Origin of the sequence: Sporosarcina aquimarina (assembly GCF_019748715.1) — a bacterium.
Taxonomy (GTDB): Bacteria; Bacillota; Bacilli; order Bacillales_A; family Planococcaceae; genus Sporosarcina; species Sporosarcina newyorkensis.
Genome location: NZ_JACLBZ010000002.1, coordinates 173,015 through 229,994, shown reverse-complemented (window position 1 = coordinate 229,994; position 56,980 = coordinate 173,015). Strand labels below are relative to the sequence as shown.

At 44.4% G+C, this 56,980-nt stretch carries 60 protein-coding genes and 1 other RNA gene (1 of these 61 only partly in view); 49 read left to right on the top strand and 12 right to left on the bottom strand.

All coding sequences use genetic code 11. From position 1 onward, the window contains the following. Window positions 1–549: RNA-guided endonuclease TnpB family protein (locus H7J92_RS01345; RefSeq protein WP_221835072.1), on the top strand; the 549-nt coding region annotated here is incomplete at its 5' end. A gap of 273 nt (window positions 550–822) precedes the next feature. Here H7J92_RS01345 and H7J92_RS01340 read toward each other — a convergent pair. Both H7J92_RS01340 and fmdA read right to left on the bottom strand, forming a co-directional pair. Beyond that, window positions 823–1,092, bottom strand: a complete 270-nt coding sequence (locus H7J92_RS01340; protein ID WP_040758159.1) for a zinc ribbon domain-containing protein — start codon at window positions 1,090–1,092, stop codon at window positions 823–825. A 14-nt stretch (window positions 1,093–1,106) separates the two neighbouring features. After that, complete coding sequence (gene fmdA / locus H7J92_RS01335; RefSeq protein WP_221835070.1) at window positions 1,107–2,285, bottom strand: formamidase; 1,179 nt, start codon at window positions 2,283–2,285, stop codon at window positions 1,107–1,109. 385 nt (window positions 2,286–2,670) lie between these two features. Between fmdA and H7J92_RS01330 the strand changes: the two genes are divergently transcribed. The 6 genes from H7J92_RS01330 to H7J92_RS01305 all read left to right on the top strand — a co-directional run bounded on the left by H7J92_RS01330 (window position 2,671) and on the right by H7J92_RS01305 (window position 9,679). Next, window positions 2,671–3,921, top strand: a complete 1,251-nt coding sequence (locus H7J92_RS01330; protein WP_221835069.1) for a ribonuclease H-like domain-containing protein — start codon at window positions 2,671–2,673, stop codon at window positions 3,919–3,921. An 80-nt stretch (window positions 3,922–4,001) separates the two neighbouring features. Next, window positions 4,002–4,295, top strand: coding sequence for a cell division regulator GpsB (gpsB, locus tag H7J92_RS01325; protein WP_221835068.1), 294 nt, complete (start codon window positions 4,002–4,004; stop codon window positions 4,293–4,295). 85 nt (window positions 4,296–4,380) lie between these two features. Continuing rightward, window positions 4,381–4,755: RNase P RNA component class B (rnpB, locus tag H7J92_RS01320), an RNA gene on the top strand. Window positions 4,756–4,898: 143 nt separating this feature from the next. Beyond that, a complete protein-coding gene (locus H7J92_RS01315; protein ID WP_221835067.1) occupies window positions 4,899–6,560 on the top strand; it encodes a diguanylate cyclase domain-containing protein in 1,662 nt (553 codons plus the stop codon). A gap of 20 nt (window positions 6,561–6,580) precedes the next feature. Next, the gene (locus tag H7J92_RS01310; RefSeq protein WP_009497079.1) at window positions 6,581–7,708 is read left to right on the top strand and encodes a THUMP domain-containing class I SAM-dependent RNA methyltransferase; all 1,128 of its coding nucleotides are present in this window, start codon (window positions 6,581–6,583) and stop codon (window positions 7,706–7,708) included. A gap of 69 nt (window positions 7,709–7,777) precedes the next feature. After that, window positions 7,778–9,679: an ATP-dependent DNA helicase gene (locus H7J92_RS01305; RefSeq protein WP_078816493.1), complete on the top strand. Its 1,902-nt coding sequence runs from the start codon at window positions 7,778–7,780 to the stop codon at window positions 9,677–9,679. A gap of 68 nt (window positions 9,680–9,747) precedes the next feature. On the opposite strand, the gene H7J92_RS01300 is transcribed toward H7J92_RS01305, so the two are convergent. Next, window positions 9,748–10,206, bottom strand: a complete 459-nt coding sequence (locus tag H7J92_RS01300; protein WP_078816494.1) for a chemotaxis protein CheX — start codon at window positions 10,204–10,206, stop codon at window positions 9,748–9,750. Window positions 10,207–10,365: 159 nt separating this feature from the next. Between H7J92_RS01300 and H7J92_RS01295 the strand changes: the two genes are divergently transcribed. From H7J92_RS01295 to H7J92_RS01285, 3 genes are read left to right on the top strand one after another with little or no spacing between them, the layout of a single operon-like run. Beyond that, window positions 10,366–13,959, top strand: coding sequence for a dynamin family protein (locus H7J92_RS01295; protein WP_221835066.1), 3,594 nt, complete (start codon window positions 10,366–10,368; stop codon window positions 13,957–13,959). Beyond that, on the top strand, window positions 13,959–14,777 hold the full coding sequence (locus tag H7J92_RS01290) for a sulfurtransferase (RefSeq protein WP_221835065.1): 819 nt from the start codon (window positions 13,959–13,961) through the stop codon (window positions 14,775–14,777). The genes H7J92_RS01295 and H7J92_RS01290 overlap by 1 nt, the downstream gene beginning before the upstream one ends. 18 nt (window positions 14,778–14,795) lie before the next feature. Next, a complete protein-coding gene (locus H7J92_RS01285; RefSeq protein WP_176132459.1) occupies window positions 14,796–15,395 on the top strand; it encodes a metallophosphoesterase family protein in 600 nt (199 codons plus the stop codon). 533 nt (window positions 15,396–15,928) lie between these two features. Here the strand turns inward: H7J92_RS01285 and H7J92_RS01280 are convergent. Then, window positions 15,929–16,330: a reverse transcriptase-like protein gene (locus H7J92_RS01280; RefSeq protein WP_221835079.1), complete on the bottom strand. Its 402-nt coding sequence runs from the start codon at window positions 16,328–16,330 to the stop codon at window positions 15,929–15,931. A 109-nt stretch (window positions 16,331–16,439) separates the two neighbouring features. On the opposite strand from H7J92_RS01280, the gene H7J92_RS01275 reads away from it, so the two are divergent. Beyond that, window positions 16,440–16,637, top strand: a complete 198-nt coding sequence (locus H7J92_RS01275) for a zinc-finger domain-containing protein (RefSeq protein WP_221835064.1) — start codon at window positions 16,440–16,442, stop codon at window positions 16,635–16,637. Window positions 16,638–16,745: 108 nt separating this feature from the next. On the opposite strand, the gene H7J92_RS01270 is transcribed toward H7J92_RS01275, so the two are convergent. Beyond that, entirely contained in the window at window positions 16,746–16,958 is a 213-nt protein-coding gene (locus H7J92_RS01270; RefSeq protein WP_078816500.1) for a cold-shock protein, read from the bottom strand. 248 nt (window positions 16,959–17,206) lie between these two features. Here H7J92_RS01270 and H7J92_RS01265 point away from each other — a divergent pair, with 248 nt between their 5' ends. Next, window positions 17,207–17,584, top strand: coding sequence for a CidA/LrgA family holin-like protein (locus H7J92_RS01265; protein WP_221835062.1), 378 nt, complete (start codon window positions 17,207–17,209; stop codon window positions 17,582–17,584). Continuing rightward, window positions 17,581–18,273 (top strand): LrgB family protein, encoded by a 693-nt coding sequence (locus tag H7J92_RS01260; RefSeq protein WP_221835060.1) that lies wholly within the window; start codon window positions 17,581–17,583, stop codon window positions 18,271–18,273. The genes H7J92_RS01265 and H7J92_RS01260 overlap by 4 nt, the downstream gene beginning before the upstream one ends. A 12-nt stretch (window positions 18,274–18,285) precedes the next feature. Here H7J92_RS01260 and H7J92_RS01255 read toward each other — a convergent pair whose 3' ends face one another. Both H7J92_RS01255 and H7J92_RS01250 read right to left on the bottom strand, forming a co-directional pair. Next, on the bottom strand, window positions 18,286–18,825 hold the full coding sequence (locus H7J92_RS01255; protein ID WP_078816503.1) for a transcription repressor NadR: 540 nt from the start codon (window positions 18,823–18,825) through the stop codon (window positions 18,286–18,288). 15 nt (window positions 18,826–18,840) lie between these two features. After that, window positions 18,841–19,980, bottom strand: a complete 1,140-nt coding sequence (locus H7J92_RS01250) for an IscS subfamily cysteine desulfurase (RefSeq protein WP_221835059.1) — start codon at window positions 19,978–19,980, stop codon at window positions 18,841–18,843. Between the two features lie 109 nt (window positions 19,981–20,089). On the opposite strand from H7J92_RS01250, the gene nadC reads away from it, so the two are divergent. The 7 genes from nadC to H7J92_RS01215 all read left to right on the top strand — a co-directional run bounded on the left by nadC (window position 20,090) and on the right by H7J92_RS01215 (window position 27,049). Then, window positions 20,090–20,962: a carboxylating nicotinate-nucleotide diphosphorylase gene (gene nadC, locus H7J92_RS01245; RefSeq protein WP_221835058.1), complete on the top strand. Its 873-nt coding sequence runs from the start codon at window positions 20,090–20,092 to the stop codon at window positions 20,960–20,962. After that, window positions 20,944–22,074: a quinolinate synthase NadA gene (nadA, locus tag H7J92_RS01240; protein WP_078816506.1), complete on the top strand. Its 1,131-nt coding sequence runs from the start codon at window positions 20,944–20,946 to the stop codon at window positions 22,072–22,074. The genes nadC and nadA overlap by 19 nt, the downstream gene beginning before the upstream one ends. Window positions 22,075–22,109: 35 nt before the next feature. Next, a complete protein-coding gene (locus H7J92_RS01235; RefSeq protein WP_176132460.1) occupies window positions 22,110–22,286 on the top strand; it encodes a hypothetical protein in 177 nt (58 codons plus the stop codon). A 401-nt stretch (window positions 22,287–22,687) separates the two neighbouring features. Further along, window positions 22,688–23,785 carry a glutamate 5-kinase gene (gene proB / locus H7J92_RS01230; protein ID WP_040758149.1) on the top strand — a complete coding sequence of 366 codons (1,098 nt, stop codon included), beginning with the start codon at window positions 22,688–22,690 and terminating at the stop codon, window positions 23,783–23,785. Between the two features lie 15 nt (window positions 23,786–23,800). Beyond that, a complete protein-coding gene (locus H7J92_RS01225) occupies window positions 23,801–25,045 on the top strand; it encodes a glutamate-5-semialdehyde dehydrogenase (RefSeq protein ID WP_078816509.1) in 1,245 nt (414 codons plus the stop codon). A gap of 20 nt (window positions 25,046–25,065) precedes the next feature. Next, on the top strand, window positions 25,066–26,142 hold the full coding sequence (locus H7J92_RS01220) for a branched-chain amino acid aminotransferase (RefSeq protein ID WP_221835057.1): 1,077 nt from the start codon (window positions 25,066–25,068) through the stop codon (window positions 26,140–26,142). A gap of 115 nt (window positions 26,143–26,257) precedes the next feature. After that, a complete protein-coding gene (locus tag H7J92_RS01215) occupies window positions 26,258–27,049 on the top strand; it encodes a DUF6612 family protein (protein ID WP_078816511.1) in 792 nt (263 codons plus the stop codon). Window positions 27,050–27,346: 297 nt separating this feature from the next. Here the strand turns inward: H7J92_RS01215 and H7J92_RS01210 are convergent, their stop codons facing one another. Continuing rightward, complete coding sequence (locus H7J92_RS01210) at window positions 27,347–28,642, bottom strand: replication-associated recombination protein A (protein WP_221835056.1); 1,296 nt, start codon at window positions 28,640–28,642, stop codon at window positions 27,347–27,349. A gap of 127 nt (window positions 28,643–28,769) precedes the next feature. On the opposite strand from H7J92_RS01210, the gene cymR reads away from it, so the two are divergent. The 15 genes from cymR to mtnN all read left to right on the top strand — a co-directional run bounded on the left by cymR (window position 28,770) and on the right by mtnN (window position 43,766). Continuing rightward, window positions 28,770–29,189 (top strand): cysteine metabolism transcriptional regulator CymR, encoded by a 420-nt coding sequence (gene cymR, locus H7J92_RS01205; RefSeq protein ID WP_009496971.1) that lies wholly within the window; start codon window positions 28,770–28,772, stop codon window positions 29,187–29,189. A 13-nt stretch (window positions 29,190–29,202) separates the two neighbouring features. Continuing rightward, window positions 29,203–30,351, top strand: coding sequence for a cysteine desulfurase family protein (locus H7J92_RS01200; RefSeq protein WP_221835054.1), 1,149 nt, complete (start codon window positions 29,203–29,205; stop codon window positions 30,349–30,351). 22 nt (window positions 30,352–30,373) lie between these two features. Beyond that, window positions 30,374–31,492 carry a tRNA 2-thiouridine(34) synthase MnmA gene (gene mnmA, locus H7J92_RS01195; protein WP_078816512.1) on the top strand — a complete coding sequence of 373 codons (1,119 nt, stop codon included), beginning with the start codon at window positions 30,374–30,376 and terminating at the stop codon, window positions 31,490–31,492. Between the two features lie 12 nt (window positions 31,493–31,504). Continuing rightward, on the top strand, window positions 31,505–32,173 hold the full coding sequence (locus H7J92_RS01190; RefSeq protein ID WP_221835052.1) for a tetratricopeptide repeat protein: 669 nt from the start codon (window positions 31,505–31,507) through the stop codon (window positions 32,171–32,173). A gap of 24 nt (window positions 32,174–32,197) precedes the next feature. Further along, the gene (gene recD2, locus H7J92_RS01185) at window positions 32,198–34,621 is read left to right on the top strand and encodes an SF1B family DNA helicase RecD2 (protein WP_221835051.1); all 2,424 of its coding nucleotides are present in this window, start codon (window positions 32,198–32,200) and stop codon (window positions 34,619–34,621) included. A 283-nt stretch (window positions 34,622–34,904) separates the two neighbouring features. Then, the gene (gene alaS / locus H7J92_RS01180; RefSeq protein ID WP_009496966.1) at window positions 34,905–37,538 is read left to right on the top strand and encodes an alanine--tRNA ligase; all 2,634 of its coding nucleotides are present in this window, start codon (window positions 34,905–34,907) and stop codon (window positions 37,536–37,538) included. Window positions 37,539–37,798: 260 nt separating this feature from the next. After that, window positions 37,799–38,071, top strand: coding sequence for an IreB family regulatory phosphoprotein (locus H7J92_RS01175; protein WP_040758807.1), 273 nt, complete (start codon window positions 37,799–37,801; stop codon window positions 38,069–38,071). Beyond that, window positions 38,068–38,487: a Holliday junction resolvase RuvX gene (ruvX, locus tag H7J92_RS01170; RefSeq protein ID WP_009496964.1), complete on the top strand. Its 420-nt coding sequence runs from the start codon at window positions 38,068–38,070 to the stop codon at window positions 38,485–38,487. The genes H7J92_RS01175 and ruvX overlap by 4 nt, the downstream gene beginning before the upstream one ends. Window positions 38,488–38,498: 11 nt before the next feature. Then, a complete protein-coding gene (locus tag H7J92_RS01165) occupies window positions 38,499–38,789 on the top strand; it encodes a DUF1292 domain-containing protein (RefSeq protein WP_009496963.1) in 291 nt (96 codons plus the stop codon). An 88-nt stretch (window positions 38,790–38,877) separates the two neighbouring features. Beyond that, window positions 38,878–40,014, top strand: coding sequence for an endolytic transglycosylase MltG (gene mltG / locus H7J92_RS01160; RefSeq protein ID WP_221835050.1), 1,137 nt, complete (start codon window positions 38,878–38,880; stop codon window positions 40,012–40,014). Between the two features lie 32 nt (window positions 40,015–40,046). Then, window positions 40,047–40,715, top strand: coding sequence for an O-methyltransferase (locus H7J92_RS01155; protein ID WP_221835049.1), 669 nt, complete (start codon window positions 40,047–40,049; stop codon window positions 40,713–40,715). Then, window positions 40,712–41,347 carry a uridine kinase gene (gene udk, locus H7J92_RS01150; protein WP_343228061.1) on the top strand — a complete coding sequence of 212 codons (636 nt, stop codon included), beginning with the start codon at window positions 40,712–40,714 and terminating at the stop codon, window positions 41,345–41,347. The genes H7J92_RS01155 and udk overlap by 4 nt, the downstream gene beginning before the upstream one ends. A 208-nt stretch (window positions 41,348–41,555) precedes the next feature. Beyond that, window positions 41,556–42,032, top strand: a complete 477-nt coding sequence (gene greA, locus H7J92_RS01145; RefSeq protein ID WP_078816518.1) for a transcription elongation factor GreA — start codon at window positions 41,556–41,558, stop codon at window positions 42,030–42,032. Window positions 42,033–42,147: 115 nt separating this feature from the next. Next, the gene (locus H7J92_RS01140) at window positions 42,148–42,810 is read left to right on the top strand and encodes a DUF1510 family protein (protein WP_009496958.1); all 663 of its coding nucleotides are present in this window, start codon (window positions 42,148–42,150) and stop codon (window positions 42,808–42,810) included. Window positions 42,811–43,073: 263 nt separating this feature from the next. Beyond that, window positions 43,074–43,766 (top strand): 5'-methylthioadenosine/S-adenosylhomocysteine nucleosidase, encoded by a 693-nt coding sequence (mtnN, locus tag H7J92_RS01135; RefSeq protein WP_009496957.1) that lies wholly within the window; start codon window positions 43,074–43,076, stop codon window positions 43,764–43,766. A 466-nt stretch (window positions 43,767–44,232) separates the two neighbouring features. On the opposite strand, the gene sigK is transcribed toward mtnN, so the two are convergent. Continuing rightward, on the bottom strand, window positions 44,233–44,931 hold the full coding sequence (gene sigK, locus H7J92_RS01130; RefSeq protein ID WP_040758142.1) for an RNA polymerase sporulation sigma factor SigK: 699 nt from the start codon (window positions 44,929–44,931) through the stop codon (window positions 44,233–44,235). Between the two features lie 135 nt (window positions 44,932–45,066). Between sigK and H7J92_RS01125 the strand changes: the two genes are divergently transcribed. The 11 genes from H7J92_RS01125 to H7J92_RS01075 all read left to right on the top strand — a co-directional run bounded on the left by H7J92_RS01125 (window position 45,067) and on the right by H7J92_RS01075 (window position 53,678). After that, a complete protein-coding gene (locus tag H7J92_RS01125; RefSeq protein WP_078816520.1) occupies window positions 45,067–45,603 on the top strand; it encodes a YqeG family HAD IIIA-type phosphatase in 537 nt (178 codons plus the stop codon). Window positions 45,604–45,605: 2 nt separating this feature from the next. Continuing rightward, window positions 45,606–46,706, top strand: coding sequence for a ribosome biogenesis GTPase YqeH (gene yqeH, locus H7J92_RS01120; RefSeq protein ID WP_221835048.1), 1,101 nt, complete (start codon window positions 45,606–45,608; stop codon window positions 46,704–46,706). Between the two features lie 37 nt (window positions 46,707–46,743). After that, on the top strand, window positions 46,744–47,571 hold the full coding sequence (gene aroE / locus H7J92_RS01115) for a shikimate dehydrogenase (RefSeq protein WP_221835047.1): 828 nt from the start codon (window positions 46,744–46,746) through the stop codon (window positions 47,569–47,571). A gap of 2 nt (window positions 47,572–47,573) precedes the next feature. Further along, window positions 47,574–47,864 (top strand): ribosome assembly RNA-binding protein YhbY, encoded by a 291-nt coding sequence (yhbY, locus tag H7J92_RS01110; RefSeq protein WP_221835046.1) that lies wholly within the window; start codon window positions 47,574–47,576, stop codon window positions 47,862–47,864. A 10-nt stretch (window positions 47,865–47,874) separates the two neighbouring features. Continuing rightward, a complete protein-coding gene (locus H7J92_RS01105; protein WP_009496951.1) occupies window positions 47,875–48,459 on the top strand; it encodes a nicotinate-nucleotide adenylyltransferase in 585 nt (194 codons plus the stop codon). Continuing rightward, entirely contained in the window at window positions 48,434–49,006 is a 573-nt protein-coding gene (yqeK, locus tag H7J92_RS01100) for a bis(5'-nucleosyl)-tetraphosphatase (symmetrical) YqeK (RefSeq protein WP_009496950.1), read from the top strand. Before H7J92_RS01105 ends, yqeK begins: the two co-directional genes overlap by 26 nt. A 3-nt stretch (window positions 49,007–49,009) precedes the next feature. Then, window positions 49,010–49,354, top strand: a complete 345-nt coding sequence (gene rsfS / locus H7J92_RS01095; RefSeq protein ID WP_009496949.1) for a ribosome silencing factor — start codon at window positions 49,010–49,012, stop codon at window positions 49,352–49,354. Beyond that, on the top strand, window positions 49,351–50,091 hold the full coding sequence (locus H7J92_RS01090; RefSeq protein WP_221835045.1) for a class I SAM-dependent DNA methyltransferase: 741 nt from the start codon (window positions 49,351–49,353) through the stop codon (window positions 50,089–50,091). Before rsfS ends, H7J92_RS01090 begins: the two co-directional genes overlap by 4 nt. Before the next feature lie 107 nt (window positions 50,092–50,198). Further along, complete coding sequence (locus H7J92_RS01085) at window positions 50,199–50,819, top strand: helix-hairpin-helix domain-containing protein (protein ID WP_009496947.1); 621 nt, start codon at window positions 50,199–50,201, stop codon at window positions 50,817–50,819. 13 nt (window positions 50,820–50,832) lie between these two features. Further along, window positions 50,833–51,396 carry a ComE operon protein 2 gene (locus H7J92_RS01080; RefSeq protein ID WP_221835044.1) on the top strand — a complete coding sequence of 188 codons (564 nt, stop codon included), beginning with the start codon at window positions 50,833–50,835 and terminating at the stop codon, window positions 51,394–51,396. Window positions 51,397–51,413: 17 nt separating this feature from the next. Continuing rightward, complete coding sequence (locus tag H7J92_RS01075) at window positions 51,414–53,678, top strand: DNA internalization-related competence protein ComEC/Rec2 (RefSeq protein WP_221835043.1); 2,265 nt, start codon at window positions 51,414–51,416, stop codon at window positions 53,676–53,678. A 65-nt stretch (window positions 53,679–53,743) separates the two neighbouring features. On the opposite strand, the gene H7J92_RS01070 is transcribed toward H7J92_RS01075, so the two are convergent. Together H7J92_RS01070 and H7J92_RS01065 are read right to left on the bottom strand one after the other, a co-directional pair. After that, on the bottom strand, window positions 53,744–53,878 hold the full coding sequence (locus H7J92_RS01070; protein WP_040758137.1) for a YqzM family protein: 135 nt from the start codon (window positions 53,876–53,878) through the stop codon (window positions 53,744–53,746). A 120-nt stretch (window positions 53,879–53,998) separates the two neighbouring features. Then, window positions 53,999–54,166 carry a hypothetical protein gene (locus H7J92_RS01065; RefSeq protein WP_009496943.1) on the bottom strand — a complete coding sequence of 56 codons (168 nt, stop codon included), beginning with the start codon at window positions 54,164–54,166 and terminating at the stop codon, window positions 53,999–54,001. Between the two features lie 124 nt (window positions 54,167–54,290). Between H7J92_RS01065 and holA the strand changes: the two genes are divergently transcribed. Continuing rightward, window positions 54,291–55,298, top strand: coding sequence for a DNA polymerase III subunit delta (holA, locus tag H7J92_RS01060; RefSeq protein WP_009496942.1), 1,008 nt, complete (start codon window positions 54,291–54,293; stop codon window positions 55,296–55,298). 45 nt (window positions 55,299–55,343) lie between these two features. On the opposite strand, the gene rpsT is transcribed toward holA, so the two are convergent. Next, window positions 55,344–55,595, bottom strand: coding sequence for a 30S ribosomal protein S20 (gene rpsT, locus H7J92_RS01055; protein ID WP_009496941.1), 252 nt, complete (start codon window positions 55,593–55,595; stop codon window positions 55,344–55,346). A gap of 196 nt (window positions 55,596–55,791) precedes the next feature. Between rpsT and gpr the strand changes: the two genes are divergently transcribed. Together gpr and spoIIP are read left to right on the top strand one after the other, a co-directional pair. Further along, window positions 55,792–56,829, top strand: a complete 1,038-nt coding sequence (gene gpr, locus H7J92_RS01050) for a GPR endopeptidase (protein WP_009496940.1) — start codon at window positions 55,792–55,794, stop codon at window positions 56,827–56,829. Between the two features lie 53 nt (window positions 56,830–56,882). Beyond that, on the top strand, window positions 56,883–56,980 hold the start of the coding sequence (spoIIP, locus tag H7J92_RS01045; protein ID WP_246602383.1) for a stage II sporulation protein P. 703 nt of this gene lie beyond the right edge of the window; only the first 98 of its 801 coding nucleotides appear in the window; the start codon lies at window positions 56,883–56,885; its stop codon lies off the right edge, out of view.

Here is a 56,980-nt window from a genome sequence, read left to right as displayed (position 1 = left end):
AAGTACTTTCGTTCATTAGAGAAGAAGTTAGCGAAAGCGCAACGGATTCTCTCAAGACGGAGAGAACTAGCTATCAAAAGAAAATGTAAGCTAAGTGAAGCGAGAAATTATCAAAAACAACGTGTCAAAGTTGCGCGTATCCAGGAAAGCATTGCGAATAAGCGAAAGGATTACTTGCATAAACTCTCAACCGATATCATCAAAAACCACGATGTAATCGGAATAGAAGACTTGCAAATCACTACTATGCTTAAAAATCAAAAATTGGCTAAATCAATTAGCGAAGTTAGCTGGTCACAATTTCGTACAATGCTTGAATATAAAGCGAAGTGGTACGGCAAACAGATTGTAGTCGTAGGAAAAACATTCCCATCGAGTCAACTTTGTTCGAAGTGTGGAGATCGAAACAAAGACGTTAAGAATCTGGCTTTGCGTGAATGGAGCTGTCTGAAATGTGGAAGTCATCACGACCGAGATCTTAACGCAAGTATAAATCTTGAAAAGGAAGCGAACAGACTTCTAACCGCAGGGGCTGCGGGGATAGCCTAATCAATAACTGGCGGTTACGCCGGTGATCTTAGGAATCTCTCACTTCTAAACGTAGTGAAAGTGGTAGTAGTTCAATAATGGAACAAGTAACATATTCCTCTTAGGCGAATTTGATTCAGTGATGAGAGTAGTACCTTTTGTTGCATTTTTGCCTGCAATAGTTTGAGTAATCCCATTTATTCAGTGAAGTCTAATCACATAAAAAAGAGGCTGGTTATGTCCAAGCCTCTTATCTTGTACGCTATTATATTGATTCAAGATTCATGGAGGAGTCTACCCGACTTGCCAAGGACGATTTGTTTTTACCTTTGTTTGCTTCTGTTTTGCACCTAGTTCATCCCGAGTCATTCGTTGCGGTTCCATCCCTTTCTCGATCTTCGAGCTGAGCTTACGAGAAAGGGTGAAGAGGTGAGGCGCAAAATAAACTCTGGCAGCTTCTGATTTACAAGTAGGACATTCTGTATTCTCCCTGTTGCCGGACATGGAATTGAAGAACAGCGTGAATTCTCCACAACCTGGACAACGAAATGTGTAGTTTGGCAAGATTTACCCTCCTATTATTTCGGCATAATGTCTTGATCAAAGATTTGTGTTGGGATCGCAATCGTGCAACAGGCATTTGGAATATCCACGATGCCGTTAATTCGACCTTCCACAGGTGCTGAGCTTAAAAGCATAAAGGCTTGTTCACCTGTATAGCCAAGCGTTTTTAAATACTCAATGGCATTTAAGCAGGCCTTTTTATAAGCGAGATTAGCATCCAGATAATGTTGTTTTCCTGTACGATCGTCTACGGAAATGCCTTGGAAAACTAAGAAATCATTATAATTCGGTTCAACAGGTCCTGGTTGGAATACGGGATTTTCCTTGATCTTATATTTCTCCATACCCCCTTTAATCACATCCACTTTTAATTCGATCCAGCCTGACATTTCGATGCCGCCACAAAATGTGATCTCTCCATCGCCTTGAGAGAAATGCAGATCGCCGACGGACAGTTTGGCGCCGTCCACAAATACTGGGAAGAAGATTCTAGAACCTTTGGAGAGATTCTTAATGTCGCAGTTTCCTCCATTTTCACGAGGCGGGACTGTACGTGCCCCTTCTTTTGCGATCCGGTCAAACTCCGCACCTTTCAAATGCCCTAACACTACACTTTCTTCGGAGGGTGGATTTGCAAGTGCGGGAACTCGATGTGGATCCGTATCGATTAAGGCTTGTTCGCGTTCGTTCCATTTTTGTAATAGTTCCATTGAGGGAGCGACTCCAATCAAACCTGGATGAATGAGACCCGCAAATTTGACACCAGGCACATGGCGGGACGTCGTATAAATGCCTTCGAAATCCCAAATCGATTTGGCGGCCTCTGGATATTCATCTGTTAAGAAGCTGCCTCCGTTTTCTTTCGCAAAAATCCCATTGAACCCCCATTCTGATTCTTGATGGGCTCCGACATCCAAAATATCAACGACGAGCAAATCACCAGGCTCCACGCCATTGACGTAGACAGGACCGCTTAATACGTGGACACGAGTAAGATTGACGGTGCGAAGGTCTTCTGCACTGTCATTATTATGGATCTGTCCATCGGTCCATTCTTTACAATCCATTCGAAATGCGGTTCCCGGTTCTACTGAAAAAACAGCAGGAATATCAGGGTGCCAACGATTGTGTCCGGGTTGCTCTTGTTGTTCCATAGGTTTGCTTAAATCGAGTCTGTACTTATACTGTGCCATTATCAAATTCCTCCTAATTAAATAAATTGCGCAAGCATTACCATGTCAACATATGTGAAGTTGTCCCACGTTTATGACTGCAATAGTGAGAATGACTGTGGTGGAGGAAATATGCGGCATGCGGTTACTTCGTTTCAATGCTTTTCATTCTCATCTGCTATTTATTCCCCAAGAAATACTCACCTGTATGTTTACGAGTGTGTTTCTATTAATAAGTCCTTCAAGTATAGTATAATTCAATACAAATCATGTAATTGCTTCGAGGGGTGAGGTGTATCGATGTTCTTAAAGATAAATAAGCAATACTATATCCGGGCTGCGGAGCATACGATGGAAAGCCCGCATACAGAAGAGTTGATTTGCCGTGTCGTATGAGAAAAAACTTATGGCCATGAAATCGCTAGTGAAAAAAACGACAGTCGTGCAAGAGTCGGTTGAAACGTTTACGAAACCGCCGGCGCCATCATATGAAAAGAGATGGCTGACGACGGGCCTGGAAAAAATCGAAAATGACTTGGGTATTGTTTATAAGCGTGTCATTCATTATCCGCTTACCTATATGCATGGCGATATTTGCTTAGGGGACATACAAGAGAAGTTGACCAATTGGACGGAGACTGGATATGCTCATCCGCTTGCTCCTTCTTCTGATCAGCTGCTCTTTTTCGATACCGAGACAACGGGACTTAAAGGGGCGGGCGCGGTAATTTTTTTGATTGGGTTATTGGAACTGAAATCGGATGAATTCATCATGACACAGTACGTGCTGCCGAATCCAGATCACGAAGCAGCGTTTCTCTATGCATCAAAACTTTGGCAGGAAGGGCTGACGCTTGTCACTTATAATGGAAAGAGCTTTGACTTTCCGCAATTGCAGACACGTTGGTCGCTGCATAGAAAACAGCTCCCTAAGTTGCCGGTTCCAAAGCAAATTGATCTGTTGCATGGTTCACGGCGTATTTGGAAAGGTGAAATGGACTCTTTCAAACTTACGGAAATCGAGCGCAAACAGCTAGGCTTTCATCGGAAAGATGATATTCCAGGGCATATGGCGCCGATCATCTATCAGGATGCCGTGAAGAATGGGCGGGCTGAAATCTTGATGAAGGTTATGTGGCACAATGAATGGGATATTCTTTCCCTCGTCACGCTGTTCAGTCTTTCTTCTGACATGATCATGCAGGAGGAGAGTAAACCAACTGCTCAAGTCGCAACGAATATCGCCAAATGGTTCAAGGATCTTGGTTTGACTGAGCGGAGTTTTGCCGAGCTGGAAAGAATCGCAGAAGTGTACGGATCGAGTTATCCGCTGACACATTTTCATTTAGGGTTTCTATTGAAGCGATATAGAGAGTACGATCGTGCGGTCCAATCATTTGAAATCGTAGCATCGAGTGGAGAAGGCCGGGAACAAATACTTGCCTATGAAGAATTGGCGAAATTATATGAACATAAGCTGAAAGATTTCCCGCTGGCGGTTGATCGAATTAACAAGGGGAAATCATTGCTCGAACAACAAAATAAACTATCCAAACGCTTTATTGATAGCATGCAGAGCGCCTTTTCCAAGCGGGAAATACGCGTGAAGAAGAAACTATTTCCCGGGCAAGCGCAGAAACCGACAAGAGAGTCTTAAGGACCTTCTCAATTAAGACAAAGAATGACATGATATGCTATAATGACCGTATGGGATCACAGACGGAGGGACGTTTTGTCATGGAATTAAAGTTAGATTCAAAGAAGATTTTAGAGAAAGAATTTAAAACAGCAATGCGCGGATATAAACAAGAAGAAGTGGATTTATTTTTGGACGATGTTATCCAAGATTATGAGACTTTCAAAAAAGAAATCTCGCAACTTACAGAAGAAAACGAACGGTTGAAAGCGTCAGCAAGTACTTCGCAGCATAGAACGTCTGCGCCGACTCCTCAACCAACGAATTTTGATATCTTGCAACGCCTATCCAACTTGGAAAGACAAGTTTTCGGCAGCAAGCTGTCTGATAACTGATTTTCTTTAAATTGGAAATGACCAGTTTGAACGAAATCATTGATAGCCGGGATGAATTGATGTATACTAAAGAGTACCATAGAGTCTATTCAGGTAATCGCTGCAATTTTATTGTAGAGGAAAGTCCATGCTCACACGGTTCTGAGATGACCGTAGTGTTCGTGCTCAGTGAAAAAATAAGCCGGGGCAATGCTTTTGCATTGATGGCGAGAATAAATCCTAAGTCTTCGGATATGGATGAGATTCTCTGAAAGTGCCACAGTGACGTAGTTGGCATGGAAACATGTCAAGTGGAACGGGTAAACCCCACGAGTGAGAAACCCAAATTATGGTAGGGGCGCTCTTCCGAAAGAATTCAATGGAGGAAGGGACAGGCAATTGTCTGTAGATAGATGATTACCGCTTCAAGTACGAGGTGCAAACCGTTTGAGTACTGAAGAACAAAACATGGCTTACAGAATATTCTATGGTTTACATCACAATTAGCTCTCCTATAGTATTGGGAGAGTTTTTCTTTTGTACAGAAGGTTTGCTAATCGCATTTATTTGACATAATACTGAGAAGAGACCGATTGAAAAGGCGATACATAAGGAGGGAAGGTAATGGTAAATGAGTCTGATTTCTTTAAAATAAACCCTGCCTTCCCGCCAACAATTTATAATACAATTATTGAGGAAATGAAACAAGGCGTTTTCGTTACAGATGAAAGTAAAAACCTGCTTTTTGCTAACTCTGTTTTCTTTACACTGACCCAATACAATAATGAAGATCCGTCCATGCTTCAGCTTTTTCCGGCAACATGGCAACATGATATTTGGGAAGAAGCTGAAAAGACAGGGTATTGGGAAGGCGGTCTGCCGTTTGGTGAAAATGGAGAAGATGGAGACGTCAAATTGTTCTTCCATTTGGATACCACCAATGACCAGGCATATTATTATGGAATTTGCCGACCCGCTTCCATGATAAACCAGCCGACATCAAAAGGCGATGGCTGTACAGATCCTTTGACGAAAATTGGAAATCGTAACTATTTGACGAGTCAAATGGACAAGCTATTCTGTGGTGATCCCGAAAGAAAGAAAATGCACGCTGTGTTATTTTTAGATTTGGATCGTTTCAAACAAGTCAATGACACGATGGGACATTTCGTCGGAGATGAATTATTGAAAGAGTTCACACGAAGAGTGAAGAAAATTCTTAGGAAAAATGATTTGTTTGCCCGGTTAGGCGGCGATGAGTTCGTTATCGTTCAAACAGACATTAAGCATGAAGGGGAAGCAGTGCTCTTAGCGGATCGGATCTTTGAAGCGATTGAGCAGCCCTATCACAGTGCCTCCTATGAAGTCGGGATGTCGACTAGTATCGGAATTAGCTTATATCCGAAAAATGGTACCGACAGAGAGAGCTTAATGAGAAAATCAGATGTCGCCATGTATGAATCCAAGCGAAAAGGCCGTAATCGACAGACGCTGTTTGAGCAAGATTTGGAGGAGCGCATTGCCAATCTTCAAGAGCTGGAACAAGATTTGATTGGCATGGTCGAAAATAAGGACTTTCAGTTACTGTATGAGCCGAAACTTCATCTTGGGACAGGTATGTTCCGCGGTGCGGAGATTTCGTTGCGATGTGGCGGATGTAAACAATCGGTTACTACACTGAGGGATTCCTACGAGGAACTGGTAGAGATGGGTCTTGATATTCCGATTACCAACTTGGCCATTGAGAGGATTTGCGAGGACCTTTCCCGTATGCCGGAAGCTGTACGTTTGCGCACAGTGATTGCCGTTGATATTTCGAGCATGTACTTCACGCATCCTCAGTTCATCCAAAATGTTTGTGGAATTCTCGGACAATTTGATGTTAAGCCTGAAAATTTTGAATTAGAATTGGATGAAAAGGTTATTATGCTAGATGAAGAGCAATCCATCCATAAGTTAAGGACCTTGAAAAAGTTGGGGTTTCATCTGCTGATCGATCATTTCGGTTACGGTTATTCATCAATTCCTTTGCTGTCAGATAGCTCTATCGGGCATTTGAAACTAGATCGTAATCTAGTGAAACGGCTATCGACTGAAGAAGATCAATGGAAGATTGCTCAGGCGATTAAAGCGATGGCTGGTGCTTTAGAGATTGACTTGTCTTTTGAGGGTGTAGATGACGTTAGCCAATGTGAGCGGTTGCGCGCGTTAGGCTGCAGCTATGCACAAGGAACATATATAAGTAAACCTCTGGAGTTTGATGAATTTCTTCATCTGATCCAGTAACGGAGAATGGAGTTTTTATTGTGAGTGAATATAAATTGATTGCTACAGCCGCAATGGGGCTGGAGTCGATTGTAGCATCTGAGATAAAAGATCTTGGGTATGATTGCCAGACCGAAAACGGAAAAGTCTTCTTCAATGGAGATGCAGAAACGATTGCCAGAGCCAATATGTGGCTTCGTGTGGGAGATCGGGTTCGCGTGGTGGCTGGTGAATTTAAAGCTTATACATTCGATGAGTTATTTGAGCGGACGAAAGCGATTCCTTGGGAACAGTTCCTGCCGGTTGATGCCGCTTTTCCGGTTTCAGGAAAGTCGGTCAAATCGAAGCTGTTCAGTGTGCCGGACTGCCAAGCGATTGTGAAGAAAGCAATTGTGGAGCGGTTGAAGATCGCGTATAAGCGCATTGGCTTCTTGGATGAATCAGGTCCTCTCTTTAAATTGGAAGTATCAATTTTGAAGGATAAGGTAACAATTACGATCGATTCGAGCGGTTCCGGATTGCATAAGCGCGGCTATCGATTAGGACAAGGAGATGCGCCTCTTAAAGAGACGATGGCTGCAGCACTTGTGAAATTATCGAAGTGGAGTCCGAGTCGCCCGTTCGTGGATCCGTTTTGCGGTTCGGGAACGATTCCAATTGAAGCGGCGATGATTGGACAGAATCTGGCGCCTGGCTATAATCGTTCATTTTTAAGTGAAGAATGGCCTTGGATGAAAGCGCAAGTATGGGATCGCGTCAGAGAAGAAGTGGAAGACGTAGCGAAGTACGACCAAGAGCTTGACATCCGTGGTTACGACGTCGATGGAAAAATGATTTCAATAGCTCAGCAAAATGCGGTGGAAGCCGGTTTTGCAGATTTGATTTCATGGCAGCAGCAAGACGTCCGGGATTTGCACATTGAAGGACAAAATGGTGTCCTCATTGCCAATCCGCCATATGGAGAGCGACTTGGCGAAACAGAGGAAGCGGAAGATATAGCAGAAATCCTTGGGTCAATTATGGAGCATCACCCATCCTGGTCCGTCTATATTTTATCTTCACTCGAAAACTATGAGACGATGTATGGGAAAAGAGCGACGAAAAAACGTAAACTATTTAACGGCTTCATCCGCACTGATTATTATCAGTTTTGGGGACAGCGCGTATAACCATATCGAAATCGATGGGAAGAGGAAAGCACTCCTCTTCCTTTCGCTTGCATTCAGGGAGGAGTCAGTATGAGTACAAAAATTCCATTTCAATTAGTGAAAGACCAAACGTTCTTTGAATCACTGAATGATTGGTTGGGCGATACATTATATGATGATTTGACGGAAAAAGGGTTCGAATGCCGGGATGAGCAGATTTATATGGCTTTTCAAATCGAACAAGCACTTAAGGACAAAAATGTGTTACTGGCGGAAGCGGGTGTGGGTACAGGGAAGACGATTGCCTATTTGCTTCCAGCCCTTGCATATGCACGCTATACAGGAAAGCCTGCTGTGATTTCTTGTGCAGATGAGACGTTGATCGATCAGTTGATCAAAGAAGAAGGCGACATTCAGAAATTGAGTCAGGCACTCGATTTATCGATCGATGTACGATTGGCCAAAGCGCGAAATCAGTATATTTGCCTAAAGCGTCTAGAAGAGACAAGTAATCGAACAGACGAAGAGTTTGTTGATTTAGTTGAAGATGAGCTGCCTGATTTTATCTATGCCGATCGTTCGTTGCAGTCTGTTTTTCCATATGGAGTGCGTTCCGACTATCCATATTTGAAAGATGAAGAGTGGGAAATGATCAATTACCATCCGATTCAGCAATGTGCGGCGTGTGATATCCGTAATCGTTGCGGACAGACGATTCATCGTAATCACTATAGAGAAGCAGTGGATTTAATCATTTGCTCGCATGATTTTTATATGGAACATCTGTGGACGAAAGAATCGAGAGTGCGTCAAGGACAGTTGCCATTGCTGCCAGAAGTATCGATGGTGGTCTTTGATGAAGGACACCTGCTTGAGTATTCGGCGCAGCGGGCATTGACTTATGAAGTGCAGGAGCAGACGATTGTCCAATTGCTTGAGCGCATCATGGTCGATGGCATTCGGGAGAAGTCTCTGCAGTTGATGGAGCAATTATTGGATGTCCATGAACTGTTCTTTAAGCAATTACGAGAGCATGCGACGCAAAATGATAATGAGCGTTTGACGATTAACAAGAACGATGAAATGATGAGACTAGCTAAGAAAGCCGTCTCTTTATCGAACGAACTTCTTGAGGAATTCGTCTTTGAGGGTGAATTGTACGTCATTCCAGAATACGATCTGAAAATAGTGGAGGAGTATTTGGAGCAGTATATTTATTCGATGGAATTATTTGCTGATCAGAATGACGCTGTAGATTGGTTGGAAAATCGACGTGATGAAAGCACTTTGCTGATCATGCCGCGACTCGTGACGTCTATTTTGAAAGAAAAGTTATTCACTGGCGAAATGCCGATCGTTTTCTCTTCCGCTACGTTATCTGTTGAGAAATCGTTTGATTACTTGGCATACAGTCTCGGAATTGAGTCGTATCAGTCGTTTTCCATTGAATCGCCTTTTGATTATGAGAATGTGATGAAGATCCATTTGGAACAAGGTGTACACGAAGACAACATCGAGCGCTTGTCAATGCTTCTTTCAGAGGAAGAGCAAACTTTAGTATTGTTTAACTCTAAGCAATCGATGATGGAAGCCTATGAAAAACTGCCGTTAGAGCTTCAAGTGCTAGTTGCTTATGAAGGAGAGCGTTCGCTGTCTTCATTGGTGAAAGACTTCCAGCAGCGCAAGGTCCAAGTCTTTTTCTCCTATCATTTATGGGAAGGTTTAGATCTTCCGAATGAATCCCTGACGCGTGTCATCATCTTTGATCTGCCGTTCCCGCCGAAAGACCCGTTGTTTGAAGCGAGAAGACAATACGCGGAAGATGCATTTGATGAAGTGGATCTACCATTCATGCTGTTGCGGCTTCGTCAAGGAATCGGCCGGCTGATCCGGACGAGTGAGGATGCGGGTTCTATTCATTTATTCGTTGAACCGGAGAGAAGTGAGTTACTGCCTGTGATAGAAAGAGTTTTACCTGTACCATTTTCATGAAGAATAGCAAAAGGCACAGACGTTGAATAATCAATGTCTGTGCCTTTTTTATTTAATTTACGACGCAGTCAGCTCTCGTCATCTATCGTCAGTAAAAGATTCAATACCTCGCCATCTTCAAATTTCACGGGAATTTTAAAGGCTTGTTGGAAGCCATAAAACTTCGTATGCCCGGTTAAAACAGTGGGCGGTGAAATGTCGAGTGTCAATTCATCGTTTTCCAGTATTGTACAGAGATTGCCGGCAATCATATTCCCGAGTTCTCCGGTAAAAGACTCGGCCATTTCTCCTTCAATATTCATACCAAACATCGCTAGGCCAATTTTATCAATAATGCCATGGGTAGGTTCTACAATAAGACGCCCTTTCATATCTCCGATCAAACCAATGAGCACACTGATTTCGCGCTGTTCATAGGGTTGCTTGATCAACGAAGGAGAGAGGACATCGAATTTTATCGGAACGACAGTAGTCAGTGAAGAAATAGTAGCGTTTAAGACTTTTTGCACGTTATTTGCAGTGCTCACGAATAAAGACACCCTTTCAGAAAATAGTAGTAGTTCAATCATATCATTAAAGGGTCGAAAAGCCTACTTAAAAGTTGTAGACTCAAATAAAAGTAAGCTTCTATTTTTTCAATCATTAATGGTATGATAGGGTGAGTTATAAGTGAAAGGACGACGATTATGTCTACAAACCATGTATTTCTACAACAGTCTGCCACCTATGGACAGATTTTCTCTACCAATGAAGATGATGAACGAAAAGGAAAAATTACATTACTCGCAAATAAAATAATTGAGAAAGAATATACGATTGCGTTCGCAGGTCATTTTTCAGCAGGCAAATCATCAACGATCAATGCCTTGACCGGTGATGATCTATTGCCTTCAAGCCCGATCCCTACAAGTGCAAATATTGTAAAGGTACATAAGGCGGATGAAGATTTCGCGATCATCCACCGTGTAGATGGGAGTGCTGTGAAATTCAGCGGGCACGGTTTCTCAGAAGCCGTCAAAGAATTCAGTAAAGATGGAGCGGCTGTTTCATTGGTGGAAATCGGCCATACCGAATCCAAATTGCCGGAAGGAATCACAGTAATGGATACGCCTGGGGTGGATTCTACAGATGATGCACACCGACTATCCACGGAATCTTCTTTGCACTTGGCGGATCTAGTGTTCTATACGATGGACTACAACCACGTACAATCCGAAATGAATTTCCGTTTCACGAAAGAATTGATGCGCTATAACGGCAACGTCTACTTGATCATCAATCAAATCGATAAGCATCGGGAAAGTGAATTGTCTTTTGATGCATTCAAGAAATCAGTAGAGGATTCGTTCAAGCTGTGGGGCGTGGAGCCGAAAGGGATTTTCTACACGTCATTGAAAGAGCCTGATCATCCGCATAATGATTTTGAAAAAGTAAAAGCGATCGTGGATGGCTCAATTGAACACCGCGAGGAGAATTTTGAACAAAATATCGATCAATCCCTTCGTAAGCTGAAAGACGAGCATATGAGTTTCTTGCAGCAACAGCTAGATGACGTTAAAGAAAACAATCGCGATATCGTTATGGACAATGAATGGAATCAATTCGAGGAGCTTAATCGAGAGTTGAAGGAAGCAAAAAAACGGATGGAGCTTCTGTCTGGAGATGAATTCTACGTCAATTTCGAGAAAGAGCGCAATGAATTATTATTAAGCGCCGGGCTCGGGCCATTTGAAACAAGAGAATTGCTGAAGGATTACTTGGAATCAAAATCTCCGAAGTTTAAGGTAGGACTTTTATTCGGCGCGAAGAAAACTGCCGAGGAGCGCGAAAAACGCCGTCAAAAATTGAAGGAAAATATCACGGGACTGGCCCATACACAAATTGAAATCTATATGAAGACGTTGATGAAAGACTCTTTGAAGCAAGCGGGAATCTTGACGGATGAACGGTCAATGGAAATCGATTCCATGGATCTGTCATTGCCTTTTGATGAGGTAGATGAGCAGCTTCATGTGGCGGAAGTCATTACAGGAGAGACCATCCTGAATTATACGGAACAAATGAAGCGTGCAATCCATTTAGTTTATAAACGTAAGACCGACGCATGGAAGGAAGAAATGTCCGTCATTGCGAAATCAGCTGGAGGCGAACAGTCTGCACCGCTTGCTCTTGCAATCCGGTCACTTCAGGAAAAAGTCGATGCGATCAACGAAATGAACAAGTGGCAAGAGCGTATGCAGTGGGTGGATAAAGAGATCGGGAATCCGTCTGCACCTACACGCATTGGTAGAGACAAATTGCTGGAAGAATGGGAAAAGCCAAAACAGATTGAAACCATTGACTATGTGGCGGGTTCGGAAAAAGAAGAATCCGTATCGACTGAAGTAGTCGAACAAGAAGAAGAGGAACGCCAATTTGTCGATTCCGAAAAAGCGATCACCTACGCCCAACATATTGCACAATCCGTTGAGACGATTCCAGGCTTTGCGGAAACGGCGTTATACTTGCAGACGAAAGCCGCCCGATTGAAAGGGCAGGAGTTCACCGTTGCGTTATTCGGGGCATTCAGTGCAGGGAAATCTTCATTTTCCAATGCGTTGATCGGGGAAAAGGTGTTGCCGGTGTCACCGAATCCAACAACAGCGGCAATCAACCGAATCCGTCCTGTCAGTGAAACGCATCTGCATAATACAGCGGACGTTCATTTGAAAAATGCTGCAACGATGACGGAAGACGTAGCATTGTCATTTGAAGCTTTGGGTATTCATATTTCGACTCTTGAAGAAGCGTTCGCGAAGACGGATGAAGCATTGAAACAGCCGCTCGAAAATGAAAATTTGCATATCCATAAGTCATTCATCCAAGCGTTCAAGAAAGGCTATCCAGTGTACACATCCGCACTTGGCACGACGTTGACTGTAGAGCGTGAGGAGTTCACGAAGTTTGTAGCACAGGAAGAACGCAGTTGTTTCGTAGAATCGATCGATTTCTTCTACGATTGTCCGCTGACACGCCACGGCATCACACTCGTTGATACGCCTGGAGCGGATTCAATCAACGCCCGCCACACCGACGTGGCGTTCGAATATATTCGTAATGCCGACGCGATCTTATTTGTGACGTACTATAATCACGCATTCGCTCGCGCAGACCGTGAGTTCCTGATCCAGCTCGGACGTGTGAAAGACGCGTTTGAACTCGATAAGATGTTCTTCATCGTCAATGCTATCGACCTGGCGTCGAACGAAGAAGAATCCGAAGAAGTAAAAGGCTTTGTGGCCAATGAACTTCAGAAGTTCGGTATTCGTAACCCGCGTGTTCATGGGATTTCAAGCCTTGAAGCGCTTGAAGGTAAATTGAATAAACAGCCGAATCCTTTAATGCAGCATTTTGAAGAGAAGTTCTATGCATTCCTTGAGCATGATTTGCGTGCGCAAGTCGTTCAGGCACTGGAAGAGGAAACGACGAAGACGATTGACCGTCTCGCTTCATTGATCGACCGGACAATTCAGAACCGTTCACGTAAGGCAGAACGATTGGAAGAGTTGGCAATTGCTGAACAAGCGATCAAGCAACGCTTTGAGAAGAGCGCCAGCGAAGTGTTAGTGAAAGCGACACAGGATGAATTGAGCGAACTCGTCTACTATATTTTACAGCGTGTGTTCTTGCGTTTCGGGGATTTCTTTAAGGAAGGGTACAGCCCATCGACATTCGCTAAGAATTCTTCCGACCGCGCGTTGAAAATCGCTTTGGCGGAAACAGTCGAAATGGTTGGGTTTGACTTGACTCAAGAATTGAAAGTGACGAATTTGCGGATTTTACAATATATGAAGAAGCAATTGCTGGAACGTCAACGTATGGAAGTTCGTTCATTAGCGGACATGGATCAGTCCATCGTACCTTCTCCATATGAGCCGAACGACAAAGAAATGCTATCGTTTGAAACGCCTTATGAGAACCCGACAGTATACAACGCGGCCAATAAATCATTCAAGAATCAAAAAGCGTTTTTTGAGCGCGGGGACCGGGATGTACTGAAAAACAAGCTGGAAGAGGCATTGAAGAACGATGCGTCGAAGTATTTAGGTGAACAGAAAGAACGTATAGAAAAATGGGCGGATCTATGGATTGAAGATGAAGCGGAAGCATTACGTCTTCATCTGTTGCAGGAAAGTCTTGTGCAAATTGAATCGGAACGCACGTTGCTCGACGGTTCGGAGCAACTGGAACAATGGCAAAGTATTTATGAAAAAATACGTTTGGAGGAGCTGGCTCAATAATGCATGTATTCGTATCGGCTAAAGATGTTGACGTGGAGCAAGTGAAATGGATCGATGCACGGTTTTCCCTTCAAAATCCAGACTACGGAATAGATGAATATAATAAGGAGCATATCCAAAATGCCGTTCATTGGGATTTAGCAGAGAACCTCTCCGCTGAATCTGTCTCCGGCGGTCGGCATCCGCTGCCGGCAAACGACAAATTGACAGAGCTGTATCGTGCAAGCGGCCTACAGTTAGAAGATACGATTCTGATCTACGATGATGGGGGTGGTCCATTTGCCGCACGTGCTTGGTGGATCTTACAATACGGAGGATTTAAAAATGCCCGTATTTTGCTTGAAGGCTATGACCAGCTGAAGGAGATAGGTTGCGCGGTCGATCGGGAGACGTTTGTATCGCCTGCACAGTCATCTGTTCAGCCGGAATGGCAAGATCATCTATATGCGAGCAGAAGCGATGTAAAACAAGTGGTTGCTAGAGAACAGGACGCAGTGCTGCTGGATGCACGTGCTCCTGAACGGTACCGCGGTGAAAAGGAACCGATTGATCATAAGGCAGGGCATATTCCGACGGCCCGCAATTTTAATTGGGAAGATTTAAAAGAAGATGGCCGTTATGACGTGCAAGCTGCAGAAAAACAGCTCCAGCAAGTGGCAGCGCCTGACGATAAAGTGATTGTCTATTGCGGCAGCGGCGTGACGGCGTCTCCTTTATTCGCTGCACTTACAGAGCTCGGTTATTCGGACGTCCGATTGTACGTAGGCAGTTTCAGTGACTGGATCTCAGAAGATGACGCCCCGATCGAAACGTCGTGAAGATGGGAGTTGACAAAATTGCAGTATGCATTACTAGGTGATATCCATTCATCGATCGAAGACCTGAAAGCCGTGTTAGGACATATTTCAATTGAGGCACCGCATGCTGAGGTCATTGGCTTGGGTGATTTATATGAATGTACAGTTAGCAAGAAAGATCTGCGCGGGCAGATTTATCCGTCTGTAAATGAAGTGATCAAACATCCGGAAGGCTTCGATAAGTTATTAACTTTCCCGTCTGTCTACGGCAATCAAGAAGAGCGGATTTTGTTGCTTACGGAACATGCGGAGCCGCTGCGTGATTATCTCCATGACCTGTCCGAGACTCTTTCGGCAGGGGAAGCCGTCATCATACACGGGCATCAATGGAACTCAGACGAGAGAAATGCCTGGCTGAACGCGCAAATACCAGACAAAACAATCGTCTTCCACGGGCATACACACCGCGCCGGCTACACGCGAGATCAGCAAGAAATGTTGATTTCAGGACGCGGCAAAATTTCGCTGTCTGGAAAGCGAAATATTGTCAATGTTGGCGCTGTTGTCGGGTCAAGGGAATGGGTACTGTTTAATGCGGAAGAACGTACGGTGCGGTTTATGAGAGCACAAAGAGGATAAGGGGATTAGGCAGTGGAAAAGAATTGGGGGAGTGGTAAAGGCGCCGTTGATCTACGTTCCAGGCGGACGCTTTCCGCGGGGCTCGCGGTGAGCCTCCTCGTCGCTTCGCTCCTGCGGGGTCCCACCTGTCGAGCTAATCCCGCAGGAGTCGCCGCCTTCCACTACGATCAACTTGCGTATTTTCCTAATGTTAGTGGGTTGCAAGTCCATTTAGAGAGAGGTAAAAGGGCAAGAAGTAATATCTCAAAAAGAATGCTAACTTCTTTGTCTATGGTTACAGATACACATACTTTATACAGCGAGCTTTACTATGTGCTAGAACGTACTGTTTTGGGATTTGTGCGGAAGACGGGGCGACTCCGAGAGGATCAGCGTGAGTCTTGAGACCCTGGACTGAGCGAAGCGAAGGAAGCGGCTCAAGCCACGCCCTCCGGAAAGCATCCCCGTCTGGAGCGCAAATCCCAGGACCGCAAGCCCATGTTTCTCCCATGCTAAATCATTCTGATGCTTGTCTTTAAGCTAGGCTAAGGACCTTAACCCTTAGCCTTTTTTTGTTGGAGAATCGCCTGCCGAGCGAGGACATCTGCTGTTTTGTTTGTGTGATCGGGGATCCACTTGATGAAAAAGAAATCAAACTGCTCCGTGAGTTTCATTGCCTTTTTTAAATAAGGAGCGTACTCCTCGTTCTTGATAAACTCCTTTTCCATCGCCTGAACAACGACATTGGAATCCGACCTGACAGACACCATGCCGCTCGTCAGCTTCACTGCTTCTTCCAAACCTCTTAAAAGCGCTTGGAATTCTGCATTGTGATTGTTCGTTGGTTCGATTGGTTCACTGATTTTCACATCGTGTCCTTCGCCTTTAATGTAAACGCCAATTCCGCTCAATCCTGGATTTCCTGCGCTAGCGCCATCTATGTATATTTCCAACACGGTCTTCATCGCTCCTCTCTGGAAATGAATGGGGAAGACTCAGTAAAAGGTTGCAACATTCCATAAGCCCACCTAAAATAGAAGAAAGAAAGGTGGGAGTTCTTTTCTAATGAATAAAGTAATGGTCATGAAAGATATCAATCAATTGCTCGATATATATTGTGAAGGATGCTATGTCAAAAGACAACTGATAAAGGAACGCGGAAAGACAGGAGCTCACCAATTTTGCATATCCGAATGTACAATCGGCGACCAACTGAAGTTTTTAGGGTCAGAAATCAATAAACTTGGTACATCTTCCAAATGATTAAATAGAAAAAGCATCCCGCATTTTACGCGTGGATGCTTTATTTATCTTCATTCAGCTGAAATTCCATAATGATTGAGTGGAATTGCTCTGCCTGCCGAGCTGTCTTTAAACTTCTTCTTCGAGTGTAGATACATTTGCCGCCTGTGGACCTCGGTTCCCTTCAATTACTTCGAAAGAAACAGTTTGACCTTCAGCAAGTGTCTTAAATCCATCTGTTGCAATTCCTGTGAAATGGACAAACACGTCTTCACCATCATCTGCTTCGATAAATCCATAACCTTTGTCACTGCTGAACCACTTCACTTTACCTTGGTGCATGTAAATTCCTCCTCGGCAATTCAGAAATTCATAGCGGCCATATAAAAGTATTGGAAAGCAAAATAGCCCCAACATACCTATATAGCTCCCTACACTATACATGAACAGTTACATCAGGTCAACGATGTAAAGATAAATTCCGAAGAATTTTCAATCGATTTGTACTATTTGGAACAAGGTATTGGTTTTTAGGCTTTTCACCACTATAATGAATAAGTGTTCATTGACTAGGGAAGGAGAGCAATTAAATGAAAATAGTCAAAACGCTTATTCAAGTGGTCTTTCTATATCTATTTTTCATGCTAGGAAATTTTTTGCGTCAGTGGCTGTCGATTCCTCTTCCTGGAAGCATAATTGGATTATTGATTTTATGGGGATTGCTATCATTCCGAATCATTCCGCTTAATTGGGTGGAAAAAGGTGCATACGTTTTTTTATCCACATTGCCGCTCTATTTGATACCTGCAACGGTCGGTGTGATGAATTACGGTCATGTCTTTAAAGGGAAAGGCCTGCTACTTGTTGTCATCACAATCGTCAGCACGTTTATCACAATGGCTATGGCTAGCCTGGTGAGTCAATCGATGGCGAAACGTAATGAGAAAGATGAGGTGGAGCTGTCATGAATTCATTTTTATTGGCACTCGCGATGATCCTCTTGACGGTGATAATGTATTTCATAATGAATGCATTGTATGTAAGGCTACGATCACCTTTTTTGGTGCCGATCCTAACAACTACCATCGCAGTGATAGTCACTTTAACGATTTTCGATGCTTCCTATAATACATATATGGTTGGAGGAAAGTGGATCGATGCACTTCTCGGACCAGCAATTGTTTCTCTTTGTATTCCATTATTTAAACAGCGTGATTTGATTAAGAAAAATTTATTGCCGATCGCAAGTGGAGTGGTCGTTGGGGGAGTCGTCGGAATGGTGACAGGCGTTTTAGCAGCGCGGCTTGTCGGGTTTTCAAATGAACTTCTCGCTACAATTTTGCCTAAGTCGATCACTTCGCCAATCGCGATGCAAATTGCCGAAGGACTCGGTGGCGTTCCTTCGCTCGCTACGGTTTTTGTCACTATTGCCGGCTTGGCTGGAATCCTAATAGGCCCGCAATTGAATCGACTGTTGAAGATCGATACGGCGCTCGGACAAGGCATCGGTCTTGGTGTGGCAGCGCATGCCATCGGTACTTCTAAAGCTCTCGAATACGGCGAACAGGAAGCTTCTATGAGCTCGGTTGCCATGACGTTATCGGCGATCATCGGTGCGTTGGTGGGTCCGTTGTTTGGTTTCATACTGTTCCCATAAAAAGCGGAATTCCTATTCGACTAGGAATCCCGCTTTTTTCAATGCTTGCTCTGCTTCGATGAGTTGCTCTTCTCGGGGAGCTGAGATAGTATGCAAATGAATGCCACTTTCATCCAAATTCAGTAAATAGGGTGCATTCGCTTGTTGAATCTGCTGGATGAACGCCTTCACTTCCTGGCGATTGGAGACCATGATGGAGGCACGGACATCGCCATATACGAGATGCTCCACACGAACATCTTTCACTGTTACTCCGTGATCTACGAGAATATTCAATTCCTCTTCCGTTGCTTCAGGTTCATGACGGCAGACGATGATCTTTTCATACTCTTCTGCTGTTTCAGGCAGGGCAGTGTAGAGATATCCTTGATTCGTCGCGATGATCGGCTGTTTTTTCGCCTTCAGTAAGTTAACGTCGCTGACAATGACCTGCCGGCTGACATTCGTCAGTTCTCCTAACTCGCGTCCTGTAATAGGACGTCCTGCTTCTTGTAACGTGCGCAAAATGAGTTTTCGACGCTCTTTTCCCAATACTTTTTCTTTATTTTGCAATTAAATCACCTGCTGTCAGTGTTTTTTGTTTTGTTCTTTCGCAATTTCCACCAAGCAATCTGCCAATTGTTGAACAGTTTTTCCGGTGGAAGACTGTCCAAATGAAATACGGACCAATCCTTTCGATAGATGAACTGGAATCTGCATAGCATTCATCGTGGTCGAAGACTGTTGTTTGCCGACCTGGCAAGCACTTCCTGTCGATACCGCAAATCCGCGTCTATTCAATTCTAACATAATCAGCTGGCCTTCCGAATGATTGACACGCAATCCGATAATATGCGGCAACTGTTCTGCAGCTTGATCCGAACCGAAAAAAGTAAAAAATTCTTTATGCGGCAACAACGCATTGAAAAATATAGTCCGGAGTTTTTGGTAATGGGCGAGGTTTCCCGTTTCTTCTGCCAATTGTGCTGCTATCAGGAATGCTACAATACCGGGAACATTGACCGTCCCCCCTCTGAAGCCTTTTTCTTGGACAGTCCCTGGGAATAGCGGCACAGCACGCAAGCGCGGATTGATATACAGTGCACCAACGCCTTTTGGACCATAGATTTTATGACTGGAAACAGAAAGACTGTCAACATATGGTGTGATGTCCTGCACATTCAACTTGCCGAATGATTGAACGCAGTCACTATGTAAGAGAATCCCTTTTGGCTGCAATGTCTCATAGATGGAGCGGATCGGCTGAATGGTTCCGATCTCCGGGTTGCAATGCTGTACAGAAACGACGATCGTCCGCCCGTTGATGGCGTTTTCCAATGCTTGCAAGTCTATGAAGCCGTCAGCGGTAAAAGGAATGGTCGTAATGTGGAACCCTTGATCTGCAAGATACGCTGCTGCGGAATGAAGAGAAGGATGCTCTGCGGCAGTCAAAATAATATGATTGCCTTTATGCATATTAGCCTGTGCGAGGGAAAGCAGAGCAAGTGAATTACTTTCGGTCCCTCCAGACGTGAAATACAAACCTTCCGAATGAACACCTAAAATAGCGGCCAGTTGTTTCCGGCACCGTTCCAGTACGTTTTGAGCCATGCCGCCCGCGTCATGGAGACTCGTCGTATTGCCGAACTGATGCTGTGCTGTAGATAAATAAACTGCGGCAGCTTCCTTGTGAAGGGGAGTCGTAGCTGCGTAATCGAAATACTTCAATGTACATACCTCCTAGTTTAATTGTTTTATTCATCTTGTCATAGTTCTGTAAATGTGTAAAGATAGATGTAAAGACACATAAAATTGAAGGTTAGTAGGGAGAATGCGTATGAATAGAATCAAACTGAGATCAATGCTTGAGCAATTTTTCATTGAGGATATAGGGGATGGCGATTTGTCTGTCGAGACGTTGTTTCCTGATACTGCTGTCGGAGAATTGCAGATCATTGCCAAAGAGTCAGGAGTCTTTTGCGGAACCGACATCATAAGAGAAGGATTTTTAGTCATGGATCCTTCCGTTGAAGTGATTTGCTTTATTGAGGATGGAGAGAAGATGGAAGAACAGCAGGTTTTGGCTGTTGCTATAGGCTCTGTGAAGAATTTACTGTCAGCAGAGCGTGTTATCTTGAACTGTATACAAAGGATGAGTGCAATATCCACCAAGACTTCCCAACTGACTGCATTTCTGAAGGGTACGAAAACAAGGGTTTGTGATACGCGGAAAACAGCGCCTGGTTTGCGGATGCTGGATAAATATGCAGTCCGTACTGGTGGCGGATTTAATCACCGCAATGGACTCTACGACACGGTGATGTTGAAGGATAACCACCTTGCCTATGCCGGATCAATTACTGAAGCCGTTAAGCAGCTGCGAAGTCGGCTTGGGCATACTGTGAAAATAGAAGTCGAGATCGAAACGCTTGCGCAACTCAAAGAAGCAGTAAACGCAGCACCGGATATTATCATGTTCGATAATTGTTCGCCCGAGCAAATCAAAGAGTGGCTTCCCGTTGTGCCGAAACAAATCGTGACTGAGGCATCCGGCATGATTTCGGAGGAAACGATCGCTGCGTATGGATCGACAGGCATTCAGTACATATCGGTTGGTGCGCTGACACATTCAGTGAGAGCTGCAGACATCAGCGCAACTATACAAATTAAAAAAGCAGGGGGAATCAGACAATGTCCATACTTGATTTAACGAAAGAGCATGCAGATGTAATGTTGCCTGAAAAATATAAAACACTTTCTGTCAGTGAAATGGAAGACAGAATTCGGAAAATAAAAGAATCTCTCGGGGACAAGTTATTTATTCCAGGCCACCATTATCAAAAAAATGAAGTCATTCAGTTTGCAGATGCAACAGGAGATTCACTGCAATTGGCTCAGATCTGCGCTTCCAATGAACAAGCAGAGCATATTGTGTTTTGTGGAGTGCATTTCATGGCAGAAACCGCTGATATTCTGACCACACCTAACCAAACAGTATATTTGCCGGATATGCGTGCCGGATGTTCGATGGCAGATATGGCAGATATTTTTCAGACTGAAAGAGCGTGGGAACACTTACAGGAACGTTTTGGCGATACGATACTGCCTTTGACATACGTCAATTCGACTGCCGCGATTAAGGCATTCGTCGGCCGAAATGGCGGAGCTACCGTCACTTCATCGAATGCGAAGAAAATCGTGGAATGGGCATTCGCGCAGAAGAAACGGATCCTTTTCCTGCCGGATCAGCATTTAGGACGCAACACGGCATATGATATAGGGGTTTCGTTAGATCATATGGCAGTCTGGAATCCGATTGCGAACGTTTTGGAATACTCTGGACCCGATGACGACTGCGAAGTGATTCTTTGGAAAGGCCACTGTTCCGTACATGAAAACTTCACGGTCGAAAATATCCGCCATATCCGTGAAAATGAACCGGATCGACAAATTATCGTCCATCCTGAATGTCCTCATGAAGTCGTGATGCAATCGGATGATAATGGATCGACGAAATATATTATCGACCAAATCACCGCCGCAGCGCCCGGCACAAAATGGGCAATCGGAACGGAAATGAATTTAGTGAATCGATTGAAAGAAGAACATAAAGAGCAAGATATTATTTCTTTGAACCCGCTTATGTGCCCTTGCTTGACGATGAACCGCATCGACTTGCCGCACTTGCTTTGGTGTTTGGAAAGTATTGCAGTAGGAGCTGCGCGCAATATCATCGCCGTAGATAGTTCGACTTCTGCGGAAGCAAACATGGCACTCGATCGCATGCTTCATTCTCCTCGCAAACAAACATTGAACGCTTGACAATCACCGCCAATATTGTATGATGGGTGAAATGAATGTTGAACGTTGATGAAGGAATAGTAGACAAACAGCGTGTGCAAGAGAGCGGGGTTCATCGGCTGAAAAATCCCGTCACATGGCAGTTGTTGAACCTGCCTTTGGAGTCCTATGAAAACATAGGCGCGTACCTCGGCGTTATGGGGAGAGCGGGATTCATGAACTGGATCCAATGATGGTGGCACCGCGGAAGCAAAGTCCTTTCGTCCTGATAACTTCGGGACGACTGGGCTTTTTTGTATCTAAAGAGGAAAACGCCGTCTAGCCTCGATAGGCGTTGGAGGGCTTGCCGGCAAAGGTGCGGTCTTTGCACCTTTTCGGAAAGACCGAAACGACCCGAGAGGCTGGCGTTTGGAGCTGGATGGGTTCAAAAGTGAAAGATGCCGTCTAGTCTCGACAGGCGTTGGAAGGAAAGCAGTAAAGGCGCTTTTTGTCTTTACTGCTTTCCTGAAACGTCCCGATAGACTGGCATCTGGAACTGGGTGTATCAAAAGCGGAAAGCGCCGATCAGCCTCGACAGGAACTAAATTCACAAAAGATTTAATTATGAATTACAGAAATGGCAGGCGAAATTAAAATGAAGAGACAGCGAATTGTTGTGAAAATAGGCAGTAGTTCTTTAACAAACGACAGCGGGGAAATCGATCAGCTAAAATTGAATGACCATGTCGATGCGTTGGCAATGTTGAAAAATGCCGGTCATGAGGTCATCGTCGTATCATCCGGGGCTGTTGCTGCAGGCTTTGCGCGGCTTGGATACCCATCGCGCCCTGTAACCATCAAAGGAAGACAGGCAGCAGCAGCTGTTGGTCAAAGTCTTTTGATTCAATCGTATATCGAACGATTCGGTGAGCATGGCGTCGTGCCGGCTCAAATCCTTTTAACCCGTCAAGATTTTTCGAACCGGGACCGTTACCGTAACGCGTTTGCGGCGATGTCGGAATTATTGGAGCGAGGCATCGTGCCGATCATCAATGAAAACGACACTGTCTCCATAGATGAATTGACATTTGGCGATAATGATATGTTATCTGCGTTAGTAAGCGGATTTTTGCATGCGGATCAATTGATCATTTTGACGGATGTCAATGGAATTTATACGAGTAATCCGAGAAAAGATCCTGACGCTGTTCGTTTGACGGAGCTCGATGAAATTACGGATGAGTTGCTTGGCGGTACAGACGATCTCGGTTCGAAAGTCGGTACAGGCGGCATGCGCTCGAAGTTACTGGCTGCAAAAACTGCACACACTTTGGCAGTCCCCGTCTTTATTGGAACAGGCAGCGGCTCTTTTAAACTTTTAGAGATTCTGCAAGGTAATGGAGACGGTACGTATATTTCAAGTCCGCTCGGCAGTGTCATCAATACGAAGCGCCAATGGATCGCGCTGCACTCTGAATCCACCGGCCGTTTGTATGTCGACAAAGGTGCAGAAGAGGCAATCTTACACAATGGCCGTAGTCTTTTACCGGCTGGTGTTTTTAAAGTAAAAGGAAGTTTTGAAGCAGGGGAAGTCGTGGAAGTGTATGGTGTGGATGGTTTGATCGGTAGAGGAGAAGTGACGTATTCATCAGAGCAATTAGAAAAAGTCCTGACCGAGAGAGACAAAAATGAGGAAGTGTTAGCACCGATGATCGAAGTGATTCACAGAGATCGTTGGGTACAATTAACTTAAAGGGGAGATTGGGCAATGAGTGAGATCAGACGTAAAGGGAAAGCGGCTAAAGAAGCGAGTTATGTGTTGAACACGGCAACGACGGAAGAGAAGAACGAAGCACTTCGTTTGATTGCGGATCAATTGCTGGAGGAGCAAGAACATCTTCTTGAGGAAAATAAGAAAGATATCGAAGAAGGCCGTGCAAACGGTATCGAGGCAGCTGTGCTCGATCGGATCTTATTGACGCCGGACCGCATTGAAGCAATGGCTGAAGGCGTTCGTTTACTGATTGATTTGAAAGATCCAATCGGGGAGACCTTGGAAGAGATCGAAAAGGAAAATGGCTTGCACATCGTCAGAAAGCGTGTGCCGATCGGTGTCATTGCGATGATTTATGAAGCGCGTCCGAATGTTACAATTGACGCGGCATCTCTCGCTTTGAAGACGGGGAATGCAGTCGTATTACGTGGTAGTTCGTCAGCCAAATATTCAAATCTCGCGCTATGGCATGTCATTCAGCGAGGACTGGAAAAAGGTTCCTTGCCAGTCGATTCCGTGCAGTTGATTGAAGATACGAGCCGTAAAACTGCGAAGGAATTGTTTACGTTAAATGACTATTTGGATGTGTTGATCCCACGTGGCGGTGCAAAATTGATTCAAACAGTTATCCGTGAATCCACTGTTCCGGTTATTGAAACGGGAGCTGGAAACTGTCATTTATACATTGATGAATCAGCGGATTCGCAAATGGCGATCGACCTCGTTGTGAATGCAAAAACTCACCGACCTTCAGTTTGTAACGCAATTGAGACGGTGATCATTGATCAGAATTGGTTACAGCAACACGGTGAAAAGCTGATCGATAGTTTGCGTGAAAAAGATGTCCAGTTAGTGGGAGACGAGACAATCCATCAATTTGATCCTTCGATTGCTGAAGTGGAGCAAGATGACTGGTCGAGCGAATTTCTGGATTTGAAATTGCGGATGAAAAATGTACAGAACTTCCAACAAGCGCTTGATCATATTAAGCAATACAGTACAAAACACTCAGAAGGTATTGTTACGCAAAGTGATGAGCATGCGGAAAAGTTCTTGAATAGCGTGGATGCGGCGGCTGTCTATGTTAATGCATCGACTCGTTTCACAGATGGCTTCGAGTTCGGTTACGGTGCAGAAATTGGGATCAGTACGCAGAAGCTACATGCACGGGGGCCAATGGGATTAGAAGCGTTGACTTCATCCAAATTTGTCATCCGCGGCACTGGCCAAATCAGATAAATATTCAGGAGGGTATAGATATGACAGCGAAGAACAAGATAACAGTCAAAAGAAACGCACAACCGAAAGAAAAACCGGCAACCGATCAACTGGCTTTTGGCACAGTATTTACGGATCATATGTTTGTAATGGATTATACGGAAGGAACAGGCTGGCATGATGCACGCATTGTACCGTACGAGCCGTTCATGCTTGACCCGGCAGCGATTGTTTTGCATTACGGTCAAACTGTTTTTGAAGGATTAAAAGCCTATGTAACTGACGATAAAGAAGTCGTGCTGTTCCGACCGGATGAAAACATGAAACGCCTGAACCGTTCCAATGAAAGATTATGCATGCCGAACTTTGATGAAGAATTGGTGCTTGATGCATTAAAGGAATTGGTCTCTTTAGATAAAGAATGGATTCCTGATCGGGAAGGCACTTCACTGTATATCCGTCCATTCATTTTTGCGACACAGCCTTATTTAGGTGTTGCGCCTTCGAAGACGTATCGATTGATGATCATTTTATCTCCGGTAGGTGCCTATTACAAAGAAGGTATGAACCCTGTGAAAATTGCGGTAGAATCAGAGTTCGTCCGTGCTGCGGTAGGCGGGACAGGAAGTGCGAAGACCGCAGGGAACTATGCGGGTGCGATGAAAGCGCAAGAAGTAGCAGAAGCTGCGGGTTATTCGCAAGTGCTTTGGTTGGATGCAAAAGAGCATAAATACATTGAAGAAGTCGGCGCGATGAATGTGTTCTTCAAAATCAATGGAGAAGTTATTACGCCAAGTCTGAACGGCAGCATTTTAGAAGGGATCACACGTAAATCCGTCATCGAATTGCTGCAATCATGGGGATTTCCAGTAACGGAACGTAAAGTATCCATCCAAGAAATATTCGATGCCAATGCGGCTGGAACTCTGGAAGAAGCGTTCGGCACAGGAACTGCTGCAGTAATCTCGCCGATGGGTGAATTATCTTGGGGCGGCGAAAAATGTGAAATCAATGGTAATCAAATCGGAGAATTGTCTCTGAAATTATATGAAACAATTACAGGAATTCAGACAGGTAGAGTGGAAGATCCGTTCAATTGGGTTGTCAAAGTAGATTGATCGATCTTCCTCTTATAGGAAGATGGAACGGATACCGAATCATTCGTGACAAGTGCGCTCCCGTGCAGTACACTGTAAATAGTTTTGATTGATTTGATTGAAAGGAAGTTTCTTGATGAACAAACGATATTTCGTTCTTTTCCTGGCAGTCGTGATATTTACGATGGCAGGATGCGGAAAAACATCTTCGGCACCATCTAGCCCTGAAGATGTGCTGAAGAAAGCAGATGCAGCGATGAAGGAGCTGAAATCTGTACATACGAGCATTGTCTTTGATGAGAGCAGCGTCACTTCTGATCCGGTTGAGCGCGACAGTAAAAAGCTGCATATCCAATCGAATGTCGAACTGGATCCTGTGAAAGTTTCAGAAGAAGTAGTTTTACAGATTCCGAAACAACAGCCAAAAAACCTTCATATTTTCCGACAGGATGATCAATTGGCAGTACAGGAAGAAAAGGGCGACTGGCAAGCGATGACAGAGGAAGAACGCAAAGAATTACTGGATGTATGGGTGCCATTCACTGCTCCTGCTATGGACCTCTCTCTACTGGAGCCTTTCATAGAGAGCGCAGAGTTGGAAAAAATCGATTATGGTTATGCTCTTCAGTTTTCATTAACGCCGGCCGAGTACCGACGATTCATGAAAGAAGTGGCGGTGAACAGTCCGATGCCTGAACAGTTCATACATACCCATACTGGTTTTCCAGTCGTTGAGAAAATGGATCTGGAATTGACTGTGAATGAAAAAACATTTTTCGTTACAGGTATGAAGCTGTCCGCAAATATTACAAGCTATTTCGGTCGCGACTATATTCGCTATAAACAAAAACTAGATGCCAACTACAGTTATTTCAACGACATCGATCCAATTCAAACGCCTGCGGGCTTTGCAGAATTGCTGAAATGAAATAAAAAAATCCACGAAGCCAATAGCTTTCGTGGATTTTCTCATATAGACAAATCCCGAACTAATACAGTTGGGAAGTCAAAGTGTTAAACATAGCAAAAGAAAATAGGTTTGTGGTTCGGGGATTTGCGCTACAGACGGGACGCTTTCGAATAAGCCGCTTCCTTTACTTCGCTCAGTCCAGAGTCTCATCATTCTCGTTAAACCCTACAGAAAGCGTCCGCCTGGAACGTAGATCAACGGTGCCTTCTACAATAGCAAGTTTTTTCTGCAATTTAAATCCACGAAGCCCTTAAGCTATCGTGGATTTTTTTTGCCTTTAAACGAGAGCAGTCGTTTATAGATGGCGGCCATTCTCGTTTCATCACCTGCTTCAACTGGGGAATAAAACTCTGTGCCTGCTAAGCTGTCGGGCAAGTATTGCTGATCCGTCCAGCCGCCGAATGAGCCGACTGGCGTATCGTGCGGGTAGACATATCCTCCGTGGCCGAGCTGTGCTGCTCCGCCATAATGAGTATCGCGAAGGTGCATTGGGATTTCGCCGGTTGGTTGCTCGTGAAGAACTTTGGTCGCTTGATCGATTGCCCGATAAGCCGAGTTCGATTTCGAAGCCAAACACATCTCCACCGTAACGACCGACAAAGGAATGCGGGCTTCCGGCATACCTAAGCGCAAAGCGGCATCCGTAGCGGCGACGACATGCGCACCGACATCGGGAGCAGCTAAGCCGATATCTTCATAACTCATGACGAGCAATCGTCTCGTGACCGCCGTCAAATCCCCGATTTCGAGAAGTTGTGCCAAGTAGTAAAGCGCCGCATTGACATCGCTGCCTCGCACGCTTTTTTGCAGTGCGGATAACAAATTATAATGATGGGAGCCTTTTTTGTCGCCTAGCAAACTGATTCTTGTGAGCAATTGTTGCAGCAAATCATCTTTAACAATGATCTGTCCGTTTTCTTCATCGCTCGCAGCGAGCAACGACTCGAGGAACGTTAGCGCTTTACGTGCATCTCCATTGACCCCTTCAGCGATTTTCTGAAGCTGCTCAGTCGTTATGACGATGTCTTCCTGTCCAAGGCCTTTCTTTTTGTCTTCTAATGTGCGTTTCAATAAATTTAGCAAATCTTCCGGCTGCAGTCGTTTTAACTGCACGATTTCACCGCATCGAGAGCGTATCGCCGGATTGACGTCATGAAAAGGATTTTCTGTCGTCGCTCCGATCAAAATGATCGATCCGCTTTCTACGTGGGGCAGCAGCGTATCTTGCTGCAATTTATTGAAGCGGTGTATTTCATCTAAAAATAACAATACTTTTCCTGTCATTCTTGCTTCTTTGACGACATCTTCTACATCTTTTTTCCCTGCCACTGTCGCATTCAGCGCAATGAATGGCAATTTGGAAGTTCCTGCGATGGCATAGGCAAGGGAAGTCTTACCTATGCCAGGTTCACCATATAATAAAAGAGATGGGACATGCCCATTTTTGATCATTCGATAAAGGGGGGTCGTCTCCCCGATGACGTGGTCTTGTCCAATGACTTCATCTATCGTTTCAGGCCGCATGCGGAAGGCCAAAGGTTCGTTATGCATGTATATCAATCCTCCGTACATCTGTTCTTTCATTATATCGTAAAATCTGAATGAAGTCATTTCGAAGAACGAACGCTAGAATTATGCTATACTAACGACAGCAATTTTAGTAAAGGACGATGCCAAAATGAAAATTTCCACCAAAGGTCGATACGGCCTCACGGTTATTGTAGAATTAGGACGAAAATTTGGGGAAGGCCCTGTGCCGCTGCGGAAAATTGCAGAAGAGCAAAATCTTTCCGAAGCGTATTTGGAGCAATTAATCCCCCCTTTACGCAACAGTGGACTCGTTAAAAGTGTTCGCGGAGCATACGGAGGTTACAAACTAGCTAAAGATCCCTCACAAATTACAGCGGGGGAGATCATTCGTCTGCTTGAAGGACCGATCCAGCTCGTGGAAGGACTTGAGGATGATGAAATTCCACAGCGCGAATTATGGAAACGAATTGGTGACGCAATCCGCGGAGTACTCGACCATACGACAATTAAAGATCTGATCGAGTATGAAGACACGCCAACACAAGATGAATACATGTTCTATATTTAAAGGAGTTTACCAGATGAAACAAGCCATTTATTTAGATTACGCTGCTACGACTCCTATGCATCCAAAAGTCTTGGAACGTTTTACTTCCGCGTTGTCAGATACGTACGGCAATCCGTCGAGCACGCATCAATTCGGCAGGAACGCGAAAAAACTGCTAGAGGAAGCGCGTAAAACGTTAGCTCTCTCAGTCGGTGCTCTGCCGAATGAAATCATCTTCACTTCAGGAGGCACCGAAGCGGATAATTTAGCGATTTTCGGCTCTGTGCAAATAATGCAGCCACATGGACGTCATATCATCACGACAGAAATCGAACATCACGCGGTGTTAAATCCGTGTAAACGACTGGAGTCACAAGGCTATGAAGTGACGTATTTGCAACCTGACCGAAACGGCCTTATTTCTGTGGAACAAGTTCGGCATGCATTGACAGACGAAACCATTCTTGTCTCGATCATGTATGGAAACAATGAAGTAGGCACGATACAGCCAATTGCCGAAATTGGCAATCTTCTGGAGTCGCATCAAGCGATCTTCCATACAGATGCAGTTCAAGCGTATGGAACTTCCTTGCTCGATGTAAATGAACTGCAAGTGGATCTATTGTCGGTCTCTGCACATAAACTGAATGGTCCAAAAGGAATCGGTTTCCTCTATCAGAGAAGCGGAAAATTACTGGATGCTCAATTGCATGGCGGTGAACAAGAGAAAAAACGGCGTGCTGGTACGGAAAATGTTCCGGCGACAGCAGCGTTTGCACAAGCTGTGTCCATCGCGGAACAAACAAAGGATGAGACCGCCGAAACCTATCAGTCATACAAGCGGACGATGAGTGAAATTTTCAAACGAAATGAAATAGAATTTTTGCCGACAGTACATGAATCAATTCCGGTACTGCCGCATATTTACCATGTTTCGTTCCCGGGGACAGACGTGGAAACATTTTTGATGAGTTTGGATTTAGAAGGAATTGCGGTTTCTAGCGGTTCCGCTTGCACAGCGGGCTCGTTTGAACCGTCGCATGTCGTGACGGCTATGTTCGGTGACGACTCCGATAACGCTCGAAACTCGATACGCATCAGCTTTGGATACGGTCTGGAGCAATCCATGATTGAAGAAGCCGCAGAGAGAATCTCCGCTGTAGTGAAAAGACTAGTGAAATGAACCAGCAAAGGATGAAGTGGAAATGAGAACGACAAAAGCCCCAGCAGATACACGGGTAGTCATTGGAATGTCTGGCGGAGTGGACTCTTCGGTTGCGGCATTACTTTTGAAAGAACAAGGTTATGAAGTGATTGGAATCTTCATGAAAAACTGGGATGACACAGACGAATCTGGACATTGCACAGCGACAGAAGATTTTGAAGACGTAAGAAGTGTCTGCGATCAAATCGGCATTCCCTACTATTCCGTTAATTTTGAGAAGCAATATTGGGATAAAGTATTCACGTATTTCTTGGATGAATACAAAGCAGGACGCACCCCGAACCCAGACGTAATGTGCAATAAAGAAATAAAATTCAATGCATTTCTAGAGCATGCTAAAAGCTTGGGAGCAGATTTCTTGGCGACAGGTCATTATGCACAAGTCGTAGAACGTGAAGATGGCGTCGCGATGCTTCGTGGAGTTGACAACAATAAAGATCAAACGTATTTCTTGAATCAATTAACACAGGAGCAGCTGCAGCAAGTTATGTTCCCGCTGGGTCACTTGGAAAAATCAAGCGTTCGAGAAATCGCGGAAAAAGCAGGACTGGCGACAGCGAAGAAAAAAGATTCTACAGGCATTTGTTTCATTGGCGAACGGAACTTCAAAGAATTCCTGAGTGAATACTTGCCTGCGATTCCAGGGGAAATGCAAACTATGGACGGTAAAGTCATGGGGAAACATGATGGGTTGATGTATCATACGATCGGCCAGCGCCATGGACTTGGGATCGGCGGTTCAGGGGAGCCTTGGTTCGCGGTTGGTAAGGATCTGGAGCGCAATGTCTTACTAGTGGAGCAAGGGTTTCATCATGATGCCTTGTATTCGACCAGCTTAAAAGCGACAGATATGAATATTTGTACAACAAAGGAATTGCCGAAGACATTTTCTTGTACGGCAAAGTTCCGTTACCGTCAGCCGGACACACAAGTGACTGTGGAACTGTCAGGTGAAGGGGCCATCGTTACATTCGCGGAGCCAGTACGTGCGGTTACCCCGGGGCAAGCGGTCGTCCTGTATGACGGCGAGGAATGCTTGGGCGGCGGAACGATTGATGAAGTGTTTAAAGATGGCAAAAAGCTGACATACGTTGGGTAAGGAGGGTATATGATGTCGTTACAGAATGAAGCAATTCAAGAAATGCAAGAAGGCAATTACGAAAAAGCAGTCGAGTTGTTTATGCAATCCATTGAGGAAAATCCTGAGGATGCAACCGGCTATATTAATATTGGAAATATTTTCGCTTCGCTCGGAGACACAGAGCGTGCGGAACCATTTTTCCAAAAAGCATTGACTCTTGACGAAAAGGCAGGCACAGCATTTTATGGCCTCGCCAATCTGTACTACAATCAAGAGCGTTTTGAAGAGGCGGCCAAACTTTATGAGAGAGCCATCCAGACGGGACTGGAAACGGCAGACGTCTATTTTATGTTGGGGAAAAGCATGGAACAGGCAGGCAATGACCGTCTGGCATTGCCTTACTTGCAGCGGGCTGTTGAATTGAACGAAGACGATCAGGAAGTTTTATTGTCTTACGGCATTTTACTGGCGAAACTGGAACTGTTTCCAGAGGCACAGCCGGTTTTTGAGACCATTTTAGAAAAGGAACCGGAACATGCGGACGCCCATTATAACCTAGGCGTGTTGTTTGCAGTCTCCACGGAGGATAAAAAGCGCGCATTGTCCCACTTGGAGCAAGCCTTTACGGTCGAGCCGGAGCACACACAGGCGCGATATATTTACGATATGATCCAGCTCGGCGACGAACAAAGCGAATAGCAGAGAGAAGGAGGTGAGGGCCTGATGAATGAATCTGAACAGTATATAATCGGCAGACCGATTGTAACGATCTTTCATAACGCAACGAACTTATTTTCCATAGTGAAAATGAAAGTCACATCGACCAATACAGATTATCGGGATAAAGAGATCGTCATCAAAGGCTCCTTTCCTCCATTGATTGCTGAAGAGGATTATAAGTTTACCGGTCGTATGGTGAACCATCCTGTCCATGGTCAGCAATTTGACGTCCAAACGTTTTCAAAAGAGCTTCCGGCAACCGAAGCCGGGCTCATTCATTATTTATCAGGTGATTTATTTCCTGGCATTGGGAAGAAGACGGCAGGAGAAATCGTAAAGATTTTAGGCAATAACGTCATACAGAAGATTTTGGAAGATCGGTCCGTCCTCGATCAGGTCCCGCGTTTGTCAGAGGAACGAAAAGATACGCTTGTAGCAGTTTTACAAGAAAACTTAGGTCTTGAACGAACTATGGTGCAACTTAATGAATGGGGCTTCGGACCTCAAATCGCCATGAGGATTTATCAGACTTATCAAGACGATGCAATCGACATCTTGACGGAAAATCCTTATCGGCTCATAAAGGAAATCGAGGGGATCGGTTTTCAGCGCGCAGATGATTTGGCGAAACAATTGGGATTAGTAGGCGATCATCCCGCGCGAATAAAAGCTGCTGTTTATTACAGTGTACATAGTGAAGTGCAGTCTTCAGGTCATGTTTATTTGGAATCTGAAGAGATCTTACCGCAAGCGAAGCAATTGCTCGAAGCAAGTCAGCCTCATGACATATCGTATGAATCCATCTCGGAAGCGGTTATCGAATTGGTTGAGGAAGGGACGTTGTCTGCCGAAAAGCAAAGGCTTTATTTACCTTCCCTTTATTATTCGGAAATCGGAATCGCTGCAAAAGTACAACGCATTCTGGAAAATGAAGTGGATGAACAGTTCCCTGCTTCTGAGATCAGAAAAGCGATTGGCGAAATTGAAGAACGTTTGGAAGTGGAGTATGCGGAAACGCAAGTGGAAGCAATTGAGCGGGCGCTGCATTCTTCTTTGCTCGTTTTGACGGGAGGACCGGGGACGGGGAAAACAACCGTTATCCGAGGTCTCGTTGAAGTATATGCAGAATTACATGGACTCTCATTGGATCTTGAAGAATACGCACGTAAGAAAGAACTGTTTCCAATTATATTGGCGGCACCTACCGGACGGGCAGCAAAACGTATGTCAGAAGCCACAGGATTGCCCGCTATGACGATTCACCGCCTTCTCGGCTTTACCGGTCAGGAATCGGAAGAAGAGACTGAGCGGGAAGTAGAGGGCAATTTAATCATCATCGATGAAACGTCGATGGTCGATACGTGGCTGATGCATCAATTATTGAAAGCGGTCCGAAATGATGCACAGCTTTTATTCGTCGGTGACCAAGATCAGCTGCCGTCTGTCGGACCAGGCCAAGTACTGCATGATTTTATGCAGTCAGGCAAGATTCCGGTTGTTGAATTGACCGATATTTTCCGTCAAAGTGAAGGCTCTACTATTATCGAAATGGCGCATATGATTAAGCAGAGGACATGGTCGATGGATGTGACGAAGAAGACGTCTGACCGATCATTCATACGGGCTTCCAGTGAGCAAATCCTCCCTGCGGTCAAACAAATCATTCAAAGTGCGACATCTAAAGGACATTCGATCAAAGATATCCAAGTGCTAGCACCGATGTATAAAGGTCCGGCTGGCATAGACGGTCTGAACAAAATGATCCAGGAAATCACCAATCCGCCCGCTGCGGGCAGAAAAGAAATGACTTTTGGTGAAACGACGTATCGGGTCGGGGATAAAGTGCTGCAGCTTGTCAATCAGCCGGAAAGCAATGTTTTTAATGGCGATATGGGAGAAGTTGTAGCCATCATGTTGGCCAAAGAGACGACTGATAAAAAAGCGATGTTGGTCGTTTCGTATGACGGCAATGAAGTGAACTATGAACGCGGCGATCTGAATCAAATCACGCTAGCCTATTGCTGTTCGATCCATAAGTCTCAGGGCAGTGAGTTTCCGATCGTTGTCATGCCGATTGTACGAAGTCAACGTAAAATGCTGAGACGCAATCTCCTGTATACAGGCATCACGAGAGCCAAAAACTTCTTGATACTATGTGGTGAGGCGGAAGAGTTCAAGGCAGGTATCGAGCGAACGGATGAAACCGAGCGTCAAACGACATTGAAAGAGCGGATTGCTGGTTTTATTGATATAGAAGAAGCGGAAGAAACAGTTCAGTTGACTGGCTCTGAAGAGGCGAAACAACCAATTGAGCAGGCTGTGGAAACCACACCCGCAAAGTTAACGATGGACAATTTCAGTATGATTGATCCGATGATTGGAATGTCAGATGTGTCGCCATTCGACTTTCTGGAAGCGGCCGATTGACAAAGCAGTAGAACTTTCCTATAATTCGTTTAGAAATATTGAAAAACGTCGAAGGAACGAGTACTCGTGTATTCTGTGTTTAGAAAAGAGCTTCCAGGCTGAAAAAGCTCTCGCAGGACTTGAGGAACGCTATTCCGAAGTTGCAGCTAATCCCTGCCGTCTTTGCTGCGTTAAAGCAACTCGAGATACCGCAACTTGCGGTAATTAGGGTGGTACCGCGATTCTTTAACCTTCGCCCCTTTATACAGGGGTGGAGTTTTTTTAATTTTAGGAGGAGTAAACGATGAAAAAACTAACGGCATCTGAAATTCGCCAACTTTTTTTAGACTATTTTAAAGAGCATGGGCATAAAGTAGAACCATCGGCCGCTTTAGTGCCTGTCGATGACCCATCGCTTCTATGGATCAATAGTGGCGTTGCAACGTTGAAGAAGTATTTTGATGGACGAGTCATACCGGAGAATCCGAGGATTGCCAATGCACAAAAATCGATCCGTACGAACGATATCGAAAATGTTGGCTATACAGCGCGTCATCATACGTTCTTTGAAATGCTCGGAAACTTCTCGATCGGTGATTATTTTAAAGAAGAAGCAATTATTCGTGCGTGGGATTTTCTGACGAACGATAAATGGATCGGTTTTGATCCGGAATTGTTGTCGATCACCGTTCATCCGGAAGACGAAGAAGCATACTCCATTTGGAAAGACAAGATTGGAATCCCTACAGAGCGGATCATTCGTTTGGAAGGGAACTTCTGGGATATCGGAGAAGGCCCAAGCGGACCAAACTCAGAAATTTTCTATGACCGCGGTCCTGCTTATGGAGACGACTTCTCCGATCCTGAATTATATCCGGGAGGAGAGAATGATCGCTACTTGGAAATTTGGAACTTAGTATTCTCTGAGTTCAATCATAATCCGGATCATACGTACACTCCTCTTCCTAAGAAAAATATTGATACAGGGATGGGCCTCGAACGGATGGCTTCAGTCATCCAAGATGTCCCAACGAACTTCGATACAGATCTGTTTTTGCCCATCATCGAAGCAGTAGAAGACGTTTCAGGCAAGAAATATGGGGAAACAACGGTAGCAGATACTGCATTTAAAGTAATCGCGGACCATATTCGTACTGTTGCCTTCGCGATAGGGGACGGAGCGCTACCTTCCAATGAAGGCCGTGGCTATGTCTTGCGCCGACTACTAAGAAGAGCGGTCCGTTTCGCTAAGCAATTAGGAATTAATAAGCCGTTCATGTACATGCTCGTTCCAATTGTAGGAGATATTATGAAAGACTTTTATCCTGAAGTGCATGAGAAACAAGCGTTTATCATGAAGGTTGTAAAAAACGAAGAAGACCGTTTCCACGAAACATTGCATGACGGAATGGCGATTCTTTCAACAATCATCGAGAAAGCTAAAGCTTCTGAAGTGCCTGTGGTTTCAGGAAGCGACGCATTCAAGTTGTATGACACATACGGCTTCCCGTTCGAATTAACCGAAGAATTCGCACTGGAAGAGAATGTTGCAGTCGACCGTATCGGCTTTGATGAAGAGATGGCAGCACAAAGAAATCGCGCACGCGCTGCGAGAGCGGACGTAGATTCCATGCACATCCAATCCGGTGTGCTTGGTGAAATCCATGTTCCAAGTGAATTTATCGGCTATCAGCAGTTGCAAACGAATGCTTCGGTTATCGTACTTTTAAAAGATGGCCAGCGTATCTCACATGCTGCTGAAGGTGAAACTGTGCAAGTGATCTTAGATCAGACCCCTTTCTACGCAGAAAGTGGCGGACAGATTGCAGATAAAGGGAAATTGACCAATGAGGCATTCATTGCAGAAGTCCAGGATGTCCAAAAAGCACCGAATGGCCAAAACTTGCACACCGTTTTCATCAGTTCCGGAGAAATGAATGGGGGCGCTGCAGTTACTGCCGTGGTCGACGAGCATTTACGTCAGCTGACGGTCAAGAACCATACAGCTACTCACTTGCTGCACCGTGCATTGAAAGATGTCCTTGGAGAGCATGTCAATCAAGCAGGTTCTTATGTAGGCCCCGATCGACTGCGATTTGACTTCTCGCATTTCGGCCAAGTGACGAAAGAGGAGCTCGAACGTATTGAATATCAAGTGAATGAACAAATTTGGGCAGGAACTCCTGTCAATACATCACTTGCTCCAATTGCAGAAGCTAAAGAAATGGGTGCAATGGCCCTGTTTGGTGAAAAATATGGAGACATCGTCCGAGTGGTGCAAGTAGGCGACTACTCTATCGAACTATGCGGCGGCTGTCACGTAAACAACACATCTGACATCAATGTCTTCAAAATTGTTTCGGAGAGCGGAATCGGAGCAGGAACACGCCGAATCGAAGCATTGACAGGCGGACAAGCATTCCATTCTTTTAAAGAAGACCAAGCCGTCATCGATCAAGTAGCGACAGCGACGAAAGCAACACCGAAAACGGTCGTAACGAAAGTCGAATCTATCTTGGCGGACTATAAAGACTTGCAGCGTGAAAACGAATCATTAGCTGCAAAAATGGGCAACAGCCAATTGACGGACGTCATGGAAACAGCTCGACAAATCGAAGACATCACAGTTATCTCAGCCAATGTAGAGGTAAAAGACAACAATGGCCTTCGCCAGCTGATCGATGAACTGAAACAAAAAACATCCAAAGGCGTCATTGTATTAGGAACCGTCACAGACGGCAAAGTAATGCTCGCGGCTGGCATCACGAACGACTTAAAAGGCAGCGAGTATCACGCAGGGAAAATCGTCAACCACGTCGCATCCCTATGCGGCGGAAAAGGCGGCGGCCGTCCCGACATGGCAATGGCCGGAGCAAAAGACGCGTCTAAACTTGATGACGCGCTCCAATCCGTGTATGATTATGTAAAATCTGTTTAACCAATTTCAGCAATCGTTCTACTGATATACACTATTGAAATAGGCTTATTATTTCACATCTCTAGTTGATTGGAGCGTAGGGCGGCGACTCCTAGGGGATCAGCGTGTGTCTTGAGACCCCGCAGGAGCGAAGCGACGAGGAGGCTCAAGCCACGCCCCCTGGAAAGCGTCCGCCCGAAGCGGAAATCAACGGTGTCTAGGAAGCGAAAGAACGATTGGTTGGTATACACATAATGGAATCGGAAAGCGGGGTGTCGAGTATGAATTCATCTGATGAAACGATGAAATTCAACTTTCCAGAGGAATCAATGGAGGAAGAAGTCAAAGCAGTCATGCTCCATGTCTACAAAGCATTGGAAGAAAAAGGTTATAACCCGATCAATCAAATCGTCGGCTATTTACTATCCGGAGATCCAGCCTATATTCCGCGCCACGAAGACGCTCGCAGTCTAATACGAAAGTTAGAACGAGATGAAATTCTCGAAGAATTAGTGAAGTTCTACATTCGAGAGAATAGAGGAAAAGCAGAATGAGAATAATGGGATTGGATGTCGGCACGAAAACAGTCGGCATCGCAATTAGTGATGGTCTCGGATGGACTGCTCAAGGCATCGAGACGATCAAAATCAACGAAGAAGAAGGTCTTTTCGGTCTTGAGCGGATCGAAGAACTAACTAAAGAATACGAAGTACATGAATTTGTCGTCGGCTATCCTAAAAATATGAACAATACAATCGGCCCGAGGGGACAAGCCTCTGAACAATACGCCGAAAGTTTACGCGAGAAATTTGGTTTTCCAGTTGTTCTTTGGGATGAGCGGCTGACGACGATGGCTGCCGAACGTGTCTTAATCGAAGCGGATGTAAGCCGTAAAAAGCGGAAATCGGTGATTGATAAAATGGCAGCTGTCATGATACTTCAAGGGTATTTGGATTCAAAAAAAATTTAGAGGTGATTAGAATGGAACACGGACAAGAAACAATGACAATAGTTGACGAGAACGGTGAAGAGCATGTTTGTGAAGTGATCTTAACATTTGATTCGAAAGAATATGAAAGATCGTATGTACTTTACCACATTTTAGACGGTGAAGAAGTGGACGATGACGAAGATGTCGAAATCCACGCATCTGCTTTCATTCCTACGGAGGAAGGCGAAGAAGGCGGAGAATTACTCGAAATCGAATCCGATGAAGAATGGGATATGATTGAAGAAGTATTGAATACTTTCCTTGAAGAAGAAGGCGACTGAGAGTTCTATTCATGTGACGGACGGAATGGTGCGGACCGTTCCGTCTTTTTTAACTTAATTCAGCAGTAGTGAAAAAGAGGTGAGGGTTATGGAAAAAGAGCCCCAAAGAAAAAAGGAAGTTATGTTTCAACGGATGCTTGAACAAAAGGAAGAAGTGAGGACAGTTCGAAAAATCGTGTTTTGGATCGTATCCGTCATTCTCGTGATTGGGATAATTGGCGGTTTCTCTATCTATACATACATAAAAGGTGCATTAAAGCCAGTTGATCCGGACTCTGAAAAAGTCGTAGAAGTGGTCGTACCGATTGGTTCTGGGTTGGATACTATTTCTGAGATTCTGGAAAAAAAGGGCGTTATCAAAAGTGCTCGAGTGTTTAAATACTATGCAAAAGTAAACAATGAAGCAGATTTCCAAGCTGGAACATATGGTCTTACTAAATCTATGACGCCTGATGAATTACTTCAGAGTTTGAAAACAGGTGTGGTGTATCGAACGCCTGCCTTCACGCTGACGATACCGGAAGGCTTGACGCTAGATCAGATCGCAGAAAGGACAAGCGCAAAGGCATCGTTCACAAAAGAGGAATTTATGGATTTTGTAACGAGTGAAGACGCCGTTTTGCGATATATGACGAAGTATCCCGATATTATTACCGAAGAAATACAAAAAGAAAACATTCGCTATGCTCTAGAAGGCTATTTATTCCCGGCCACGTATCCATTTTATGATGAGTCGCCGTCAGTGGAAGAAGTAGTGGATACGATGGTGGATGCAACGGTGCAAAATATCATTCCGTTCCAAGGCTTTTTAGAAGAGAAAGAAAAGTCCGCGCACTGGCTATTAACGTTTGCTTCCCTGCTTGAAAAAGAAGCAACGAGCAAAGCAGATCGTGAAACCATCGCCAGTGTGTTCATTAACCGAATGGATGAAGGTATGCCTCTGCAAACAGACCCTACTGTTTTGTATGCTTTAGGAGAGCATAAAGACCGTGTATTACTCGAGGATCTAAAAGTGGAAAATGCATACAACACCTATCAAAATAAAGGATTGCCACCGGGTCCTATCGCCAATGCGGGAGCCGCGTCCTTACAAGCAGCTGTCGAACCTTCCAAAACAAAGTATTTATTTTTCTTGGCAGATAAAGATGGTGTGAATCATTTCGCGAAGACTTATGAAGAGCATTTGGAAAACAAAGCTGAGTATATTGATAGTCAGCATAAATAAGAAATAAGAAGGTTCTATAAAGGAGAAATTATATGGCGGATTACAGTGCCTATATTAACGGTTTTGCCAAAGAGAAAGAGCCGCTCATTCTTGAAATGGAGCGCTATGCGGCAGAACACCGCGTACCGATCATGGATGATACAGGTTTGAATACGTTGATTGGACTGCTTCAAATACAGCAGCCAAAAAGAATTCTAGAAATCGGCAGCGCAATTGGCTACTCGGCAATCCGAATAGCTCTAGCGTTTCCTGAGGCGATAATTTATACAATTGAAAGAGACGCGGAACGTTATGCGAAAGCTGTCGAGCATATTGAGCGAAGCGGTTTACAAGAACGTATTCAAATCATCCAGGATGATGCTTTGGTATTTGACGAAAAGAACTTGCCAAAGCAACCATTTGATACCTTGTTCATTGATGCGGCAAAAGGACAATATCAAAAGTTCTTTGAAAAATATAGTCCATTGATCAGCGCAAAAGGTGTAATTTATTGTGATAATATGTTCATGCATGGTATGGTGCTGTTGAAAGATGCAGAAGTACCGAAACGAAATCGCACGATGATTCGCAATCTGCAAAAATTCACTGATTGGGCAATGAACCATGAACGTTATGAGACGTCTCTTCTGCCCATTGGAGATGGAATTTTGATTGGGGTCAAGAAAAACGAATTAGAAAGCAGCAAAGGGGAATCGCTGTGAAGAATAAGCCTGTTGTGATCGGCATTGCCGGAGGTTCCGGCTCCGGTAAAACGAGTGTCACCAAAAAGATTCATGAAGTGTTTCAAGGTCATTCCGTTGTAGTCATCGAGCAAGATGACTATTACAAAGACCAATCACATTTAGCATTTGAAGAACGGCTGCAAACGAATTATGATCATCCGCTGGCATTCGACACTGATTTATTAATTGAACATATCAACCGGTTATTGGAAAGACAATCGATCCAAGTACCGACATATGATTATACATTGCACACTAGGTCTGCGGAGACGAATTGCGTGGAGTCACAGGACGTGATCATTTTAGAGGGGATTCTCGTGCTCGAGGATGAACGTCTGCGTGATTTAATGGACATTAAATTATTTGTCGATACGGATGCAGATATTCGGATCATCAGAAGATTATTACGCGATATCAATGACCGAGGTCGAAATGTGGATTCGGTCATCGAACAGTACTTATCCGTAGTTAGGCCAATGCATAATCAATTCATTGAACCAACAAAAAAGTATGCCAATATAATCATTCCTGAAGGCGGAGAAAATGCGGTTGCTATCGATTTGATGGTAACTAAAATAAAAACAATTCTTGCTTCTGCAGACGAAGTATAATATGATGATGACATAATTTTAAATTAATTCAACGTAGACCTTGTCGCTATAAGCTATTGGAAGGATGCACGGTCTACTGAAATTCAGTTAGCCTAAACTGAATTGGAGTAAGGTAAACGTAAACAATAATAGTTCCACTATGTCACATACCTGAAGTTGGTGTGGCATAGTATTTTTTATGAACAGAAATTTGAGGAGTGTTGTTTAAATGGTTTCAGAAAAAAAATTCCCTATGACGGTATCGGGTAAACAAAAGTTAGAAGAAGAGCTAGAATATCTTAAGACGGTAAAGCGTAAAGAAGTCGTTGAACGTATCAAAATAGCACGTAGTTATGGCGACCTATCGGAGAATTCCGAGTACGATTCAGCGAAAGAAGACCAAGCATTTGTTGAAGGAAAGATTTCTTCATTGGAATCTATGATTCGCAATGCAGTGATCATAACAGAAGATGAGTTGAACAACGATGAAGTGCAATTAGGCAAAACGGTGACGTTCAAAGAAATTCCAGATGGAGAAGAAGAGACGTACACGATTGTCGGTTCCGCGGAAGCGAATCCTTTGGAAGGACTCATTTCGAATGATTCTCCTATCGCTAAGGGATTGATTGGACGAAAGAAAGATGACAAAGTAAAGATTTTAACTCCCGGCGGCGAAATGTCAGTTGAAATACTCGAGATAAAATGACAAATGTACCGTCTTCTCACTGGCAGAAGACGGTATTGCTTTTTTTGAAACCAATTGGTCGGCTAAAACGTCTGATTGGACAAGAGTATATGCTGTGTTTAAGGAGATGTGATAAATGGCAGATCGAGAACCTAATTTTTCCAGAATGTCACGTAAAAAAGGGAATAAGGCAAATAAGATATTAAACATTTTAATCGGCATCGTTGTATTGCTCATTTTAATTGTCGGCGTCACATTTATTATTGGCGATGACAAGGAAGAAGCAAGCAAAGATCAGAAACAGGAGCCGCAACAGACTGAAGAGGCACCGGATGACAATGTGCTCGTGGAAGAGCAGCCGACTGAAGACGACACAGAAGAAACAAATCCGGATGAAGATACCAATGTGGAGGACGAAGAGGAGGAAGGCGGCAAGATCGTTGACGAATCCGAATCCCTTACCGTCACTCCATCTAATGACAGTGCTGTTAAAGAGACGATAGTGAATTCAAATTGGAAACCAATCGGAACAAAACAAACAGGTGAGCACGTTTCTAAATATGACGGGGAATCTGATGATTGGCACGAGAAAAAAGCAGCGATTTCATACGCCACAGGCCTTCCTGAAGACCAACTGATCTACTGGCGCATCCAAAACGGTGGAAGCCCCCAAAAATCAGAAGGCATCGTCTCAAGTCTGGACAAATCAGAGAAATACAAAGTCTACATAGAATGGGTAGACGGCGAAGGCTGGACACCAGTAAAAATGGATGTTCTGAATACATTGGAGACGAAATAGACCTACACTATTTATTATGAGTGGCTATGGTTTGTTTTTATTTCAATACCAAAAAGCGTTACTAGTTGATTGGAGCGGAGGGCGACTCCAGGGGGATTAATGTGAGCCTTGAGACCCCGCAGGAGTGTAGCGACGAGAGGCTCAAGCCGCGCCCCCCCCGGAAAGCGTCCCGCCCGCAGCGCAAATCAACGATGCCCTGAACATACACAATGTTTTAGGTTTTATTATTTTAATGGAAACAAACTTTCGAAGGAGAGAGAACAATGAAAATAGCTATCGTTGGAGCCATGGAAGAAGAAGTAGAAATACTGCGCCGTGAAATCGGCATTGGGAAAATTACTACTATCGCCAACTGCGAATTCATCGAAGGAAAAGTTGGCAAACATGAAGTCATCGTTACAAAAAGTGGTATTGGTAAAGTAAACGCTGCTATGGCTACGACCATTCTTTTGCAAAACTACAAGCCGGACATCGTACTAAATACAGGTTCAGCAGGCGGTACACATCCCGACCTCGAAGTAGGGACAATTGTAATTTCCGATTACGTCCTTCACCATGACGTAGACGTCACGGCATTTGGCTATGAACTCGGCCAAGTACCTCAACTTCCTGCTACGTTCCCTTCAGATAAGGAATTGATCAATCTGGCAAAGGAAACAGTTACAGAGTTGGATACATACAAGCACGCGGTAGGAACGATTGCGTCTGCTGACGTATTTATGTCTGATGCTGATCGAGTGTTGTCAGTAAAAGAGAAATTTCCGCGAGTCATCGCTGTCGAAATGGAAGCAGCAGCCGTTGCTCAAGTGTGTTATCAATTCAACACAAAATTCGTAGTCATTCGTGCGCTCTCCGATATCGCAGGGAAAGAGTCGTCTATCAGTTTTGATGAATTTTTACCACTTGCAGCAAAACATTCGTCACAGATTGTTTTACGCGTCATCTCGAAACTTTGATTCGGTTATGGTAAAATTAATTAGTAGACAAAGCATATGATAGTTTCGTCGAAAGGAGGGACAACCGATGGGATTCCTTATGGGTGGTGCATTTGTAGTAACAGCAATTTTGGCGGCAGTAATTTTACGTGAGGTCAAGGCGGACTGACAGCTGCCGAAGGCTATATCTTTGTTCAGTGCGTATTTGTACACATGCTGAACAGGATATAAAACCTTATTCCTCTCTCTATTTACAGGGCGAGAGGTTCTGCTGAATAAAGATAAACAAAGCGTTTCCGATGTGCAGGGACCCCCGGAACCCCGGGACCCTGGCCAGTGGAAACGCTTTTTAAATTCAAAAGCTGCAAACGCCGTGTAAGAGACGACAGGCATAAGGCTAAACAGCGAAGTGGCGACCTTTGGAACACCCAGCTGTTTTGACTTATGATCCTAATCTCTGGCGTTTGCAGCTAGCCGAATCAGAAACTCATTGATACTCATGCTTAAAAGATTGATATAATTTCACAATGGCTCTTTTCTCAATACGAGAAACATAACTACGGGAAATATTCAATTGTTTGGCAATCTCTTTTTGGGTCATTGGTTTGTCGTCGAGCAAGCCATAGCGTCGTTGGATAATCTCCAGCTCTCGGGCATCGAGCTTACCCAAATGCTTATACAAGCGCTCTTTTTGCTCGTTCTGTTCAACTGTGGTTTGTGGAGGAATATCATCTGTTTGGAGAAGATCCGCGATTTCTAAGGATTGGCCGTCTTTATCGAGGCCGATGGGTTCATAAAGGGAGACATCTTTCTGGACTTTCTTCTGTGTTCGCAAATACATAAGAATTTCATTTTCGATACAGCGAGCGGCATACGTTGCGAGTTTCGTCTTTCGGTCAGGTGTGAAACTGTTGATTGCTTTCATCAAGCCGATGACGCCGATGGAAATATAATCGTCCAACAACTCATGTTTCGGCTGAAACTTCTTCACGATATGAGCTACTAACCGCATATTGTGTTCAATCAACTCATCGCGCGCACTTTCATCGCCTTCAGCTAATCGTCTCAGGCACTCTGCTTCTTCCTTTTTTGAGAGTGGGCGAAGGAACGCTTGCCCTCTGATATAGCCGAGTAATGCGGGGATCTCTAACCACAATTGCACGACGGCCATGAAAAACCCGCTCATGTGACCACCTCCGATTCTTAATACTTCAACATATGCGAAGATGTAAGGGACTATCACCCGACAAGAAAACCGGGGAATTTAGACATAGGAGTGCGTGTGGAATACGCAACTATGTTATAATCAGACAAGAATTTGATGCAGGGCGGAGAGGATAACGTGTTAAAACATTTTTTACCGAGTGAATATGTCAAATCGGTGTTGCATATCAAGCCGGAAAAGCTTGTGAAACAAGGCATTAAGGGCATCATTACCGATCTGGATAATACACTTGTTGAATGGGACCGTGCAGATGCTACGCAGGATATTATGGCGTGGTTCAAGTCGATGCACGATGCAGGTTTACAAATTACGATTGTTTCCAATAATCATATAGAACGCGTGAGTCATTTTTGTGATCCATTAGGCATTCCGTTTATTTGTGAAGCACGGAAACCACTGAAACAAGCATTTCATCAAGCAATCGCGACATTAGGATTGCCAAAAGATGAAATTGTGATGATTGGTGACCAGCTGTTGACAGATGTCTTAGGTGCGAACCGGGTCGGTCTGCAGACGATATTGGTCGTTCCTGTAGCAAGCTCTGATGCGCCTATTACGAAATTCAACAGAGCGATTGAACGAAGGATTATGGCAAGGTTTAAAAGAAAAGGATTGATCACGTGGGAGGAGTAAATTTGGAATCGATCAAATGTATTGGATGCGGGATTGCGATCCAGACGACAGATAAAACAGCAGAAGGCTTTGCACCGCCTTCCTCTTTAGAGAAGGAAGATGTCATTTGTCAGCGCTGTTTCAAATTACGAAACTATAATGAATTGCAGCCGGTGTCCTTATCGGGAGATGACTTTTTAGCGATCTTGAACGGTATTGGTGAAAAAGACGGACTGATTGTCAAAGTGGTCGACATCTTCGATTTTAACGGCAGCTGGATCAATGGGCTGCATCGTTTCGTCGGCAAGAAAGACATTTTATTGATTGGCAATAAATCCGATATACTGCCGAAGTCGATCAATCCGAAACGTGTGACCAACTGGATGAAAGCCGAAGCGGCAAAATTAGGATTGAAACCGATCGATGTCCTGCTTGTATCTGCAGTGAAAGGTACAGGGATGTCGGAAGCGCTCGACGCCATCGAGACCTACCGTAAAGGCAAGGACGTCTACGTCGTGGGCTGTACGAATGTCGGGAAGTCCACATTCATCAACCGCATTATAAAAGATGCGACAGGCGTACAGGATGTCATAACAACGTCCTACTTCCCGGGTACAACACTTGATGTTGTGGAGATTCCGTTGGATGACGGCAAGTCCTTAATGGATACACCAGGCATTATTAACGATCATCAAATAGCACATGACCTGGACGCCAAAGACTTGAAACTCATCACACCTAAAAAAGAGTTGAAGCCGAAAGTTTATCAGTTAAATGCTGAGCAAACTTTATTCATTGGTGGTTTGGCTCGCTTTGATTTTATCGCAGGAGATCGTTCGTCATTCAATATCTACGTAGCGAACGGTCTGCCGCTGCATCGGACAAAATTGGAAAATGCGGATGAGCTCTATCTCAATCATCTGGGGGACATGCTGTCTCCGCCGAGTGCGGCTTCACTTGAGAAACTGCCGCCACTCGTTCGTCATGAATTTTCAATTAAAGAAGCGAAGACGGATGTCGTTATTTCAGGTCTTGGCTGGATTACGATTCAGCATGCGGATGTACAGGTAGCTGTGCATGCACCTAAAGGCGTGAATCTGATTATACGACCTTCATTGATTTGAGGTCCGCAAATAGCTTATGAGACGGAAGGGGATAGCAATGAAGAAATGGTATGCTGTTTTAGGCGACCCGATCGCACAATCGATGTCACCGACGATGCATGATCAGTGGTTTGGACAGAGCAATCTGAATGCAACCTATGTGCCGATCCATGTAGAGCCGCAAAATCTTGAGCAGGCGATTCAAAGCTTACGTACGCTCGGCTGCAGTGGATGGAATGTCACGGTGCCGCATAAGCAGGCGATCCTTCCGTTCCTAGATGAAGTGGACGATTCAGCAAAACTCATGGACGCAGTCAACACGGTCTATCAAACAAATGACGGGAAACTGATTGGTACCAACACGGACGGTGCAGGCTTTGTGAGATCGTTGGAAGAGTTTGCGGGAGACGACGGTGTAGATGCACCTGTGCTGATCATAGGAGCTGGAGGTGCGGCGAGAGGAATCGCATTTGCACTGCAATCTGCTGGCTACGGTCCTCTCTATTTTGCAAATCGGACAGCTTCCAAGGCGGCAGAACTGGCTGCACAAATGCGGAATGCGTACGTTTTCTCGATAGAGGAAGCGGAACAACGGCTAGGCAAATTTGGTCTCGTCGTCCAGACGACTTCTGTCGGGATGAATTTTGCGCAGGAAGGTGTGCCGTTAAATCCTAAAAACATAGCAAGAGATGCAATAGTGGCGGATATTATTTATAATCCGCTGGAAACAGAATTTCTACAGGCGGCAGAACAAGCAGGCGCGCGTATTATGAATGGTGTCGGGATGTTTGTACACCAAGGTGCACTCGCTTTTGAAAAATGGACAGGCGTCTATCCCGATACGAAAAAAATGATTGAAACGATTACAATGAAAGTTGGCGGGTAAACATGTTAACAGGTAAACAAAAAAGATTTTTGCGCAGTGAAGCACATCATTTGCAACCATTATTCCAAATTGGGAAAAGTGGTTTGACAGAAGCGATACTGGCGCAAATTGATGAAGCGCTGGAAGCACGTGAACTATTGAAAGTCAGCGTCCTTCAAAATTGTGAGGAGGACAAGAACGAAATAGCAGAACGAATTAGCGCGTTCAAAGGAATCGAAGTAGTGCAAGTCATTGGTAATATCATCGTCTTGTACAGAGAATCGAAAGAGAAGAAACGCATACTACTACCATAAGGAGAGTCGGATGAAACGAATCGGCATTTTAGGTGGAACATTCAACCCGCCTCATACAGGGCATTTGTTGATTGCAAACGAAGTACGGTATGCAGGTGATCTAGACGAAGTGTGGCTGATGCCGACTGCGGTTCCACCCCATAAAACTGCGGCTGGAGACGCTACAGCGGAGCAACGTTTGCACATGGTAAAATTGGCAGTGGATGAGATAGAAGGATTGCGTGCTTCGTCTTTTGAGATTGAGCGCGGCGGTGTATCTTACACATACGATACGATGTCGCAATTGATCCAAGATGAACCGCAACATGAATTTTATTTCATCATCGGTGGCGATATGATCGATCAGTTGCCGACGTGGTACAAAATTGACGAGCTGCTGCAAATCATCAAGTTTATCGGCGTGAAGCGTCCTGGCGCCGTGAGTGCATCTGATTTTCCGGTCCAAATGGTGGAGACGCCACAGCTTGATTTATCTTCCACTTTGATCCGCCAACGCTTTTTAGAGGGAGGAACAGTTCAATTGCTGCTCCCTCCTGCTGTCGAGGCATACATTCGAGAGGAGAGATTATATGGATCTTCAACAAGTTCGAAATGATCTGAAGCAGCGTTTACCGCAAGAACGCTATGAACATGTCCTGCGTGTAACTGCGACTGCTGTGGAGTTAGCCAAAGAGGTAGGCGTGTCGGTAGAAAAAGCAGAAATCGCCGGACTATTCCATGATTACGCTAAGTTCATGGATAAAGAGGAATTACATGATTTATTGAAACAAGATCAAGAGTATGATTTGTATTCACAATATCATGCCGAGTTATGGCATGCGCCAGTAGGAGCATTGCTTGCAAAAGAGCGATATGGAGTAGAAGATGAGGACGTTCTTCAAGCGATTCGTTTTCATACGACAGGTCGGGCAGGAATGTCACCTTTAGAGAAAGTCATCTATATTGCAGATTTAATCGAACCGGGCAGGAAGTTTCCTGGGATCGAAGACTTACGGAAACGCATCAACGGTCAATCATTAGAAGATCAAATGACGGAGTGTATTCAACATACACTTAAATTTTTAGTTCATCAGTACGCAGTCATTTTCCCTTATTCATTTGATTGCTATAATGAACATGTACGCAGAAGAAAGGAACAGTGAAATATGCCAACTTTATTGGAATTAGCTTATCAAGCAGTAGATAGTAAAAAAGCAGAGGATATTGTCGTGTTGAATATGGAGGGCATTTCATTAATAGCCGACCAATTCATCATTTGCCACGCAAACTCTGAGCGGCAAGTACAAGCGATCGCGCGCGAAGTCGTAGATCAGGCAGCAAAAGAAGGTTTTACTGTCAAGCGGATGGAAGGATTTGATTCTGGACGCTGGATATTGGTCGACTTATTGGATGTAGTTGTACACGTATTCCACAAAGAAGAACGCGGCTTCTATAATCTTGAAAAACTTTGGGGAGACGCGCCGTTATTAAACGTGGCAAATGAACAATGAGTTCTTCCTATCAAGAGTTCGCTCATATTTATGACGAATTAATGAATGATATCCCATATGACGCCTACATCGATTTGCTCGATTTGGCGTCTACTGGCGTTGTGGGGAAAAAAGTTTTGGATATTGGCTGCGGTACGGGTTTGTTATCCGCGATGCTATCAAAAAAGGGTGCGAGTGTCACTGGTGTCGATCTATCCGCAGATATGTTGGAAGTTGCTTCGAACCGTGCCAGGTCGCTTGGGCTCGATATTGAATTCATTCAGCAGCCAATGCAACAACTGGAAGTGGAAGATACATACGATATTGCGGTCATTTCGATTGATTCGTTAAATTATGTCATCTCTCAAACTGATGTGAGAGAAACATTCCGCCGAATTTATAAAGCGCTTGGCAAGGATGGCGTCTTGCTGTTTGACGTTCATTCGATTTTCAAAATGGATGAAATCTTCTTGGAAGGGCCGTTTGTTTTTGATGATCAGCGCATCACATATATGTGGCAAACTGCTCCTGGTGACGAAGAGCATTCTATTTATTCGCAGCTTGCATTTTTTGTCAGACAGGAAAATGGATTGTTCAAACGATTTGACGAAGTACATATGCAGCGCACGTTCTCGGTTACCGAGTATGTTGGGATGCTCAATGATGCCGGCTTCCAGATCGAAAGGATTTTTGCAGATTGGGAAGATGAACCGCCGACGGATGAAAGTGAAAGAGTATTCTTTCAAGTGCGTAAATAACCCTTCCAAAGTTTGAGAAAATCGTTTATAGTTAAGGGGACTCCATACGGTGCTGAAAGAAAGGATGTTGAACTATCCGTTCATTCATTACCGAAAAATGGCGTAAATTGATCATTCCTATTGCAGCACTCGCTGTACTTTCCTTCGTTCTGTTCTTTCCCCGAGAACAAATGGATTCAGTATCCGTAGAACAAGGACAATCCCTTTTTGAAACGTTAGAAGTTGTTGAACCAATTGAAGAAGTCGTACCACCTGTTGAATTAGTGGCAGAAGCAGTGTCTGTTGCGATTTTGGTTGATGTTAAAGGTGCTGTGAAACATCCAGGTCTCTATTCTTTGCAAGAAGGAGATCGTTTGCTTGATGCTGTGCAAAAAGCAGGCGGTTATACGGAGGAAGCAGATACTCGTTTATTGAACCATGCACAGAAATTGTTGGACGAGTCAGTGGTCTATGTACCCGTTGCGGGAGAAGAACCGCCCGCCTATTCGCAGCCCGCGGCAACTGCGGTTTCCGCTACTGGCGGCACACAGACAGCACAGGTGAATATCAATACAGCCAATGAAACGGAATTTCAAACGCTGCCTGGCGTAGGTCCGTCAAAAGCGGCAGCAATCGTCCAATACAGAGAAGAGCATGGTGCTTTTAAGCAATTGGACGATTTGAAAAATGTCTCAGGAATTGGCGATAAAACATTTGAGAAATTAGAATCATCTATAACACTTAATTGATGGAGGCGACCGTATGGAGCGAATTACTTGGGACCAGTTCTTCATGGCGCAAAGTCATTTGCTGGCGATGCGCAGCACATGTACCAGGCTTTCAGTCGGGTCCATCTTGGTGCGCGATCAACGAATTATTGCAGGGGGTTACAACGGATCAATATCTGGCGGTGACCACTGTATTGAGCATGGATGCTATGTGGTAGATAATCATTGTGTACGGACGATCCACTCTGAGATGAATGCCTTGCTGCAATGTGCGAAATATGGCATACCAGTTGCGGGAGCATCGATCTATGTGACACATTTTCCTTGTTTGCAGTGCAGTAAGGCATTGATTCAAGCGGGGATTCAGCGTGTCAACTATGCAACGGATTATCGCAACAGCGAATATGCCTTGGAGCTATTTGAGCAAGCTGGAGTAGAAATTGAAAAAGTTTCGTTTGATGAACGTTCGATCGACTTCGCGAGTGAAGATAAGTTTGCTTTGTTCAGTGAAATGCTGACAAAAATGCAGGCGCTTGGCGCCGACGATGAAGAATTGGATGCCCTTTCGCAAAGGGTGAATCATTTATTTGGCAACTGATCCGATCGATACGATGGATGTATATAGCGATCCTTATAGCGATTTCTGCATTTGCAGCTGAGCTCTCAGGGTCGCTTTTATTACTGAATTTATTATTCCTCATTCCATTCCTCTTTTTGCGCAGAGATTTTCTGCATCTCTTTCTTTGCACTGCAACTGTATTTCTTTCATTTTATTATTTCTCCCATAAGACATCATCTCTTCCAGACCACTCTTCAACTGTTATTTTTCAATGGAAAGATCAAGCGAAAATAGATGGCGGCAAAGTAAAAGGTTTCGCACGTTTGGTAGATGGCACGGTTGTGTATCTGATGTATCCATTTGAGTCAGAACATGAGAAGGAACGTTTCCAGTCGATAAATTTGGCGGCTTACCAATTTACTGCCGTGGTGCAGCAAAAAGATTCGGAACCAGCGGCGCATCCGTATGCGTTTGACATGCAGCGCTATTTACGAATGAATGGGGCTGCAGGTATTCTAGAAGTGACAGAACTTCAATCAGGAGAACGTTTGTCCACTGTCCGCTCAAGATTATCCTATTATCGACATGATATAAAAAAGCATATTGAGATGAATTTTCCACAGTCACTCGTTACAGAAGCGGAAGCTTTGCTGATAGGCGATCGTTCAGGTATGACGGAAGCGTTGCAAAAAGAATATCGGACGCTCGGGATCACACATTTATTTGCCATTTCAGGGCTGCATGTAGGATTGCTGACTTTTTTCATCCGGGAAATTTTGCTGCGTCTTGGTTTTCGCAAGGAATGGGTGACGTATTGTCTGTTGATCTTTCTTCCTATCTATGCGTGTATTGCGGGTGGGGCTCCTTCGGTATGGCGTGCAGTGACAGTGACGATGATTCTCTTGCTCGCTGCATCGGGAAGGCTGAAGCTGCGCCTCGATGATGCGCTTGCATTGAGTGCGATGGGTTTTGTTTGGTTGCATCCGTTTATCGTCTTTCAGCCAGGTTTCCAACTTTCTTATTTAGCCGCATTTTCGCTGCTCTATTCATCTAAGATTCTCACAAATGCAAAAAACAGCCTGCATGTCTCGTTTTTAGTGACGGTCATCACGCAAGTGGCATTGTATCCTGTGCTCTTATACCACTTTTTCGAACTGTCGATTTCTTCGTTTGTGGCCAATTTACTTTATGTACCGCTGTATTCTGTCGTCATTCTGCCTGCAAATCTCGTTCTGCTTGCTTGCAGCTACTTGTTACCTCCTTTGTCAAACACACTCTTCATTGTGTATGAACCATTTCGCCAATGGATTGGAAGTATGACGTCTTGGTTCGCTTCATTGCCTTGTCAGGTCTGGACTCCCGGGCAACCGGACGGAATCGGTGCAGCTTTGGCCGTGGTAGGTATTTTACTGTTTTTGGTCTGTCTTGAAAGGAAGAAATCGATTGTTTTTGGCGTGATTTGCTTGCTCATGCCAGCGGTTTATTTAGAATTCAAGCCGATATTGCATACAGATGTTATTGTTTCGTACGTAGATGTCGGGCAAGGGGACAGCACGATCATTGAAATGCCTTTTCGGAAAGCAGTTTATGTAATCGACACAGGGGGAGTGATTCATTTTGGCGAGAAGAATTGGAAGACGCCTGAACAGTCATTCGAAGTCGGCAGGAACATTGTCGTTGCGTATCTGAAGGCGAAAGGCATCACGACGATCGATAAGTTGATCATTACACATGCAGACCTCGATCATATGGAAGGAGCGGATGAAGTTTTAGAGGAACTGCGGGTACGGAAAATTCATATTCCACCCGGGAGCGAGCGAGAGAAAACGATGGATGAAGTGCTGCGATTGGCGAAGCAGAAAAATGTCCCGGTTCAGTTGGTTGGTGAAGGGGCGCATTGGAAACTCGGGACTTATCATTTTCAATACCTTGCACCTGAAGAAAGAGAATATGATGGGAATGATAGCTCGTTAGTGATGATGATGGCAACAGAAGACTTGTCATTTATCTTTCCTGGAGATTTAGAGTCGGATGGAGAGCAGCGATTTTTGCGCAGATATCCAACAACGGATTTTGGGCGAGTAGTTTTAAAAGCCGGGCATCACGGCAGCAAAACATCGAGTACTGAGCCGTTCATTCGTTTCTTAGAACCGGAATTCGTCGTAATTTCTGCAGGTAGAAATAGCCGTTACGGACATCCGCATGCCGAAGTAGTTGAGCGGTTTGATGAACATGGAATTCCATATTGGTCAACAGCGGAGAGAGGTACAATCGAAATTCGAGTGAAAGATCAGTCATACAGTGTTTCTTCCAGTCGATAGAATCCTTAAAATGCAAATAGACACAGCCGCCAAGAGACGGTTGTGTCTATTTTATCCAATATTGATTAGCGGGCGACGATATCGATGATCGTAGCAACAACAAAAATTGCAGAAAAACCGATAAACGATACTATAAAGCCGATGCCTGAATCAATCGCGTCATTCCGTTTTGATTGGACATCATGTTCAAATTCATTCATTGCTACACCTCCTAATTCCATACTAAGTATAGAGGAAAGTGAATGAAAAATCCATAAAAATTGCAGTTTAATGGCGGTTCATTGACGGATGACACAATTTGTTCAAAGACTGTATGGCTTTTATCCGTAGTATTTATCCTTTTCAGCAGTTTCTCGATGGTTCGGTGTCATCGGTTCATGTTTTGGCTGTAAGTGACCCAGTTCAGTCAGCTCGTTTGAAATTTCTTCTCTTTCATTCGTTTTAGCTGGTGCACGATGGTCTGTTTTCTTTCGTTTGTTTTCTGTCATCAATAAAACCTCCTTTTGAAGTTAGTATGGAGAACGTATTGATTTTAATGTATAGTGGACAAAGGTTTTTGCGTAAAGCTTTTTACGTTATACTAAAAGATAGTTGTCAATCGAGGTGAAGAACATGGTCACAAAAATATGGAATGAGATTGAAAAAGGTAAGATCCAGTCCGTTTATCTGCTAACCGGGACGGAACAGCATTTGATTGATGAAACAGTGAAAAGGTTAATCCGTGCGGTGCCGGGAATGACTTCTTCTGAAGTGAATCGTTTTGACCTGGAAGAGCTTCCGATTCAGGCGGTGCTCGAAGTAGCGGATGAACTGCCTTTTTTAGTCGAACATAAATTAATTGTTGCGAAGAACTGTTCATTTTTGAAAGCTACCGATAACTCGAAAGAGAAACAACCGCATCAACTGGAATTATTGGAAAAGTGGTTGGAGAATCCATCTCCTACTGCGACGGTCGTCTTTGTGGCGCCTTATGAAAAGCTCGATGCGCGCAAAAAAATCACTAAGAAGATTAAGAAGCATGCCGTTGTAGTGGAAGCGGAGACGCTGCAAGGTCAGGATCTGACCACTTGGATTATGCAGCAAGGAACAGACAAAGGAATTAAAATTGATAAAAAAGAAGCTGCTTTTCTACTTGAAATGGCGGGTACAGATTTGCTGACGTTATCGACGGAAGTGGAGAAATTGGCCGCATACTTGTCTTTTGATGGGATCGTGACGATTGAAATGATCGAACAATTGGTGGCGCGGACTCCTGAAATGGATGTATTTCGTCTGACTGACTCGTTTGTAAATGGCAGAAAATCGGAATCACTATCGGTTTATCACGACTTGCTTCGTAACGGAGAAGAGCCTATTATGCTGGCGTCATTGATTGCAAGCCAAGTCCGTCTAATGATTCATATAGTGAATTTGCGTAAAAAAGGCTATCAGCAACAGCAAATTGCTACTACGCTTCACGTTCATCCGTATCGGGTCAAACTGATGATGCAGAGAAATCTGCCTACTTTGCAGATCCTTTTAAAGGCATTGGATGATTTAGCGACAATCGATCTTCAATTGAAGACGACAAGCGGCAATCGGCAGAGAAGATTGGAATTGTTTTTACTGAACGGATTATAATAAAGAAAAAAAGACTGCCCACATAGGCAGTCTTTTAACAGTTCATTATTGAGCTTTTTTAGTTAAGCGTGATTTTTGACGAGCAGCAGTGTTTTTATGGATAAGACCTTTACGGGCAGCAGTATCCACTTTTTTCACAGCGTCTTTCAAAAGCGCTTGTGCGTTCTCTTCGTTATTAATTAGAGCAGCGTCCGCTTTACGGATTGCTGTACGCATAGCAGCTTTGACATGAGAGTTTTGCTCATTAGCAGCGCTACTTTGTTTCACGCGTTTAATTGCACCTTTAATGTTTGGCATTTCATTCACCTCCAGCTTTCAGGTAAGGCAAGAGTGTTTCCACAATCATCCGGACATCTCTTTACAACAAGCATAATTTTAACAAAGCTTCTGTTAGATTGCAAGAAAAAAAGGTAAAGCTTATTGGCTTTACAGCAATTACTTTTAGAATAAACGTCCGGATTTTGCACAAGCTTCAAGTAAAGAGGTGAAGACAATGGACAAGATCAATTACTATCGGACCGATTTGATCGATGAGAGTGATGAATTTGTCAAGCATCAATCGGATCGTGAAGAAAATAAACTAAAGAAAATGTCAGGCATTAAAGTAGAAGAACAAGTGATCGGAAGGATAAAATCCACCACCGTAAAAGTTACTGCTGAAGGGCAAGAAGAGATTGGGAAAGCAAAAGGAACATACGTTACGCTGACCATTCCAACACTCGCTGTCCATGAAACGGATGAATTACAAAAGCTCTGCAAACTGGTTGTAGAAAAAATGGACGCTTTGATCAAGGAAAAAGTGCAAGGAAAAGTCGGGAAGCTGTTATTTGTCGGACTAGGCAATCCGGATATCACCCCTGACGCAGTAGGACCAATCACGATGGATTCTGTGAAGGAAATCATTCCGGACTATTATGAAGCGGATGATAGTGGTGTAATGGTTTATGCACCGGGTGTTACGATTCAGACGGGACTCGAAACAGCTTCTTTTGTCAAAGCGATTGTGGACGAAGGGAAACCTGATGTCTTAATTGTCGTGGATGCGCTGGCTGCTAGGAGCAGTTCACGTCTATGCCGTACGATTCAGTTGACAGATACCGGCATCCATCCGGGCTCTGGAGTAGGAAATAGCAGGAAAGAGCTTTCGGAACAAAGTCTTGGGATCCCTGTCATTGCGATCGGTGTCCCGACTGTTGTGGATGGTCCGGTGCTCGTAGCGGACGCAATTGATACAATGTTCGGTTATATTGCTGCGAAAATCGAGGAGGAAGGCATGCCGTCGTCTAAGCTTGCGACTGGTCGTTTTCCACAGCGGTCGACGAAAGATGCAGACCGTACTTCATTGGCACCTATATTTGGAGATTGGTCTTCTTGGACGCATGATGAGCGTATTCAATTATTTGAAGAAGTGCTTACAAGTCAAGAACTGTCTACATTTATTTCGCCAAAAGAAATTGACTCGTGGGTAGCGCAATATGCCTCTGCCCTGTCGTCTTCTTTGATGGACTGGGTCCATAAAGTAAAAGCCTAGTCCAGTCATGGTCCTTTTTTCTTCTGCATAGAGTGGAAGATGGAGGGATCATAATGAAAAAAACTTTAAAAATCTGGATGAGCATCATTTTTCTATTGTTCATCTTCCCTGTAGTTCTGCAGTTCCTACCCAAACAGTCCAATATTCCATC

Bases quoted from the DNA above. Each gene is read 5' to 3' on its own strand.
- fmdA (WP_221835070.1), bottom strand. From the start codon at position 2,285: ATGGCACAGTATAAGTACAGACTCGATTTAAGCAAACCTATGGAACAA.
- H7J92_RS01330 (WP_221835069.1), top strand. From the start codon at position 2,671: ATGGCCATGAAATCGCTAGTGAAAAAAACGACAGTCGTGCAAGAGTCG.
- gpsB (WP_221835068.1), top strand. From the start codon at position 4,002: ATGGAATTAAAGTTAGATTCAAAGAAGATTTTAGAGAAAGAATTTAAA.
- H7J92_RS01315 (WP_221835067.1), top strand. From the start codon at position 4,899: ATGGTAAATGAGTCTGATTTCTTTAAAATAAACCCTGCCTTCCCGCCA.
- H7J92_RS01305 (WP_078816493.1), top strand. From the start codon at position 7,778: ATGAGTACAAAAATTCCATTTCAATTAGTGAAAGACCAAACGTTCTTT.
- H7J92_RS01295 (WP_221835066.1), top strand. From the start codon at position 10,366: ATGTCTACAAACCATGTATTTCTACAACAGTCTGCCACCTATGGACAG.
- H7J92_RS01290 (WP_221835065.1), top strand. From the start codon at position 13,959: ATGCATGTATTCGTATCGGCTAAAGATGTTGACGTGGAGCAAGTGAAA.
- H7J92_RS01275 (WP_221835064.1), top strand. From the start codon at position 16,440: ATGAATAAAGTAATGGTCATGAAAGATATCAATCAATTGCTCGATATA.
- H7J92_RS01270 (WP_078816500.1), bottom strand. From the start codon at position 16,958: ATGCACCAAGGTAAAGTGAAGTGGTTCAGCAGTGACAAAGGTTATGGA.
- H7J92_RS01265 (WP_221835062.1), top strand. From the start codon at position 17,207: ATGAAAATAGTCAAAACGCTTATTCAAGTGGTCTTTCTATATCTATTT.
- H7J92_RS01260 (WP_221835060.1), top strand. From the start codon at position 17,581: ATGAATTCATTTTTATTGGCACTCGCGATGATCCTCTTGACGGTGATA.
- nadC (WP_221835058.1), top strand. From the start codon at position 20,090: ATGAATAGAATCAAACTGAGATCAATGCTTGAGCAATTTTTCATTGAG.
- nadA (WP_078816506.1), top strand. From the start codon at position 20,944: ATGTCCATACTTGATTTAACGAAAGAGCATGCAGATGTAATGTTGCCT.
- H7J92_RS01235 (WP_176132460.1), top strand. From the start codon at position 22,110: ATGTTGAACGTTGATGAAGGAATAGTAGACAAACAGCGTGTGCAAGAG.
- proB (WP_040758149.1), top strand. From the start codon at position 22,688: ATGAAGAGACAGCGAATTGTTGTGAAAATAGGCAGTAGTTCTTTAACA.
- H7J92_RS01225 (WP_078816509.1), top strand. From the start codon at position 23,801: ATGAGTGAGATCAGACGTAAAGGGAAAGCGGCTAAAGAAGCGAGTTAT.
- H7J92_RS01220 (WP_221835057.1), top strand. From the start codon at position 25,066: ATGACAGCGAAGAACAAGATAACAGTCAAAAGAAACGCACAACCGAAA.
- H7J92_RS01215 (WP_078816511.1), top strand. From the start codon at position 26,258: ATGAACAAACGATATTTCGTTCTTTTCCTGGCAGTCGTGATATTTACG.
- H7J92_RS01210 (WP_221835056.1), bottom strand. From the start codon at position 28,642: ATGCATAACGAACCTTTGGCCTTCCGCATGCGGCCTGAAACGATAGAT.
- cymR (WP_009496971.1), top strand. From the start codon at position 28,770: ATGAAAATTTCCACCAAAGGTCGATACGGCCTCACGGTTATTGTAGAA.
- H7J92_RS01200 (WP_221835054.1), top strand. From the start codon at position 29,203: ATGAAACAAGCCATTTATTTAGATTACGCTGCTACGACTCCTATGCAT.
- mnmA (WP_078816512.1), top strand. From the start codon at position 30,374: ATGAGAACGACAAAAGCCCCAGCAGATACACGGGTAGTCATTGGAATG.
- H7J92_RS01190 (WP_221835052.1), top strand. From the start codon at position 31,505: ATGTCGTTACAGAATGAAGCAATTCAAGAAATGCAAGAAGGCAATTAC.
- recD2 (WP_221835051.1), top strand. From the start codon at position 32,198: ATGAATGAATCTGAACAGTATATAATCGGCAGACCGATTGTAACGATC.
- alaS (WP_009496966.1), top strand. From the start codon at position 34,905: ATGAAAAAACTAACGGCATCTGAAATTCGCCAACTTTTTTTAGACTAT.
- H7J92_RS01175 (WP_040758807.1), top strand. From the start codon at position 37,799: ATGAATTCATCTGATGAAACGATGAAATTCAACTTTCCAGAGGAATCA.
- ruvX (WP_009496964.1), top strand. From the start codon at position 38,068: ATGAGAATAATGGGATTGGATGTCGGCACGAAAACAGTCGGCATCGCA.
- H7J92_RS01165 (WP_009496963.1), top strand. From the start codon at position 38,499: ATGGAACACGGACAAGAAACAATGACAATAGTTGACGAGAACGGTGAA.
- mltG (WP_221835050.1), top strand. From the start codon at position 38,878: ATGGAAAAAGAGCCCCAAAGAAAAAAGGAAGTTATGTTTCAACGGATG.
- H7J92_RS01155 (WP_221835049.1), top strand. From the start codon at position 40,047: ATGGCGGATTACAGTGCCTATATTAACGGTTTTGCCAAAGAGAAAGAG.
- greA (WP_078816518.1), top strand. From the start codon at position 41,556: ATGGTTTCAGAAAAAAAATTCCCTATGACGGTATCGGGTAAACAAAAG.
- H7J92_RS01140 (WP_009496958.1), top strand. From the start codon at position 42,148: ATGGCAGATCGAGAACCTAATTTTTCCAGAATGTCACGTAAAAAAGGG.
- mtnN (WP_009496957.1), top strand. From the start codon at position 43,074: ATGAAAATAGCTATCGTTGGAGCCATGGAAGAAGAAGTAGAAATACTG.
- sigK (WP_040758142.1), bottom strand. From the start codon at position 44,931: ATGAGCGGGTTTTTCATGGCCGTCGTGCAATTGTGGTTAGAGATCCCC.
- H7J92_RS01125 (WP_078816520.1), top strand. From the start codon at position 45,067: ATGCAGGGCGGAGAGGATAACGTGTTAAAACATTTTTTACCGAGTGAA.
- aroE (WP_221835047.1), top strand. From the start codon at position 46,744: ATGAAGAAATGGTATGCTGTTTTAGGCGACCCGATCGCACAATCGATG.
- yhbY (WP_221835046.1), top strand. From the start codon at position 47,574: ATGTTAACAGGTAAACAAAAAAGATTTTTGCGCAGTGAAGCACATCAT.
- H7J92_RS01105 (WP_009496951.1), top strand. From the start codon at position 47,875: ATGAAACGAATCGGCATTTTAGGTGGAACATTCAACCCGCCTCATACA.
- yqeK (WP_009496950.1), top strand. From the start codon at position 48,434: ATGGATCTTCAACAAGTTCGAAATGATCTGAAGCAGCGTTTACCGCAA.
- rsfS (WP_009496949.1), top strand. From the start codon at position 49,010: ATGCCAACTTTATTGGAATTAGCTTATCAAGCAGTAGATAGTAAAAAA.
- H7J92_RS01090 (WP_221835045.1), top strand. From the start codon at position 49,351: ATGAGTTCTTCCTATCAAGAGTTCGCTCATATTTATGACGAATTAATG.
- H7J92_RS01080 (WP_221835044.1), top strand. From the start codon at position 50,833: ATGGAGCGAATTACTTGGGACCAGTTCTTCATGGCGCAAAGTCATTTG.
- H7J92_RS01075 (WP_221835043.1), top strand. From the start codon at position 51,414: ATGTATATAGCGATCCTTATAGCGATTTCTGCATTTGCAGCTGAGCTC.
- H7J92_RS01070 (WP_040758137.1), bottom strand. From the start codon at position 53,878: ATGAATGAATTTGAACATGATGTCCAATCAAAACGGAATGACGCGATT.
- H7J92_RS01065 (WP_009496943.1), bottom strand. From the start codon at position 54,166: ATGACAGAAAACAAACGAAAGAAAACAGACCATCGTGCACCAGCTAAA.
- holA (WP_009496942.1), top strand. From the start codon at position 54,291: ATGGTCACAAAAATATGGAATGAGATTGAAAAAGGTAAGATCCAGTCC.
- rpsT (WP_009496941.1), bottom strand. From the start codon at position 55,595: ATGCCAAACATTAAAGGTGCAATTAAACGCGTGAAACAAAGTAGCGCT.
- gpr (WP_009496940.1), top strand. From the start codon at position 55,792: ATGGACAAGATCAATTACTATCGGACCGATTTGATCGATGAGAGTGAT.